We start from the raw sequence: 56863 nt of genomic DNA, 5'->3' as shown, positions 1-56863 counted from the left end.
GAACGATCACCCGACGAGCGCGCGCAGGGCGGCATGCTCGACATCCACGCCGAGAACGGCCAGCCCGCCCTCGAGGCCGCCGGCCTCACCACGGCGTTCCGCGGCCTCGTCCTCGAGGGGCGCGAGGCGATGCGCATCACCCGCCCGGACGGCACCGTCCTGCTCGACGTGCCCGACGAGGGGGACGGCGGGCGGCCGGAGGTCCAGCGCAGCGAGCTGCGCACGCTCCTGCTCGACGCGCTGCCCGCGGGCACGGTGCGGTGGGGCCACCGGGTCACCGGGGTCCGCGCGCTGGGCGGGGGCCGCCACGAGGTCGCGTTCGCCGACGGCGGCACCGAGGTGACCGAGCTGCTCGTCGGCGCGGACGGCGCCTGGTCGCGGGTGCGGCCGCTGCTGTCCGACGCGGTGCCGCGGTACGTCGGCCGCTCGTTCGTCGAGACCTGGCTCGTCGACGGCGACACCCGCCACCCCGCCGCGGCGGCGGCCGCCGGCGGCGGGTCGCTCATGGCGCTGGCCCCCGGCCAGGGCATCCAGGCCCACCGCGAGAAGGGCGGCACGCTGCACGCCTACGTCTCGCTCGACCGTCCCCGCGAATGGTTCGACGGCATCGACTTCGGCGACGCCGCCGGCGCGCGAGCGCGGATCGCGGCGGAGTTCGCGGGCTGGGCGCCCGAGCTGACCGCGCTGATCACCGACGCCGACACCCCGCCGGTGCTGCGCCCGCTGCACACGCTGCCGGTCGGGCACCGCTGGGAGCGCACGCCGGGCGTCACCCTGGTCGGCGACGCCGCGCACCTCGCGCCGCCGAACGGCGAGGGCGCCAACCTCGCGATGCAGGACGGCGCCGAGCTGGCCCAGGCCCTCGCCGCGCAGCCCGACGACGTCGAGTCCGCGCTCACCCGCCACGAGGAGGCGATGGTCGAGCGCGGCGCCGCGGCCGACGGCGCGGAGCTGCACGCGATGATGTTCGGCGACGACGCGCCGTACGGACTGATCAACGCGTTCGCGGGCGCGCACTAACGTGACCGGCGTGCCGCGCCTCCGCACCCTGGTCCTCGCCGGTGTCCTCGGGTTCGTGGCCGTCCAGGCCCGGCGGCTGTGGCTCGCCACCACGATGGAGACCGACCACGCGGCCTACTGGCGGCGGCGCCGGCGCAGTCCCGGTGACGTCCTGCTCGTCGCGCTCGGCGACTCGCTGGCCCAGGGCCTGGGCGCCGTGCACCCGGAGCGGTCGTGGGCGGGCCGGCTCGCCGACGCGATCGAGGCGCGCGACGGCGTGCGGGTGCGGGTCGTGAACCTCGGCGTCACGGGCGCGACCGTCGCCGAGCTCCGCGCCGGGCAGCTGCCCGCCGTACCCGACGGTTGGGACTCCCCGGACGCCGTCGTGGCGCTGGCGATCGGCACCAACGACGCGGCCCAGGACACTCCCGAGGACGACTTCCGCCGCGACCTCACCGCCGTGTGCGCGGCGCTGCCCGCCGGCGCGCTCGTCGCCGACGTCCCCGACCTGCAGCGCGGGGTCGTGCAGCAGCGCGGCCGACGGCTCGCCGAGATCGCCCGCGAGGTCGTCGCCGCCCGGCCCGACCTGCGCCCCGTCGCGCTCGAGGCCGCGACCCACCGCGTCCGCGTCTGGGAGGCCGGGCCGGATCTCGCCCACCCCAACGGCCGCGGCTACCGCCGCTACGGCGCGGCCTTCACCGCGGCCCTGCCGCTGCGAACGGGTATCCCTCGCGCCTGACGGCGCTCAGTCCAGCGCGGCCGGGAGGGTGGCGTCGGCGAGGGTGCGGAGCTCGGCGAGGGGCAGCTCCTCGACGCCCTCGATGCGCAGCACGTCCCCGCCGACCTCGCCGAGACGGGCCGCGGGCTGTCCGGCCTCGACGCAGCGGCGGGCGAGCTCGGGCTCGTCGCCGGGGGCGACGGTGACGAGCATGCGCGCGCCGGTCTCGGAGAACAGCACGGACGCCGGGTCGAGGCCGGGCGCCGGGGGCAGCGTGACGGCCGCGCCCCGGCCGGTCGCCAGCGCGGCCTCGACGAGCGCCTGGGCGAGGCCGCCGTCGGAGAGGTCGTGCGCCCCCGACAGCAGCCCGTCCACGGCGGCGTCGGCCATGAACGCCGCGAGGCGCTGCTCGACGGCCAGGTCGACGCGCGGCGGCAGCCCGCCGAGGTGGTCGTGCACGACGCCGGCCCAGGTGGAGCCGTCGAGCTCCTCGCGGGTCTCACCGAGCAGCCAGACCGCGTCGCCCGCCGGCCCGAGCCCGGAGGGCACCGACCGCGTGACGTCCTCGAGGATGCCGAGCACCCCGACGACCGGGGTCGGCAGGATCGCCGTCATCCCGGTCTGGTTGTAGAAGCTGACGTTGCCGCCGGTCACGGGCAGCCCGGTGGCGACGCAGGCGTCGGCGAGACCGGCGACGGCCTCCGCGAACTGCCACATCACCGCCGGGTCCTCGGGCGAGCCGAAGTTCAGGCAGTCGGTGACCGCGACGGGCACCGCGCCGCTGCTCGCGACGTTGCGGATCGACTCGGCCAGCGCGAGCTGGGCGCCGGCGCGGGGGTCGAGCTGGCAGAAGCGGGCGTTGGCGTCGATCGACACCGCGACGCCGCGCCGCCCGTGCTCGTCGACGCGCACGACGCCGGCGTCGGCGGGCGCGGCCGAGGTGACGTTGCCGCGCACGTACCGGTCGTACTGCTCGGTGACCCACGTCCGCGCGGCCAGCGCCGGGGAGCCGACGAGCGTGCGGACCTGCGCCGCGATCTCCGCCGGCCCCGACGGGCGCGGCCGGCCGGCGACCGTGTCGGCCTGCAGCGCGTCCTGCCACGCCGGGCGGGCGTAGGGCCGCTCGTAGACCGGGCCCTCGTGGGCGACGGTGCGCGGCGGCACGTCGACGACGGTCCCGCCGCGGTGGGTGACGCGCAGCCGGTCGCCGTCGGTGACCTCGCCGACGACGGTGGCCGTGACGTCCCAACGCCGGCAGACCGCCATGAAGGCGTCGACGTTCTCCGGCGTGACCACCGCGCACATCCGCTCCTGCGACTCGCTGGAGAGGATCTCGGCGGCGGTCATGTCCGCCGCGCGTAAGGGGACGGTGTCCAGGTCGACGTGCATGCCGCCGTCCCCGGCGCTCGCCAGCTCGCTCGTCGCGCACGAGAGCCCGGCGCCGCCGAGGTCCTGGATGCCGACCACGAGCCCGGCGCCGAACAGCTCGAGGCAGCACTCGATGAGCACCTTCTCGGCGAACGGGTCGCCGACCTGGACGCTGGGCAGCTTCTTCCGGCCCGTGCCCTCGGCGAACGTCTCGGAGGCGAGCACGGAGACGCCGCCGATGCCGTCCAGGCCGGTCCGGGCACCGAAGAGCACGATCTTGTTGCCGGTGCCGGACGCGAACGCGAGGTGCAGGTCCTCGTGGCGCAGGACGCCGACGCAGAGGGCGTTCACCAGGGGGTTGCCGGCGTAGCTCGGGTCGAAGACGACCTCGCCGCCGATGTTGGGCAGGCCCAGGCAGTTGCCGTAGAAGCCGACGCCGGAGACCACGCCGGGCAGCACGCGGGCGGTGTCGGGAGCGTCGAGCGGCCCGACGCGCAGCCCGTCCATCACCGCGACCGGTCGGGCGCCCATGGCCATGATGTCGCGGACGATCCCGCCCACGCCCGTCGCGGCGCCCTGGTGCGGCTCGACGTACGACGGGTGGTTGTGCGACTCGATCTTGAAGGTGACCGCCCAGCCGTCACCGACGTCGACGACGCCCGCGTTCTCGCCGATCCCGGCGAGCAGCCGGGCCCGCATGGCCTCGGTGGTCGTCTGCCCGAAGCGGCGCAGGTGGACCTTGGACGACTTGTAGGAGCAGTGCTCGGACCACATCACCGAGTACATGGCGAGCTCGGCCTCGGTGGGCCGGCGCCCGAGGATCTCGCGGATCCGGGCGTACTCCTCGTCGCGCAGGCCGAGCGCCGCGTGCGGTTGCGGCTCGTCCGGCGTCGCGGCAGCGTGGTCGACGGTGTCGAGGGGCGGCAGCTCGGGGTCGGGCGTCTCGGGGAGCACGGGACCCACGGCGGTCGGGCCCGGGGGGACGGTCACGCCGTCGAGGGTAGGCGTCCTCCGCGCACGCCCGCCGGGGCCCGCGACGGCCGCCACGCGGCGGTCGCCCACGGTGAGCGCGCGGCTACCCACGATATGCGGTCGGTAAACCGTCACTCGTCGACGTCACCGGCTCCACACGGCGCTGTCCGCCACACGCCCACCGTGCACACGGCCGTGAGCACCCAGACCCTCGACCATTCGCTCGATCGGATGTCCGCTCGTGGTCCAACACGGTCGATTCGTCGCGACACGGATCAGGCGTGTCGCGCAATACCCGGGGGTGTCGGACCCTCGATACATCATGGAGCCATGACCACCGCTTCCGTCTCCTCGACGACCGGTGCGACGTCCGCCGACACGGCCGGGACGTCCTCCGGCCTCGGCGCCACCGACCCGCTCGCGCAGCTCGGCCTCGTGCTCGACCACGAGCTGCTCGGCGTCCGCCGGCACGCGCTCGAGCTCGCCGGCCGCGTCCCGGACAGCGTCCGCCCCCACGTCGACGTCGCGGCGGGGATGCTCGAGCTGCTGATCGACGACGGGGCCGGCGGCGTCGTGGTCCTCGCCCTCGCACCCGGAGCGCGGGGCGACACGGTGGTCCCGCTGCTGCCGGCGGCCCAGCCCGCCGAGCCGGGCGGCCGCGACGTCTCCCTCGAGGCGCCGTTCGACGAGGTCGTCGGCGAGGCCGTCGAGGACGTGTCGCGCCTGCTCACCCACGTCGAGCGCCCGGACGAGATGCGCGGTGTCGTGCTGCACCTCGGCGGGCGGATGCTGCTGGTCTACGCCGACCTGTGGGAGCTGCGCGTCAGCCTGCTGCCGTAGAGAGCGCGGCCGCCAGCACCGAGGTGAACAGCCCCAGCCCGTCCGCGCTCGGGCCGGTGAGGGTGTCGATCGCGTGCTCGGGGTGCGGCATCAGGCCGACGACGCGGCCGTCGGCGGAGCTGACGCCGGCGATGTCGCGGAGGGCGCCGTTGGCCGCGGGAGCGGTGTAGCGGAACACCACCCGGCCCTCGCCCTCGAGCGCGTCCAGCGTGGCGGCGTCGGCGACGTAGCGGCCCTCGCCGGACTTCAGCGGCACGCGGATCTCCTGGCCGACCGTGAACGACGAGGTCCACGCCGTCTCGGCCTCCACGCGCAGCCCGACCTCGCGGCAGACGAAGCGCAGGCCCTGGTTGCGCACGAGCGCGCCCGGCAGCAGCCCCGCCTCGCAGAGGATCTGGAAGCCGTTGCAGATGCCGAGCACCGGCAGGCCCGACCGCCCGGCCTCGACGACCGGGCCCATCACCGGCGAGCGCGCGGCGATCGCGCCGGCTCGCAGGTAGTCGCCGTAGGAGAACCCGCCGGGCACGATGACGGCGTCGACGCCCCGCAGGTCGGCGTCGTCGTGCCACAGGCCCACCGGCTCCCCGCCCGCATAGCGCACCGCGCGGGCGGCGTCGACGTCGTCGAGCGTGCCGGGGAAGGTGATGACCCCGACGCGGGCCCCCGCCGTCACGACACCCTCCGCACGACCCACTCCTCGATCACCGGGTTGGCCAGCAGCGTCGCCGCGATGTCCTCGAGCTCGGCGTCGCCGACGGTGTCGTCGACCTCCAGCTCGAAGTGCTTGCCCTGGCGGACGTCGGCCACCCCCGTCACCCCGAGGCGGCCCATCGCGCGGGCGACGGCCTGGCCCTGCGGGTCGAGGATCTCGGCCTTCGGCAGGACGTCGACGATCACGCGAGCCACGCCGTCCAGGTTACCGGGCGGCGGGCAGGGAACTCGGGTGGCGTGGAACTCGTGCACCTCGGTCATGCCTGCGTGGTCGCCGACACCGGCTCGGCCAGGATCCTCATCGACCCCGGGGCCTTCTCCGAGGGCTACCAGACCCTCGAGGGCCTCGACGCGATCCTGATCACGCACCAGCACTTCGACCACCTCGACCTTGAGAAGCTGCCCGCCCTCCTGGGCCAGAACCCGGACGCCGAGCTCGTCGTCGACCCGGGCACCGCGGAGCAGCTGCGCGAGCGCGACATCGCGCACACCGTGCGGGAGCCGGGCGAGCGGTTCACGGTCGGCGGGTCGACGGTCGACGTGGTCGGCGGCGACCACGCGGTCATCCACCCCGACATCCCGGGCATCACGAACAACGGCTACCTGCTCGACGGCACCGTCCTGCACCCCGGCGACTCGTTCACCGTGCCCGAGCGCACCCCCGACGTGCTGTTCCTGCCGACCGGTGCGCCGTGGCTCAAGGTCTCCGAGGCCGTCGACTACCTGCGCGCCGTGGCCCCGCCGCTGGCGGTGCCGATCCACGAGGCCGTCCTGGCGAACCCGGACCTGCACTACGGCCTGTTCTCCACCCTCGCCCCCGAGGGCACCGAGGTCCGCGTCGCGCCGCGCGGGGTGGCTCTCGCCATGTGAGTGATGTGGGTCGTCCTCACGACCCAGATCACTCACGTGGGCCGCAGGCCCCTCAGGCCGTGATCGACCAGTGCTCCGGGTCCCCGAGCGCGGCCGGGCGGCGCGGGGCGCGGCGGGGGACGAGCTCGCCGGCGCCCAGCGGCGTCGCGCCCTCGGCGAGGGCGTCGTCGACGAGCGCTCCCGCGAGGCGCGGGTCGGTGCGGGCGTCGAGGGCCAGGTGCCGCAGGGCCGGCTCGGCGCGGCGGCGCGACCGGCGCGCGCCGGGACCGCCGACCGGCCCGCGCCACGACGTGGTGAGCGCCCCGTCGCCGGCGAGACGGTGGACGCCCGCGTCGTCGAGCACGAGCCCGAGGCCGGCGGCCGCCAGCGCGGCGCGCGTCCCGGCCGAGACCGACCAGCCCGGGGCGGCGAACCCGTCGACGGCGAGGCCGAGGGCGTCGCGGGCGCGCAGCGCGGCGGTCAGCCGCAGCCCGGCCTCGTGGGCGGGCAGCCGGCGGTAGGGACGTCCCGGGACCTCCTCCCGCAGCAGGACGACGTCGCCGACGCGGCGCCGGGAGGTGGCCCAGGCGACGACCTCGGGGTGCGGGCGCGCCCCGGCGAGCAGGGTCGCGGGCACGCGGCGGGCGTCGAGGGCGTCGGCCAGCGCGACGGCGGCGTCGAGGGCCGCCCCGGGCGCGAGCCCGGCGACGGAGACCAGCAGGCGCGGTGGTGTCGTCACGCCCCCATGGGGCCAGGCGCAGGTGCCGCCCGTGCGACGGGGGGATGAACAGTCGCGCTCGGCTCGGCGACGACCCCGCGCGGGACCGTCGTCGCAGGTCAGCCCCTAGAAGGCCGGCGGCCAGTCCCGCCCGGTCAGTCGCGTGTAGGCCTCCACGTACCGCTCGCGCGTGGCCGTGATCACGTCGTCGGGCAGCGGCGGCGGCGCCTCGCCCGAGTGCCGGTCCCAGCCCGACGCCGGCGAGGTCAGCCACTCGCGCACGAACTGCTTGTCGAAGCTCGGCTGGACCGCGCCCGGCGCGTAGCCCTCGGCCGGCCAGAAGCGCGACGAGTCCGGGGTGAGCACCTCGTCGCCCAGCACGAGCGTCCCGTCCGGCAGGAGCCCGAACTCGAGCTTGGTGTCGGCGAGGATCAGGCCGCGCGAGGCGGCGTAGGCCGACCCGCGGGCGTAGACGGCGAGGGTCTGGTCCCGCAGGGCGCCGGCCAGGTCGGCGCCGACCAGGTCCACGACGTGCTCGAAGCTGACGTTCTCGTCGTGCTCGCCGAGGGCGGCCTTCGTGGCCGGGGTGAAGATCGGGGTCGGCAGCATGCTGGCCTCGGTGAGCCCGTCGGGCAGCGGGACGCCGCACACCGCGCCGTCGCGGCGGTAGTCGGCGGTGCCCGACCCCGCCAGGTAGCCGCGGGCCACGCACTCGACGGGGATCATCTCGAGGCGGCGCACGAGCAGCGCCCGCCCGCGGACCTCCTCGGGGATGCGCTCGTCGCGCGCCGCGACCAGGTGGTGCGCGATCGGCGGCGTCGCGACGTCCGGCCCGCCGAGCAGCTCGAACCAGAACACGCTCATCGCCGTGAGCACCCGGCCCTTGTCCGGGATCGGCGTCGAGAGCACGTGGTCGAACGCCGAGATCCGGTCGGACGCGACGAGCAGCAGCGTCTCGTCGTCGACCTCGTAGAGGTCCCGGACCTTGCCGGAGGCCAGGTGCCGGTAAGCGCTGAGGGCGACCACGGGCGCGCAGGCTAGAGGATCGGGGACGGCGTGTACGCCGCCGCGTCGGGCCGCGCCGCGACGAGCGCGTCCACCTTCCGCGTGACCTCGGCGATCTGGGCGCCGGCCGCGCCGACGAAGGCGTGCGGGTCGCCGACGGCGGCGTCGAGGTCGGCGGCCGAGAGGCCCAGGCGGGCGTCGCCCCCGAGCCGGGCGAGCAGGTCGTTGCCCTCGGCACCCTTCTCCCGCATGTCCAGGGCGACGGCCCGGGCGTGCTCGGAGATGATCTCGTGCCCGGTCTCGCGGCCGACGCCGGCGCGCACGGCGGCCATGAGCACCGCCGTCGTCGCGAGGAACGGCAGGTAGCGGTCGAGCTCGCGGGCGATCACCGCCGGGTAGGCGCCGAACTCGTCGAGCACGGTCAGGATCGTCTCGAGCAGCCCGTCGATGGCGAAGAACGCGTCGGGCAGCGCGACGCGGCGCACCACCGAGTCGGAGACGTCGCCCTCGTTCCACTGCGCGCCGGCGAGCTCGGCGACCATCGCCGCGTTGCCCCGCAGCACGACGGCCAGGCCGTTGACGCGCTCGCAGGAGCGGGTGTTCATCTTGTGGGGCATCGCGCTGGAGCCGACCTGACCGGGCCGGAAGCCCTCGGTGACCAGCTCCTGGCCGGCCATGAGCCGGATCGTGGTGGCCAGCGACGAGGGCCCGGCGGCGAGCTCGACGAGCGCGGAGAGCACGTCGTGGTCCAGGGAGCGGGGGTAGACCTGCCCGACGCTGGTGAGCACCTCGGTGAAGCCCAGGTGCGCGGCGACGCGGCTCTCGAGCTCGGCGAGCTTCGCCTCGTCACCGCCGAGCAGGCCCAGCATGTCCTGCGCGGTGCCGACCGGGCCCTTGATCCCGCGCAGGGGGTAGCGGTCGATGAGCTCGGTGACCCGCCGGTGGGCCACCAGCACCTCGTCGGCCGCCGTCGCGAACCGCTTCCCCAGCGTCGTGGCCTGGGCAGCGACGTTGTGGCTGCGGCCGGCCATGACGAGCTCGCCGTACTCGCCCGCGCGCCGGGCCAGGCGCGCGAGCACCGCGACCGTCCGGTCGGCGACGTGGCGCAGCGACTCCCGGATCTGCAGCTGCTCGACGTTCTCGGTGAGGTCGCGGCTGGTCATGCCCTTGTGGGCGTGCTGGTGGCCGGCCAGCGCGTCGAACTCCTCGATGCGCGCCTTGACGTCGTGGCGCGTCACCCGCTCGCGCTCGGCGATCGACGCGAGGTCCACCCGGTCGACCACGGCGCGGTAGTCCTCGAGGACGCCGTCGGGCACGTCGACCCCGAGCTCGCGCTGCGCGGTGAGCACGGCGATCCACAGCTCGCGCTCCAGCGCGACCTTGCGCTCCGGCGACCACAGCGCGGTCAGCTCCGGCGAGGCGTACCGGGCGGCGAGCACGTTCGGGACCGTTGGGACACTCACGTGGCCGAGCGTACGGGCACGATCGGCGCAGGAGCGTGCTCCGCCGCCCGGACCGGGTACCGGGCACCACTACGGTCGACAGAACCCGTCGGGCAGGGGGAGGTGGACGCATGGACCCGGTCGAGGCCGTCGGCGCCGACGCGTCCGCCCCGCTGCGGGTGCTGCTGGTCGAGGACGACGACGCGGACGCCCTCCTCGTCACCGAGCACTTCGCCGACACCGACCTCGCCGTCGACCTGTCCCGCGCGCACTCCCTGGCCGAGGCCGAGGCGTCGCTCGCGACCGGCGACGGCGAGACCCCGGACTGCGTGCTGCTCGACCTCGCCCTGCCCGACGCGCACGACTTCGACGGCCTGCGGCGCCTGCTCCACGTCGACGGGCCCGCCGTGCTCGTGCTGACCGGGCGGCGCGACGAGCAGCTGGGCGCCGACGCGGTGGGCGTCGGCGCGCAGGACTACCTGGTCAAGGACGCGGTCGACGGCCCGTCGCTCGCGCGGGCGGTGCGCTACGCGGTCGAGCGCCGCCGCACCGACCGGGTGCGCCGGGCCCTGCGCGACGCCCAGCTGCGGGCCGACGAGAACGCCCGCCTCGAGCGCGGCCTGCTGCCCTCGCCGCTGCTCGAGGACCCCGAGGTCCGGATCCTCGCCCGCTACGAGCCGGGCACCGAGCAGACACTGCTCGGCGGCGACTTCTACGACGTCGTCGAGGGCCACGACGGCACGCTGCACGCGGTGATCGGCGACGTCTGCGGCCACGGCCCGGACGAGGCGGCGCTCGGGGTCAGCCTGCGCATCGCGTGGCGCACGCTGGTGCTCAGCGGGATCGACCCGGACCGCGTGCTGCCGACCATGCACGAGCTGCTGGTCAGCGAGCGGAACCACCCGACGCTGTTCACCACGCTGGCCGCCGCGACCGTCGACCCCACGCGGACGCGCCTGACCCTGCGGCTGGCCGGGCACCCGCCGCCCGCGCTGGTCGGCGAGGGCGAGGACACCCACCTGCTCTCCACCGAGCGCCTCGGGCTCCCGCTGGGCGTCGGCAGCGGGCAGCGCTGGGCGCCGCTGGAGCTGGAGCTGCCGCCGAAGTGGGCGCTGCTGCTCTACACCGACGGGCTGATCGAGGGCCGCCAGGAGTCCGGTGACGTGCTGTGGACCGACGGCCTGCAGGCGCTGCTGCGGGACATCACCGCGGGCCCGCTGCCCTGGCGGGACGACCCGGGAGCGATGCTGGACGCCGTGATGGAGCAGGTGCGGGCGCTGTCGACGGCGCGGATCGACGACGTGGCCGCCGTGCTGCTGGTGTCCGACCGGTGACGGCCCCGGCCACCGACCCCGCCCTGCACGCCCCGGAGGACCCGTCCCCGGCGCCGCGCCGGGACGAGCGGGTCCCCCGGCCGCGCCGGCGGCGTCGCGAGGGTCTGGCCCGCTGGTCACTGCTGCGCATCCTGGTCGTCACCGGGACGGTGCTCGCGGTGCTGCTCGCGGCGGCCGCCGTCGTCGGCGTGGTCGGGCTGACGCAGCTGGGCGACCGGCGCGTCGAGCTGGTCGACCGGCTCGACCCGGCGCTGCTCACCGCGCAGCAGCTCGACGCGGCCACCGTCGACCAGGAGACCGGCATCCGCGGCTACGCGATGGCCCGCACCCCGGACTTCCTCGTCCCCTACGAGCGCGGCCGCGCCGACGAGGCACGGCTGATCGCGGGGCTGCGCGCGCTGGAGGCCGACCAGCCCGCGGCGCTGGCCGACGTCGCGGCCGTGGAGTCGGCCACCGCGCGCTGGCGGGCGCTCTACGCCGACCCCACCGTGGCGGCCGTGGCGGCGGGCGCCCCGGCGCCGCCCGCCGAGGTGGGCAAGCCCGCGTTCGACGAGGTCCGCACCGCGCTCGACGCCCAGCGCACCCGGCTCCTGAACCAGCGGGACGCGGCCCGCGACGCCCTCGACGGCGCCGCGCAGATGCTCTGGGTCGTCGGCGTCGTGCTCGTGGTGGTGCTCGGGCTCGCGGTCGCCGGGCTGCTCGTCTGGCTGCGCCGCGTCGTCGTGGCGCCCGCCCACCAGCTGGCCCGCGAGGTCCGCGAGGTGGCCGACGGCGACCTGGAGCACCGCGTCTCCGCCTCCGGCCCGCGCGAGATCAGCGAGCTCGCCGAGGACGTCGAGGCCATGCGCGTGCTCATCGTGCGTGAGCTCGCCGACACCGAACGGGCCCGCCAGGAGCTGGCCCGGTCGAACTCCGACCTCGAGCAGTTCGCCTACGTCGCCTCGCACGACCTGCAGGAGCCCCTGCGCAAGGTGACGAGCTTCTGCCAGCTGCTCCAGCGCCGGTACGCGGGCCAGCTCGACGAGCGCGCCGACCAGTACATCGAGTTCGCCACCGACGGCGCCAAGCGCATGCAGGTGCTGATCAACGACCTGCTCTCGTTCTCGCGGGTCGGGCGCCAGAACGACCCGCCCGAGGAGGTGGACCTCGGCGACCTCGTCGACCGGGCCACCCAGAACGTCGCGGGGGCGCTCGAGGAGAGCGGCGGCACCGTCACCCACGGCGACCTGCCCAGGGTGATGGGCTCGCCCGCGCTGCTGACGACGGTGTTCCAGAACCTGCTCGGCAACTCCCTGAAGTTCCGCGGTGACGAGGCCCCGCGGGTGCGCGTCGAGGCCGAGCGCGATCCCGGGGACCCGGCGCGGTGGCTGCTGCGCTTCCGCGACAACGGCATCGGGATCGAGCCCGAGTACGCCGAACGGATCTTCGTCATCTTCCAGCGCCTGCACGCCCGCAACACCTATCCCGGCACCGGGATCGGGCTGGCGATGTGCCGCAAGATCGTCGAGCACCACGGCGGCACGATGTGGCTGGACACGACGGCCACCTCGGGCACCACCTTCGTGGTGGCCCTGCCGGCACTGCCCGTCCAGCCCGAGCCCGAGGGCCCCAGCGAGGAGACCGCACCGTGACCGACCCGATCACCGAGATCGACGTCCTGCTCGTCGAGGACGACGCCGGCGACGTGCTCATGACGCAGGAGGCCTTCGAGCACCACAAGCTGCGCAACCAGCTGCACGTGGTGTCCGACGGCGTCGAGGCGCTGGCGTTCCTGCGCCGCGAGGGCGAGTTCGCCGACGCGCCGCGGCCGGGCCTGATCCTGCTCGACCTCAACCTGCCCCGGAAGGACGGGCGGGAGGTGCTCGAGGAGATCAAGAACGACGAGTCGCTGCGCAGCATCCCCGTGGTCGTGCTGACCACGTCGCAGGCCGAGGAGGACATCCTGCGCAGCTACAACCTCCACGCCAACGCCTACGTCGCGAAGCCGGTCGACTTCGAGCGGTTCATCCAGGTCATCGGGCAGATCGACGACTTCTTCGTCTCGGTGGTGAAGCTCCCGCGGTGATGGCTCCGCCTCGTGAGCGGAATGGGTCGTCATGACGACCCGTTCCCCTCACGTGCCCCGCATCGACCTGCGCTCCGACACCGTCACGCGGCCCTCGGCGGCGATGCGCGAGGCCATGGCCGGCGCCGAGGTGGGCGACGACGTCCTCGACGGCGACCCGACGCTCGCCGCGCTGCAGGACCGCGTGGCCGACCTGCTCGGCGTCGAGGCGGCACTCTGGACGCCGACCGGCTGCATGGCCAACGCCATCGCCCTCATGCACCACCTGACACGCGGTGACAGGTTCCTCGCCCCCGTCGGCGCGCACGTGCTCGAGGCGGAGCTGGGCACGTCCGCATGGCTCGCGGGCGGGCTGCCCGCCCCCCTGGAGCACGACGGCGGTCCCGGCCGCCCCACCCCCGCGGCGGTGACGCGGGCGGCCGGCACCGCCGGGCCCTACTTCGGGCTGCGCACCCGGCTGCTCTGCCTGGAGAACACCCACAACGGCGCGGGCGGCGCGGTGACACCGGCCGGCGAGCACCGCGCCCTCGTCGCCGCTGCGCACGACGCCGGGCTGGCCGTGCACCTCGACGGCGCCCGGATCTGGCACGCGGCGGCGGCCCTCGACGTCCCGGTGTCCGAGCTCGCCGCCGGGGCCGACACCGTGAGCGTGTGCCTGTCCAAGGGCCTGGGCGCGCCGGTGGGCTCGGTGGTGGCCGGGTCGGCGGCGTTCGTCGCCGAGGCGTGGCGGCTGCGCAAGATGCTCGGCGGTGGCATCCGCCAGGGCGGCGTGCTCGGTGCGGCGGGGCTCGTGGCCCTCGACCAGCGCAAGGACCTCCTCGACGACCACCGCCGCGCGATCCGCCTGGCCGAGGGCCTGCAGGCGCTGGGCTGGCCGGTGCGCACGCCGGACACCAACATCATCCTGGTGCCGACGGCCGAACCGACTGCGCTGGTGTCCGCGCTCGCCGACGCCGGCGTCGCGGCCGTGCCGTTCGGCCCGGGCGTGCGGTTCGTGACCCACCGCGACGTCGACGACATGATGATCGAGACCACGCTCGACCGCGCCGCCGCCCTCCCCGTCCCGAGCTAGGCCGCTGCGAGCAACGCGGCATTGCTGGCACCGAGCGCCAGGATCGCCACATCCTCGGTGCGCGACACGCCGGAGAATCAGCCGGGTGCGGGCTCCGACGACCGACGCTCGGACTCGAGGGTGTCCAACCGGCTCCGCAGGTGGCGCAGCTCGGCGAGCAGCTCGTCGTGCCGGGCGCGGTCGTGGTCGACCTCCGGCCCGGACACCGCCTCGGACGCGTCGTGGGCCCCGACCTGCTCGAGGAACCACGTCGCGATCGCCGCGGTCACGGTGCCGAGCACGGCGATGCCCGCGAGCATCAGCCCGGCCGCGACGAGGCGGCCCTCCGTGGTCACGGGCGAGAGGTCGCCGTAGCCGACGGTCGTGATCGTCGTCAGCACCCACCACAGCGAGTCGCCGAACGTCAGGATCGACGCCTCCGGCGCGTCCCGCTCGGCCTCGTAGACGCCCAACGCGGCGACAATGCTCAGCAGCGACACCGAGACGATCAGGTAGCTGCCGACCCGCCCGCGGAAGTCGTCGCGCAGCACCCGTCCGAGCGTCGAGATCGCCGCCACCAGCCGCAGCAGGCGCAGGAAGCGGAAGAACGGCGCCGCGACGATGAGCAGGTCCAGCGGGTGCCGGTAGACGAACCGCCACGTGCGCCTGGCCAGGGCGAGCCGGACGAGGTAGTCGACGACGAAGACCGCCCACACCGCCCACAGCCCCGCGTCCAGCCACCACCACCAGGCCTGGCCCGGGCGCGTCGCGAGCACCTGGACGGCGTAGACCGCGAGGTAGAGCACCGCCAGCGCCGTCAGTGGGTAGTCGGTGCGGCGCTCCCAGGCCTCCAGGCGTGGCTCGTCGTCGGTCTCCACGGGCACGGAGAGTAGGTGCCTAGAGCGTCGGGAACCAGCGCCCGAGACGATCGAGCCCCTCCTGGACGTCCTCGGTGGCCCCCGCGAACGACAACCGGATCCACGTGTGGCCGTCGACGGGGTCGAAGTCGACGCCCGGGGCCACGGCGACGCCCGTCTCGTCGAGGATGCGCCGGCCGAACGCGAGGGTGTCGTCGGTCAGGTGCGCGACGTCGGCGTAGACGTAGAACGCGCCGTCGGCGGGGGCCAGGCGCGTCAGCCCGATCTGCGGGAGCCCGTCGAGCAGCAGGCGCCGGTTGACCGCGTAGCGCTCGACGTGGCCCTCCGCCTCCGCGATCGACGCGTCGCCGAACGCGGCCAGCGCCGCGTACTGCGGCGGCACCGGCGGGCAGACGGTGAAGTTGCCGGCGACGACGTCGACGGCCCGGCGCAGCCGTTCGGGCACGAGCAGCCAGCCCAGCCGCCAGCCCGTCATCGACCAGTACTTGGAGAACGAGGTGACGACGACCGCCTCGTGCGAGGTGCTCCACGCGCTCGCGGTCGGCGGCGCGCCCCCGTACTCGATGCCGTGGTAGATCTCGTCGCTGATCAGCTGGACGCCCTGCTCGTCGCACCAGCGCGCCAGCCGCGCGAGCTCGTCGGGCTCGATGACGCTGCCGGTCGGGTTGGCCGGGCTCGCGACGACGACGCCCTTCGGCGGCCGGTCGAGCGCCTCGAGCATCGCCACCGTGGGCTGGAAGCGGGTCTCCTCGCCGCAGGGCAGCTCGACGACGTCGCAGCCGAGCGCGGCCAGGATGTTGCGGTAGCAGGGGTAGCCCGGACGGGCCAGCACGACGGTGTCGCCCACGTCGAACGCGGCGAGGAACGCGAGCAGGAACCCGCCCGACCCGCCCGTGGTGACGACGACGTCCTCGGCGCGCACCGCGTCGTCGCCGTAGCGGGCACGGTGGTGGGCGGCGATGGCCTCGCGCAGCTCGGGGGTGCCCAACGAGCTCGAGTAGCCGAGGACCTGCTCGTCGAGGGCGCGCCTGGCCGCCTCCCGGACGGCGACCGGCGCGGGCGTCGACGGCTGCCCGGCCGAGAGGTTGACGAGGTCGCCGTGCGTCCGTGCCCGCTCCCCCGCCGCCGCCCAGACGTCCATCACGTGGAACGGGGGGACCATCGCCCGGGTCGCCGGGCCCAGGCGCGCCAGAGTCGTCACCCCGTCACCCTGACACGTCCTCCTCCGGACCGAGGACCGCCTGGAGGAGACCGGGGAAGCGTCGCTCGACGTCCTCGCGCCGGGCCGCCACGGTGCGGGTCCGACCCTCCACGACGGTGCGTGTCAGCCCGGCCTCGCGGAGGGTGCGGAAGTGGTGCGAGACGGTCGGGGCCGTGATGCCGAGGGTCTCGCACCAGGTGCTCGCGCTGCAGTCGAAGGGCTCCGGTCCCCGGTACATCGCCCGCATGATCGCGCGGCGGGCCGGGTCGACGAGCGCGCCGAGGATTGCGGTCATGTCCAGGTCCTCCGCCGCCGGCTCCGGCAGCGTCCGCGTCATCGACCCCCTCCTCGGACTTTGACGTGCGTCGAAGTCCACCGTAGCGTCCTGTTCCATGGTTCGATGCTCGTCGAAGTCTGAGGCGTTCCGGTGAGCGGCGTGCTCGTCACGGGCGGCACCGGCAAGACCGGCGGCGCCCTGGCCGACCTCTTGCGCCGCCGCGACGTGGTGGTGCGGGTGGGTAGCCGCCATCCGGCGTCGGGCGGGCCCGACGCGGTCCGGTTCGACTGGGACGACGCCACGACGTACGCGCCCGCGCTGCACGGGACGGACCGGGTCTACCTGGTGCCGCCCCCGTCGGCGATCGACCCGCTGCCGGTGGTCGGCCCGTTCCTCGCCGAGGCCGAGCGGGCCGGGGTACGGCGCGTGGTCCTGCTCGGGTCGGCCGTCGAGTTCCCGGACGCGCCGGGCCGCCTCGAGCTCGAGGACGAGGTCCGCCGCCGGCCGGGCGGCGTCGTGCTGCGCCCGTCCGGGTTCATGCAGAACTTCCTGCGCCCGCACCCGACGGCGCTGAGCATCCGGGACCGTGGCGAGATCCGGACCTCCGCCGGGTCCGGTCGCCTCGGCTGGATCGACGTCCGCGACGTCGCCGCCGCGGCGGCCGCGGTGCTCGGCGATCCCGCGCGGGAGGTCGACGGTGACCAGGTGCTGACCGGTCCGGAGGCGCTGAGCTACGCGGACGCGGCCGAGGTGATCGCCGCCGGGACCGGACGGCCGGTGCGCGTGGTCGACGTCGACGTGGACGAGGTGGCCGCGCACTTCCGGGAGCTCGGCGTCCCGGCCTCGTTCGCGGACACGCTGGCCGGCGCCGAGATCGGGGTGGGGAAGGGCGACGCTGACCGGGTCACGACCGCCGTCGCCGACCTCACCGGCCACCCGCCGCGGTCGTTCGCCGACTTCGTCCGGGAGCACGTCGACGAGTGGGCCGCGCCGGCGACCTAGTACCCGACGTACGAGTCGCCCCGCGCGACCGCCTCGACCCCCGGCACCTCCGACACCGAGCCGTAGCGGTCGATGGCGTAGCGGACCCCCGCGATGATGTTGTCGACCGGGTCGGTGATCTCGCCGTGGCCGGCGAGCTTGTAGGCGTCGAACGTCGGGCCGATCGTCTGCATCAGGCCCTGGGACGGCGTGCCCTTGGCGGCGTTGGAGTCCGAGTTGTTGATCGCCTCGGGGTCGCCGCCGGACTCGTGCTCGATGATCGTCGCGATGTCGTCGGGGTCCATCTTGTCCATCGGCACGCCATCGGTCTGCAGCACCGTCAGCGCCTGGCGGATCCAGTCGCCGACCTGGCCCTGCGGCCCGCCCGTCGGCGTCGCGCTCCCCTCTCCGGCGGCACGGTCGTCGGTCGATGCGCTGGTCACGGCCCCGTCCTCCTGGTCGTCGGCCCCGTCCTCCTGGTCGTCGGCCCCGTCCTCCTGGTCGTCGGCCCCGCCCTCCTGGTCGTCGGCCTCGTCGGACGCGTCCTCGCCGCCGGAGTCCGCGTCACCGCCCGAGTCCGCCCCACCGCCCGGGTCCGCGTCCTCGTCGGAGTCGACGTCAGCGCCCGAGTTCGTGCCCGCCGAGTCCGAGTCCGCCGAGTCCGCCGAGTCCGCCGAGTCCGCCGAGTCCGCCGAGTCGTCGGAGCCCGCGCCGCCGTCGGAGCCCGCGCCGCCGTCCGACCCCGAGCCGCCGTCCGGGTCCGTGTCCGACGCCGAACCTCCCTCGCCGTGGGCGTCGGACCCCGAGTCGCCCGCGTCACCACCCGAGTCCGCGGAGTCGGTGGAGTCGGTGGAGTCGGTGGAGTCGGTGGAGTCGGTGGAGTCGGCGCCACCAGCGGCGCCGGTCTCCGACGCACCGGACTGGCTGCCGGCCGAGGTGTCGCAGCCCGAGGTGTCGGAGGCCGAGGCATCGTCCCCTCCCTCTCCGCCGGAGCAGTCGTCGCCCGAGGAGCCCGACTCCACCGACGAGGTGTCACCGGAACCGTCGAGCGAGGACAGGTCGGTGAAGTCGCCCGACGAACCCCCGCCGTCGAGGTCGATGCCCCGCGCGCCGGAGCCGTCCGACGCCGGGACCGTCGCGATCGAGGCCCCGGGTGCCGCCGCGACGGCGCTCCACCCCGCGATCGGCCGCGTGTCCGGCGTCGGCAGGCGTGAGAAGGCAGACGCCCCGCCGGCGAGCTCGCGCAGAGCGCCGGCGGCGTCGCTCATCGAGGTCTCGGCGCGCGCGACGGCGGACCGTGCGGCGGCGGTCGGCTCCGCCATGGCGGCCGCGGCGAGCTGCTCGGCCATCGGCGCGCGGGCCGGGTCGGCGAGCGCCTCGGCCCGGGCGCGGCGGGCGGCGTCGAGCGCGCGCGACGCGAGGGCGTCGACCTCGCCGCGCTGGCCCGCGAGCTCCCGCCCGGCGTCGTCGATCCGGGCGCGCATCCGGCCGGCGGCACCGAGGGTCTGCGCGCCCGCGCGTCCGAAGTCATCGAGGTAGCCGGTCAGCGCATCCGCACTGCGCCCCTGCCACGCGCCGCGTACCTCGGTGCCGTGCCGGGCGACCGCCCGCAGGGAACCATCGAGGCCGTCGGTCATCGCCCCGAGCCGCCGCCCCAGGCCGTGCAACACGTCGGGGTCGATCCGCTGGACGCGGGCGAGGAGCTCGCCGAGCTCCCGCCCTCCGGGCTCGGCGGCGAGCGCGCCGACGGCGTCCGGGACGGCCACGGGTCAGGCCGCGGTCAGCGCGGCCGCGCCGTCGCGGTCACGCGTGCGGATCGCGGTGAGGGCCGCGTCGAGCGCGCGGTCGAGCCCGTCGAGACGGGCACCGGCCGCACCGAGCTCGCCGTCGAGGGCGCGCACGACCTCGTCGAGCGCGCCGAGCACCGCCCCGGCCGACGCGAGGTCGCCGAGCCCGGCGCGCGGGACGGCGAGCTGGTCGGCCATCGCGGGCACCCGCCGTGCCTCACCGGCCACGCCCGCCCGCACCTGCTCGAGGGCGGCCGGGCCGAGGTCGAGGTCGGGCATGCCGGCGAGGGTAGGTCGGTGCGCGGCGGCGGAGGTGCCGTTCCGCGAAAGTCAGGCGCGCACCGGCATCGCGACGTGGCCGGCCGCGGCCTCGCGGGCGATGTCGGTGCGGTGGTGGCCGCCGGGCAGGTGCACCGTCGCGAGCCGCTCGTAGGCGTCCCGGCGGGCCGCCTCGAGATCCCCGCCCGTGCCGACCACCGAGAGCACGCGCCCGCCGCTCGACACGACGGCCCCGTCGTCGCGCCGCCGGGTGCCGGCGTGCAGGACGCCGTGGCCGTCGCTGCCGCGCAGGACGTCGCCGGTCCGCACCGAGCCCGGGTAGCCCTCGGCCGCGACGACGACGGTGACGGCCGCGCCGTCCGACCACGTGGGGGCCGGTTCGTCGGCGAGGCGCCCGGTGGCCGCGGCCAGGAGCAGCGACGCGGCCGAGCTGCGCAGGAGCGCGAGGACGACCTGGGTCTCGGGGTCGCCGAAGCGGCAGTTGAACTCGATCACCTGCGGCCCCGACGACGTCAGCGCGAGCCCGGCGTAGAGCAGCCCGGAGAACGGCGTGCCGCGCTCGGCGAGCTCCGTGACGACGGGCGTGACGATGCGGTCGACGATCTCGTCGACCAGCCCCTCGGGCGCCCACGGCAGCGGCGCGTAGGCGCCCATGCCGCCGGTGTTGGGCCCGGCGTCGTCGTCGCCGAGGCGCTTGAAGTCCTGGGCCGGGAGCAGCGGCACGACCGTGGTGCCGTCGACGACGCAGAACAGCGACGCCTCCGGCCCGTCGAGGAACGACTCGAGCAGCACCGGGTGCCCGCCCTCGAGCACGGAGGCCGCGTGGCGGCGGGCCGCCTCGCCGTCGGAGGTCACGAGCACGCCCTTGCCCGCGGCCAGCCCGTCGTCCTTGACGACCCACGGCGCGGAGAAGCGGGCGAGCGCGGCATCGAGGTCGCCGGGGTTGTCGACGACCTCGCTGCGCGCGGTGGGCACGTCCGCGGCCGCCATGACGTCCTTGGCGAATGCCTTCGACCCCTCGATCCGCGCCGCCGCCCGGCTCGGGCCGAAGCACGGGATGCCGGCGTCGCGCAACGCGTCGCCCACGCCCGCGACGAGGGGGGCTTCGGGGCCGACGACGACGAGGTCGGCGCGCCAGGACCGGGCGAGGCCGACCACCTGCTCCGAGGACGTCGGGTCGGCCAGGCCCGGGTGCTCGGCGAGTGCCGCCGTCCCCGCGTTGCCCGGCGCGGCGGCCAGGGCGGTGACCTGCGGGTCGCCGGCGAGGGCGAGCAGCAGGGCGTGTTCGCGGGCTCCGGAGCCGATGACCAGGACGCGCACGGCCGCCACGCTACGGGCCGCCCCTGGGGATCGACGTGGGGGCTTTCCTGACGATGAGTGTCAGCGTGGACGCCACGCTGACAACGACGCTTGTTCACGGGCCGGGGGTGGCGATCTCGGCGCGTGCCCGGGACGATCCCGGACGATGATCACCCCCGGATCGTTGTCGCGTCGCTCGGCGCTGTGGGGCGGGCTGGCCGCGGCGGGAGCGCTGGCCGCGGGCTGTGCCGACACCCCCGTCGGGAGTTCGCCCTCCCCGGCCGGCCCGGCCCCGACGGAGGCCTCCTCGCCCGCTCCGCAGAGCCCCGGCCCGGTCCCCGGGCAGCCGCCGGGGGTCATGGTCGTCGGGCACCGCGGCGCGTCGGGCTACCGCCCCGAGCACACGTCGGCGAGCTACGAGCTCGCGATCCGCATGGGCGCCGCCGCGGTCGACGTCGACCTCTGTCCCACCCGCGACGGTTTCCTCGTCGCGCGCCACGAGCCCGAGATCGGCGGCACGACCGACGTCGCGGACCACCCGGAGTTCGCGTCGCGCCGGACGACCAAGGTCATCGACGGCGCCCCGACCGAGGGCTGGTTCACCACCGACTTCACCCTCGCGGAAATCCGGACGCTGCGGGCGAAGGAGCGGATCCCGCAGACCCGACCCCACAACACGCTCTACGACGGCCGCTACCCGGTGCTGACGTTCGACGAGGTCCTCGACCTGCTCGACCGCCTCGCCGCCGAGCTGCGCCGACCCGTCGGCGTGCTCCCCGAGGTCAAGCACTCCACCTACTTCGCGAGCCTCGGCCTGCCCGTCGAGCCCGTGCTGGTGGACGTCCTGCGGCGACGCGGACGCGACCGCGCCGACTCGGGTGTGATCATCCAGTCGTTCGAGACCCGCAACCTGCGCGACCTCGAGGGCCAGGTCGGCTGCCCGCTGCTGCAGCTCGTCGACTCGGCGGGCGTGGCGCCGGCCGACCTCGTCGCCGCCGGCGACCCGCGCACGTTCGACGCCCTGGTCACCCCGGCGGGGCTGCGCGACATCGCCGGCTACGCGACCTGGATCGGCCCGTCCAAGGAGCGCATCGTCCCGCTCGACCCGGCCGAGGTCGCCGGGCCGCCCACGACGCTGGTCGCCGACGCCCACGCCGTGGGCCTGCGCGTCATGCCCTACACGTTCCGCAACGAGAACGAGTTCCTGCCGGCGAACCTGCGCCGCGGCGCGCCGGGCTCGCCCGCCGACACCTACGGCGACGCCTTCGCCGAGTACGCCCAGCACGTCGGACTGGGTGTCGACGCCGTGTTCAGCGACAACGCCGACACGGCGCTGGCGGCCGTCCGCCCCTGACGACGACCCCTGACGACGACCCCTGATCAGGGCGCCAGCCGGCGGTCGACGTAGCACCAGCGCCACGTCTCGTCGGGCTCGTGCGAGCGCATGACGGGGTGGCCGGTGTCCTCGTGGTGCTTCGACGCGTGCCGGTAGGGGCTCGAGTCGCAGCACGCGACGTGCCCGCACTCCAGGCACATCCGCAGGTGCGCCCAGGCCGTGTAGCCCGCGGCCGTGCAGTCCGGGCAGATCAGGGTCTCGCCGTCGCGGGCGACGGCACTGGGTGCCGGGTCGGTGGCGGTCCCGGCGGTACCGATGCTGAGGAGGTGTTCGCAGGCGCCCACCCGATCGAGTCTAGTTGCTCACGAGCGCACGACGGTCTCGTCCCGCCCGGGGCCCACGCCGATCGCCGACACCGGCGCCCCGGACAGCTCCTCGATCCGCTCGACGTAGTCGCGGGCCTTCGCCGGCAGATCGGCGAAGCTCCGCGCGGCCGAGATGTCCTCGAACCAACCCGGCATCGTCTCGTACACCGGCGTCGCGGAGACGACCTCCGACTGCGTCATCGGCATCTCGTCGACGCGCCTGCCGTCGATCTCGTAGCCGACGCACAGCGGCACGTTCTCCAGGCCGGAGAGCACGTCGAGCTTGGTGAGGAACAGGTCGGTGATGCCGTTGACGCGCACCGCGTAGCGGGCGATCACGGCGTCGAACCACCCGCAGCGGCGGCTGCGCCCGGTGGTGACGCCGAACTCGCCGCCGGCCTTGCGCAGGTACTCCCCGTCGGCGTCGAACAGCTCGGTCGGGAACGGCCCCGACCCGACGCGCGTCGTGTACGCCTTGAGGATCCCGATGACCCGGCTGATCCGCGTCGGCCCGATGCCGGAGCCGGCGGCGGCGCCCCCGGCGGTGGGACTCGAGGACGTCACGTACGGGTAGGTGCCGTGGTCGACGTCGAGCAGCGTGCCCTGCGAGCCCTCGAGCAGCACGGTCTCGTCGCGCTCGAGGGCCCGGTGCAGCGCGAGGCGGGTGTCGGCGATGCGGTGGGCGAAGCCCTCGGCGTGGCCGAGCACCGTGTCGGCGACCTCGTCGACGTCGAGCGCCCGCCGGTTGTAGATCTTGACGAGGACCTGGTTCTTCAGCTCGAGCGCCGCCTCGACCTTCTCGCGCAGCAGCTTCTCGTCGAGCAGGTCCTGCATCCGCACGCCGACGCGGGCGATCTTGTCCTGGTAGGCCGGGCCGATGCCGCGGCCGGTGGTGCCGATGCGGGCCTTGCCCAGGAAGCGCTCGGTCACCTTGTCGATGGCCACGTGGTACGGCATGATCACGTGCGCGTCCGCGGAGATCAACAACTTGGCCGTGTCGACGCCCTTGGCCTCGAGGCCGGCGAGCTCCTCCAGCAGCACCCCCGGGTCGACCACCACGCCGTTGCCGATCACGTTGGTGACACCCGGCGTCAGGATCCCCGACGGGATGAGGTGCAGCGCGAAGTTCTGGCCGTCGGGGAGCACCACCGTGTGCCCCGCGTTGTTGCCGCCCTGGTAGCGCACGACCCACTGGACCTGCTCACCGAGGATGTCGGTGGCCTTGCCCTTGCCCTCGTCGCCCCACTGGGCGCCGATGAGCACGATGGCCGGCATGTGACACTCCCTGCCGTTCGACTCCGATACGCGCACGGGAGTGCGGGTCGCCCCGTGCAACGGAAGGGTAGTCCACGCGTGTGCGCCCACTCGTCCTCCCGGGGGCCACGGTGCGGGTGGTGACCTGCGGGGACACCGCACGGGCGCACTGGGCGCCGCTGACCGGCGACGCGGTGACCGAGCTACCGGCCGTCCCGACCCGCGACGACCTCGACCCCCTGCTCGACGAGGTGCCCGACGGCGGCCGCCTCGCGGTCGCCGGCGACGACGCCGCGGTCGCCGCGCTGCTCGTGCGCCTGCTGCGCCGCGAACGCCTCGGGATCGAGCTGGCCCTGCTGCCCGCGCCCTGGTCGCCGGCGGCCGTCGTGTGGGGTCTGCCCACCGACCGCGAGGCCGCCCTGGCCCTCGCCCGTGACGGCGTCGCCCGGCCGGTCCCGCTCCTGCGCGACGACCACGGCGGGCTCGTCGTCGGCCGCCACGAGACCGGGCCCCTGCACGGCGAGGTCTACGTCGACGAGCACCGTGTCGTCCAGGGCGACGTCGCCCGTCTCGCCGTGGCCCCCGACCCGGAGGGCGGGGTGACCGTCACGGCCACGGGTCCCCGTCGCCTCGGCGGCCTGCGGGCGGGCCCGGTGACGACGCGGTCGGGCCGCGCCGCGCAGCTCGGCTGCCGGCCCCCGGTGGTGATCACCCGCGACGGCGTGCCCGGCGAGCGGCCGGTGCCGCGCCGCAGCTGGTACCGGCACACCGCGGACTGGTTGCTGGTGCGCGCCCCGTGATCCGCCCCTGCGGCACGACGAACGGGTAACCCGCCGGTCGAGGGGCCGTCCGACCACGCCCCGCTACCGGTCGACGACCGTCCGTGCCCACCTGTCGCGGATCACGCATGGGTCCGGCGACCCGGGGTATGCCACGGACATGGTGGCGGTGGTGGTCCTGGTCCCGATCGTGCTGATGGCCGTGGCGTGCCTGCTCGAGCGGTTCGAGGCCCGGGCCGTCGCCCCGCGTCCCCAGGTCCGCAGCCGCCGCCCGGTCCCCGCGGCCGAGCCCGCCGAGCCCGCCGTGCCGGCCCTCGCGCTGGTCCACGGCGACGACGCCGAGGACGCCGAGGACGCCGAGGACGAGGACGCCGCCCCCGACCGTGCCGACGACGACCCCGTCACCGTGCAGCTGCCCCGCGCGTCCTGACCCTCACCCGTCGCGCCGCGTGCTCGACGTGACGGCCACCGCCTCGTCGCGGTCGGTCCCGGCGGCGACGAGCAGGTCCACCAGCATCGACCGGATCTGCGCGGTCACCACGTCCGCGGAGTAGCCCCCGCCGTGCAGCGGCACGGTCCCGGCCGTGTCGATCAGGGCGCTGCGGGCGCCGTCGGTCGACTCGCCGCGCGTGAGCTCGGTGCGCAGCTCCGCCACGTCGCTCCCCAGCCGTCGCAGCACCGCCACCAGCTCCGGGTCGGGCCGCTCGCCGTCGCGCACCACCGCGTGGGCGCGGCGGGCGAGGACGCGGGCGTTGCGCAGCGCCAGGTCGACCGCGGGCACCACAGCACGGAGGCGGCCGAGCTCGCCGCGGTGGCGACGGCGCAGGGGCGCGATCACGGTGATCTCGAAGCCGGCGTCGACGGCGTCGGTGAGCGCGTCGACGCGGCCCTGGGTGTCCCGGGCCCGCGTCAGGACCTGCTCGGCGGCCTCGGCGTCGCCGGTCTCGAGGGCGTCGGCCGTGCCGGTCAGCACCGCTTCGAGCTCGGTGAGCAGCGCCGACAGCCCGCGCCGGGCCCGGGTCAGCGGGTGGGACGGCAGCGTCGCCGCCGTGGCGAGCCCGATCGCCGCGCCGATCAGGGTGTCGATCCACCGCGAGAACGCGGCCGTGGTGCCGGGCGGCTGGAGGGTCGCCACCAGCACCGCCGACACCGCGGCCTGGTTGAGCAGCAGCGCGCCGACGTCGAACAGCAGGGCGGCGAGCAGCGCCAGCCCCACCACGACGCTGATCTGCCACCAGCCCGGCCCGATGACCACGACGATGAGGTCACCGACGGCCACGCCGACGCTGACGCCGACCGCCAGCTCGACCGAGCGCCGCAGCCGGTTGACCACCGAGACGCCCAGCACGAGCACGCAGGCGATCGGCGCGAAGAACGGCAGGGGGTGGCCGACGACGTCGCGGGCCACGAGGAACGCCAGCCCGGCGGCGAGCGCGCACTGCAGGATCGGCAGGCCGGAGTCGCGCAGCCGCCGGGCGCGGCTGCGCGCGATCCCGCGCAGGCGATCCCCGGCGGCCACGGCCGGCGCCCGCGTCAGGCCAGGCCGAGGGCCTCGACGGCCTTCGGGTCGGAGTCCTCGAGCAGCTGCACGCAGCGGTCGACCTCGTCGGTCTCGCCGATCGCGCGGGCGGCCTTCGCGAGGGCGGCCACGGCGCGCAGGAAGCCCTGGTTGGGTTCGTGGTCCCACGGCACCGGGCCGAAGCCCTTCCAGCCGTGGCGGCGCAGCTGGTCGAGGCCACGGTGGTACCCGGTGCGGGCGTAGGCGTAGGCGGCGACGTGCTCGCCGGCCGCCTCGGCCCGCTCGGCCAGTGCCGCCCACCCGGCGGAGTAGGTCGGGTGGTCGGCGACGACCGCGACGGGGTCCTCGCCGTTCTCCAGCCGCCGCGCCGGCTCGGGCGTCTCCGGGAGGTAGGTCGGCTGCGGTCCGAGCAGGTTGTGCCCGTGCCCCGCGCCGGGTCCGGTCGGGATGGTCATGCGCCCATTGTCCCGGGCGCTACTTCCCCAGCGACTGGCCGGTGGAGCGCAGGTTCTCGCACGCCGTCGCCACCCGCTCGGCCATGGCGACCTCGGCCTTCTTGCCGTAGCTGCGCGGGTCGTAGGCCTTCTTGTCCCCCACCTCGCCGTCGATCTTCAGCACGCCGTCGTAGTTCTCGAACATGTGCGCCGCGATCGGGCGGGTGTAGGCGTACTGCGTGTCGGTGTCGACGTTCATCTTGACGACGCCGTAGTCGAGCGCCTCGTGGATCTCCTCGAGCAGGGAGCCCGACCCGCCGTGGAACACGAGGTCGAACGGCTTCGAGCCCTCGGGCAGGCCGAGCTCCTTGGCCGCGACCTCCTGGCCCTTCTTGAGCACGTCGGGGCGCAGCTTGACGTTGCCCGGCTTGTAGACGCCGTGGACGTTGCCGAACGTGGCGGCCAGCAGGTAGCGGCCCTTCTCGCCACCGCCGAGCGACTGCACCGTGCGCTCGTAGTCGCCGGGCGCCGTGTAGAGCTTCTCGTCGATGTCGGCGGAGATCCCGTCCTCCTCGCCGCCCACGACGCCGATCTCCACCTCGAGGATGATCTTGGCCTTGCCGGCCTCCGCGAGCAGCTCCTGGGCGATCTCGAGGTTCTCGGTGAGCTCCACCGCCGAGCCGTCCCACATGTGCGACTGGAACAGCGGGTTCTGCCCGCGGTCCACGCGCTCCTGGCTGATCGCGATCAGCGGGCGCACGTAGCTGTCGAGCTTGTCCTTCGGGCAGTGGTCGGTGTGCAGCGCGACGTTGACCGAGTACTTCGCCGCCACGACGTGCGCGAACTCGGCCAGCGCGCTCGCACCGGTGACCATGTCCTTCACCGACTGGCCCGAGCCGAACTCGGCGCCCCCGGTGGAGAACTGGATGATGCCGTCGCTCTCCGCCTCGGCGAAGCCGCGCAGCGCCGCGTTGATCGTCTCGGAGGACGTGCAGTTGATGGCCGGGAAGGCGAAACGGTTCTCCTTCGCCCGGTCCAGCATCTCGTTGTAGATCTCGGGGGTGGCGATGGGCATCGTCGTGCCTCCCAGGAGCTCCTCGACACGGCCGGTCACCGCGGGGTGCGGGCGGCGGGTTGCGGCGCAGTATGACGCAGCTCCCCGGCACCCCGCTGCGTCGTCGTGCTCCCCGCGTGGTGGCCTGGGCCACTCGGGTGAACCGTCGTTCAGGGAGCCGCAGCGCCTCGTCCCGACCGGGACCACATGTCGTGACGGGCTATCGTCGGTGTCGTGGGTCATGCCGGGGAGAGCGCGGTCGAGCGCACGCTGGGCAGCCTGCGGGCCATCGACGCGGTCGCCCCGGCCGACGCGGCGGTGGCGCACCCGTCGGCCCCACCGGTGCCGCCGCGGCCGAACGTCTTCCCTGGTCAGGCGCCTCCCGCGCCCGTCGCCACGCAGCACGACGAGGCGCCCCGCACGCTCGAGGACCTCTACCGCGAGCACCGCATGCGGTTCGTCCGGCTCGCCGTGCTCCTCGTGGACGACCCGGCCACGGCCGAGGACGTCGTCCAGGAGGCGTTCACCGGCCTGCACCGGCACTGGGGGCGCCTGCGCGACGAGCACGCCGCCCTGGGCTACCTGCGCACGGCGGTGGTCAACGGGTCGCGCTCGGTGCTGCGGCGCCGGCGCACGGCCCGCGAGTACACACCGCCGCACACCGCCGACGCCCGGTCCGCCGAGTCGCTGGCCATGCTCTCCGCGGAGCACCAGGCGGTCGTGTCGGCCCTGAGCAAGCTGCCGCGTCGCCAGCGCGAGGTGCTGGTGCTGCGCTACTACGGCGGCCTGTCGGAGGCCGAGATCGCCGAGGCCACGGGCATCAGCCGCGGCACGGTGAAGTCGACGGCGAGCCGGGGCCTCGAGGCCATCGGCAAGCTCGTCGGCGGCTGACCGCTCACGCACCGTCGCCCCCCGGCCCGCCGTCGGACACCGGACGGACCCTGGGGTCGCGCCGCGCCCGCCGCTAGCATCGCGCGGGATGGACGACGAACGGCTGCTGGCCGAGGCGCTGCGCGCCCACGCCGCGGGCGGCGTGTCCGTCCCGGGCGGGACCCCGTCCGAGGAGGGCGAACGTCCACCCGCGTCCGGCCCGGCCGACCCCGGCTCCGGCGCCGAGGCGGCCCCGACGGGCTCCCGGCTCCGCGACCGCTTCCGCCCGCTCGGCCGCGGCAAGAAGGGCGACACCGCCGAGACCGCCGAGGCCCCGGAGGGCATCACGGAGACCACCCCACGGCCCGACCCGCGCCCGGGGCCCGCGCCGGGGCCCCTCCGGACCGCCGGTCCGCCGGGACCCGGCTCGCCCTACACCCCCACCGGACGCGGACCGGCCGCACCGCCGCGTCCCGGGCCGCGTCCCGCGCCCGGGCCCGGCACCCCGGAGCGACCGTGGCCGCAGGCCGGCCCGCGTCCGCCCGCCCGTCCCGTGCCGCCCACCGGGCCGGTCGCGCGGCCCGGCGCGCCCCACGTCCCCCACCCGCGGCCCGCCACGGGCGGCACGGGGGCGTCCCGGACCGCGCCCCCGCCCGCCCCGGGCGACGGCCCGCGGCCGTGGACGGGCGCGCGCATCGCCTGGTGGTCGGGGGTGGCACTGCTCGCGGGCGCGGTCGCCGGCGCCCTCGCCGCGGTGGGCACGCTCGGCCTACCCGGCTGAGCACACCCGACCCGTCCGGGGGCTCTCGCCGACCCCACACCGGCAGCTCAGGCGCGCCGCGTACGGTTCAGAGGCGTGCCGCCCACGCTCGCCGCAGCCACGACGACGGTCCAGGCCCTCGGCCCCGAGTGGCTGGACCCGCAGTACATCATCCAGTCGCTGGGGCCCTGGGCCCTCGCGGGCGTCTGCCTGATCATCTTCGCCGAGTGCGGCCTGCTCATCGGGTTCTTCCTGCCCGGCGACTCCCTGCTGTTCATCACGGGGCTCGCCACCGTCACCGGGCTCATCGGCACACCGCTGTGGCTGGTGTGCGTCCTGCTGGTGGTGTGCGCGATCGCCGGCAACGCCGTGGGCTACTACGTCGGGCTCAAGGCCGGGCCGGCGATCTTCGACCGCCCGAACTCGAAGCTGTTCAAGCGCGAGAACGTCGAGCGGACGCAGAAGTTCTTCGACAAATACGGCAACCGCGCGATCGTCCTGGGCCGCTTCGTGCCCATCGTGCGCACGTTCATCACCGTGATGGCCGGGGTCGGGCGCATGGACGCCAAGCGCTTCCTGGTCTTCTCGGCGATCGGCGGCATCGCCTGGGCGGCCGGGGTGACGCTGCTGGGCGCCGGGCTGGGCCAGTTCGACATCGTCAAGAACAACATCGAGGCGATGCTCATCCTCGTCGTCGCGCTCTCCCTCATCCCGATCGCCATCGAGATGATCAAGGCGCGGCGGGAGAAGAAGCTCGGCGGGCAGGGCCTGGCCGAGGACGTCCTCGACGGGGCGAACGACGAGCCCACCCAGGTCATCGACACCCGCAACACCGAGCACGGGCGCTAGGAGCGCGGCGCCTCAGGCGCCCGGCTGCAGCGAGTGCACCAGCGCCGGTGAGCGCTCGAGCTGGCGGGACAGGATCTGCGCCGCCTCCTGCAGCTGCGGCAGCCGGCTGGCGCGGAACGCCTCGGGGCTCTGGTGGCCCGACGCCGCGGCGCAGCTGATGCCGGCCAGGGCGACGCCGTCGTGCAGGACGGGGACGCCGAGCACGGTGATGCCGACGTCGAGCTCGTCGACGACCAGCGCGTACCCGTCGCGGCGGATCTCCGCGAGGTGCGCCCGGAGCTGCCCTTCGTCGGTGACCGTCCGGGGCGTGCGCGGGGCGAGCACGGCCGTCGCGAACCAGCGGTCGAGCGCCGCGGGCGCCAGGTAGGCCAGCATCGCCCGCCCCGTCGCGGAGGCGTACGCGGGCACCCGGCTGCCCGGCGTGACGGCGAAGCGCAGCAGCCGCTCGGTCTGGACGTGCACGAGGTGGATCACGTCGGTGCCGGCCAGGGTGGTCAGCGAGACGCTGTCGCCGGTCTCGTCGCGGATGTGCTGCAGGTAGGGCTGGGCGACCTCGGCGAGGTTCATCGAATCCGCGTAGCTCGCCCCGATCTCCATCACCGAGGGGGTCAGGACGAAGCGGCGGTCGACCTGCCGCACGTAGCCCAGCTCGACCAGCGTGTGCAGGTAGCGGCGGGCGACGGCCGGGCTCAGACCCGCCGCGGCGGCCACCTCGCTGAGGGTCTGCTGCGGCGTCCCCGGCCCGAACGTGCGCAGCACGGCGAGCCCACGGGCCAGGGCGCTGACGTAGTGCTCCTTGTCCGGGCCCGACACACCCGGGGTTGACATCCCCCGTTCCTCCCGCGGATTCTCCGAAGCGTTCGTAGAGCGAAGATAACTTCGCTCAGCGGAATCCGCAAGGCTCACCGAGGAGGCGACGTGGACGGCACCGGGAGCGCACGGGCGGGGACGGGCAGGGTCACGACCGCGGTCACGATCGGCACCGTCCTCGAGTGGTACGACTTCTTCCTCTACGGGACGGCCGCCGCGCTGATCTTCCCGACGGTCTTCTTCCCGACCCAGGACCCGGTCGTCGGCTCCCTGCTCTCCTTCGCGACGTTCGCCACCGGGTTCGCGGCCCGCCCCATCGGCGGCCTGCTGTTCGGCCACCTCGGCGACCGTGTCGGACGCCGGGCCGTCCTCGTCGCGACGTTGGTCCTCATGGGCACCGCGACGACGGCGGTCGGCCTCCTGCCGGGCTACGCACAGATCGGGGTGGCCGCTCCGGTCCTGCTCGTGCTGCTGCGGGTCGCGCAGGGTCTCGGGACCGGCGGCGAGTGGGGCGGCGCGGCCCTGATGACGAAGGAGAACGGCACCCGCCGGCCGGGCTTCTTCGGCGCGTTCCTCTCCGCCGCGGTGTTCGCGGGCCTCGTGCTCGGCTCGATCGCGTTCACCGGCCTCGCGACCGTGCTCGGCGACGACGACCTGCTCGCCTGGGGCTGGCGGATCCCGTTCCTGGTCAGCGTGGTCATGGTCGGCGTCGGCCTGTGGATCCGGCGGGGCCTCGACGAGACCGCCGAGTTCGAGCAGGTCACCCGCACCGAGGGCCGCGAGCGGGCACCGATCGTCGCCGCCCTGCGGCGGCCCCGGAACGTCATCGCGATCTTCCTCATGCGCGTCGGGCAGAACGCGACGTTCAACATCGTGTCGGTGTTCGTCCTGACCTACGCGACCGCGACGCTGCACCTGCCCCGCGCGTCGGTGCTGGGCGCGACGGTGATCGGGGCCCTCGCGGCGATCGTCCTCTGCCCGGTCTACGGCCACCTCGGTGACCGCTTCGGCTTCGCCCGCGTGATGGTCGTGGCGCTCGCGGTGCAGGCGGTCTTCGCCTTCCCCTTCTTCCTGCTGCTGAACACCCGCAGCGCGGGCCTCGTCGCCCTGGCCGTCACCATCGGCATCGCCGGCGGCGCGGCGGCCGCCGACGCGATCCAGCCCGCCTACTTCACCGGCATGTTCGGCACCCGCAGCCGCTTCAGCGCGGTGTCCATCGGGCGCGAGGGCGGCACGGTGATCGGCGGCGGGCTGGCCCCGCTCATCGCCGGCGCCCTGCTGGCGTGGCAGGGCGGGCAGCCCTGGGCGATCGCGGGCTGGATGGTGCTGACCAGCCTGCTCGGCCTGGTCGGGGTGCTGCTCGCGCGGCCCGCGGAGGCTGCCGAGCCCGCGGCCACGGCGGCCGGGTCGTCGGTGACCGCCGGATGACCGGCGCCCGCGCGCTGGTCACCGCCGCGGCGGGCAGCACCGTCGCCGACCTCGTCGACGCCCGCGCCCGCATGCACCCCGCCCGGGTGGCGCTGCGGGCCGGGTCGGTCCGGCGGACGTACGGCGAGCTGGTCGACCGCACCCGCCGGCTCGCGACCGTCCTGGCCGACGCCGGGGTGCGCCGCGGCGACCGGGTGGCGCTGCTGGCGGAGAACCGCCTCGAGTACCTGGAGGTGGTGCTGGCCGCCCTGCGTCTCGGCGCGGCGGTCGCCACCCAGGGGACGCGGGCGTCGGCGGCGGAACTGACCGGTTGCCTGGACCTCGTCGCCCCCCGGCTGACCCTGTGCTCGCCACGGCAGCGGGAGGCCCACGCCGACGTGCTGGCCGACCGTCCCGAGACGGTGTGGGAGCTCGGCGAGGATCTCGACCGCGCGGTCGACCGGGCGGTCCCCCGTCCGGGAGGCGCCGACGCCGAGCCCGAGGACGTCGCGGTGATCATCTACACCAGCGGCACCACGGGGGCGCCGAAGGGCGCCTGCGTGAGCCACCGGGCCGAGATCGCCCGGGCCATGGCCACCCGCGCCGAGCTGGGCGTCTCCGGGGAGGGCACGTTCGTCGCATGGTCCCCGCTGCACCACATGGGCGCGCTGGACAACTCCCTGAGCACCCTGGTCTCCGGTGGCACCGTGGTCGTCGTCGACGGGTTCGCCGTCGACGAGCTGGTCGACCTCGTCGAGACCGAACCGCTCGGCTGGCTCCTCGTCATGCCCGGCACCGTCGGGCGGCTCGTCGCCGCCCTGCGGGAGCGCGGGGCCCGCCCGGCCGGGGTCCGGCTGTGCGGCGTGATGCCCGACCTCGTGCGGCCGGCGGAGATCGCGGAGCTCACGACCCTGCTCGGCGCGCCGTACGCCAACACCTTCGGCGCCACCGAGACCGGCTGCCCGCCCTGCTCGGCGGACACGGTCCCGATCGGCGTCGAGCCCACCGCCCTGCCCAAGCGCCAGAGCGCGTTCTGCGAGGTCCGCCTGGTCGACCCCGAGGGTCGCGACGTCCCCGACGGCACCCCCGGCGAGCTCTGCATGCGCGGCCCGACGCTGTTCAGCGGCTACTGGGACGACGAGGCGGCCACCGCCGCGGACTTCCGCGACGGCTGGTTCCACCTGGGCGACGTGCTCGTCCGCCACGCCGACGGGACGCTGTCGTTCGTCGACCGGGTCAAGTACATGATCAAGAGCGGTGGCGAGAACGTCTACCCGGCCGAGATCGAACGGACGCTGCTGCGCCTGCCCGGGGTCCTCGAGGCCGGCGTGGTGCGCCGCCCCGACCCGCAGTGGGGCGAGGTCCCGGTCGCGTTCGTCGTGCACGAGCGCGACGACGCCTCCGCCGAGGACCTCCTCGCCGCCTGCCGCGACCGGCTGCCCCACCACAAGGCCCCGCGCGAGATCCGCTTCCTGGCGTCGTCCGCGATGCCGCGCAACACCTCGGGGAAGGTCGTGCGCCGCGAGCTCGAGCGCCTCCTGACCGCACCCGCCGACGAGAGGACCGTCCGTTGACCGACACCCCCGCCCCCGCCCTCGACGTCCGCAGCGACATCTGCTGGAGCGACGCCACCTCCGTCACGGTGCTCGGCCGGGACCTGTGCACCGAGCTCATCGGGCAGGTCGACCTCGGCACCTTCGCCTTCCTGCTGCTCACCACCCGGACGCCGAGCGAGGCCGAGGCGCGGTTGTTCAACGCCGCCCTGGTCAGCCTCGTCGAGCACGGCATCACCCCGAACGCGATGGCCACCCGCCTGACCCACCTCGGCGCGCCGGAGTCCCTGCAGGGCGCGGTCGCCGCCGGCCTGCTGGGGCTCGGCACGCGGTTCGTGGGCACCATCGAGGGCTCCGCGCAGTACCTCGCCGCCGGCGTCGCCGAGCTCGGCGACGCCCCCACCCACGCCGACGTGGCCGCGGCGGCCACCCGGATCGTGGCGGGGTACCGGGAGCGCGGGGAGCACGTGCCGGGCGTCGGCCACCCGATCCACACGCCGGTCGACCCCCGCGCGGAGGTGCTGCTCGACCTCGGGCTGCAGCTCGGCTTCCCCGACGTCGCGGCCCGGCTCGTCCGCGCCGTCTCGGCGGCCGCCGGGGAGGCGTCCGGGCGGGCGCTGCCGGTCAACGTCACCGGCGCGATCGGCGCCTGCGTGGTGCTGCTCGACCTGGACTGGCGCATCGCGCGCGGGCTCGGCGTCATCGCCCGGACGGTCGGGCTCGTCGGGCACCTGCGCGAGGAACTGGCCGAGCCCATGGCCACGACCCTGTGGCGGGTCACCGACGACTCCGCGAGCCGGCACCTGCACCCGTGACGCCGCTCAGTCCCGCGGCGGCTCCGCGTGCGCGCGGATCCACGCGTGCATGGCGATCCCGGCCGCGACGCCGGCGTTGATCGAGCGCGTGGAGCCGTACTGGGCGATCGCGAGCACCGTGTCGGCGCCGGCCACCGCCTCCGGGGTGAGCCCGACGCCCTCCTGACCGAACAGCAGGACGCAGCGCCGCGGCAGCACCGCGGTCTCGAGCGGGGCGGCGCCGGGGCCGTTGTCGACGGCGACCACCGCGAGGTCCTCGGCCCGCGCCCAGGCCATCAGCGCCGCGACGTCGACGTGGTGGTGCACGTGCTGGTACCGGTCGGTGACCATCGCGCCCCGGCGGTTCCAGCGCCGCCGGCCCACGACGTGCACGGCGGCCGCGGCGAACGCGTTGGCGGTGCGGACGATCGTGCCGATGTTGGCGTCGTGGTGCAGGTTCTCGATCGCGACGTGGAACGGGTGGCGGCGCGCGTCGAGGTCGGCGACCACCGCCTCGCGCCGCCAGTAGCGGTAGCGGTCGACGACGTTGCGCCGGTCGCCGCCCGCGAGGAGCTCGGGGTCGTAGCGCGGGTCCTCCGGCCAGGCCGCCGGCCCGCCGGGCCACGGCCCGACGCCGACCGGCTCCGGACCCGTCCGCCACTCGGTGGGGCCGGGGTCGTCGCCGGGCTCCTGCTCGGGGGTCACAGCCCCAGGTCGGCCAGCCCGAGCAGCGAGCGGCACGCCAGCCCGCGGGCCTCGACCGCCTCGGTGGCGCCGGTGCCCCGGTCGACCACCGTCACGACGCCGACCACCTCGGCACCCGCCTCGAGCAGCGCGTCCACCGCCGTCAGCACGCTGCCGCCCGTGGTCGACGTGTCCTCGACGGCGAGCACGCGGCGCCCGGTGACGTCGGGGCCCTCGATGCGCCGCTGCATGCCGTGCGTCTTGGTCGCCGAGCGCACCACGCAGGCGTCGACGGGGCGGCCGGGGGCGTGCATGACGGCCAGCGCCACCGGGTCGGCGCCGAGGGTCAGCCCCCCGACGCTGTCGTAGGACCAGTCCGCCGTGAGCTCGCGGACGAGCCGCCCGATGATCGGGCCGGCCTCGTGGTGCAACGTCGCGCGACGCAGGTCGACGTAGTAGTCGGCCTCGCGGCCCGACGCGAGCGTGACGCGACCGTGCACCACCGCGAGCTCGGTCACCAGGGCGGCGAGCCTGGCGCGGGCGTCCACGTCGACCGCTGGGGTGCTCATCCGCGGTCCGTCGCCGTCCGGGCCGCCAGCGCGCGCAGCAACGCCCGCGGCACGACCCGCGTCACCCCGACGATCGCCTTGTACACCGTCCCCGGCACGGACACCGCCTTCCCCGCCTCGAGGTCCGCCATGCCCTCGGCCACGACGCGGTCCGCGTCGAGCCACAGCCACTCCGGGCCCTGGCGGTCCTGGCCGAGCCGGGCGTGGAACTCCGTGCGCGTGAACCCGGGGCACAGCGCCATCACCCGCACCCCGTCCCCGCCGACGGTGAGCGCGAGATTGCGGGAGAGCGCGGTGACGTAGGTCTTGCCCGCGCTGTAGACCGAGCCGCGGCCCGGCAGGAAGCCCGCCACGCTCGAGACGTTGACGACGTCGCCGCGGCGCCGGGCGACCATGCCGGGCAGCACGGCGGCGGTCAGCTCCAGCACGGCGGCCATGTTGACCTCGTAGTTGGCGCGCAGGGCGGCCGGGTCGGTCTCGAGGAACTCGCCGGCGGTGGCGTAGCCCGCGTTGTTGACCAGCAGGTCGACCGGCGCGCCCGTGAGGCGCTCGGTGACGCGGTCGCGGCCGGCCGCGGTGGCGAGGTCGGCGACCAGCACCTCGACGCCCACCCCGTGCCGCGCGCGCAGCCGCTCGCCGGCCGCGTCGAGGCGGCGGGCGTCGCGGGCGACGAGCACGAGGTCGTGGCCGGCGAGCGCGAGGTGCTCGGCGAACGCCGCGCCGATGCCCGAGCTGGCCCCGGTGACGAGCGCGGTGCCCGGGCGCGGCCCGCGCGGTCCGCGCCGCTCCCGCCAGGCCGCCAGCGGCGACCGGAGGTGGCGGGCCGCCGCGGAGCGCACCGCGCGGACGGCGCCGAACGGCACCAGCCGGGAGACGCCGACCAGCGCGCGCGTCCCGATGCCGGGTACGGACAGCACGCGACCGGCGGCGTGGTCGGCGAGGGCGGCGGCCGCGACGGCGTCGGCGTCCGGCGGGGCCACGCGCAGCGGCACGGCGTCGAGCACCGTGTGCTCGCCCTGCCCGCCGGGCGGGGTCGGGCAGACGGTGGTCAGCGTCAGCCCCTCGCGGCCGACCGCCTGCTGCAGCGACTCGGTGAGCATCGCGACGTAGGCCTGGGCCGCGCCGTCGAGGCCCGCGGCGCCCGCGGCGGGCAGGTAGGCCGCCGGGCCGGCCACAGTGATGACACCGCCCGGGCCGGGGTGGCCGCGCGCGATCATCCCCGGCAGGGCGGCGCGCAGGAGGCCGAGCACGGCGCCGGCCGCGCGGTCGAGCGCGGCCCGCGCGACGGCGGGCTCGACGTCCGGGAGGCCGTCGGCGACGGGGTCGGTGGGCCCGACGACGAGCAGGTCGATCGGCCGGGTGTCGGCCTGGAGGCGGCGCACGACGAGGTCGAGGTCGTCGACGTCGGCGAGGTCGCCCGGCAGCACCTCGACCTTCCCGCCGAGGTCCGCCGCGATCGCCTCGAGGGCGTCGCGCTCGCCGCCGGCGAGGACGATCTCGTCGCCGCGCGCGTGGAGGCGCCGGACGAGGGCACGCCCGAGGTCGGTGTCCGCGGCCGTGACGAGGGTCCGGCGGGGAGTGGGGCCGCTCACCGCCCGGACGAGGAGCTGCTGCGCGCGCCGGGGCCGAACTCGTCGTCCTCGACGTCGTAGGGGATGTCGGCCGGGGCGTCACGGTGGGTCGGACGCGGCTCGGGCTCCGACTCGGGGGTGTAGGTCTGCTCGTACCCGCCGGCGACGCCGCCGTCCCACCCCGCGTCGTGACCGGGGTCGTCCTCGGCGGCCGCGGCCTCCTCCAGCGCGACGGACACCTCGACGAGCGCCTGCAGCAGCGTCTGCACCCGCTCGGGGTCGGCGCCCGGGTCGATCGTGGCGAGCACCCAGGTGTCCTCGGCCCACAGCAGCGGCACGTCCTCGCCGACGAGGTCGGCGGCGCGCGCGACGTCCGGGGTGATCAGCGGGCGGGCGTGGGCCACCGAGGTGACGAAGGCGTAGCGCTCGCCGACCTGGCCCAGCGAGTCGAGCCCGGCGTCGTCGGGCAGCGGGGCCGAGGGCAGCCGCAGCTCCAGGGCGACCGGCAGCGTGGCGACGCCGCGGACGGCGGCGACGATCCCGGTGATCTGGCCGGCCTGCTCGTGGTCGAAGACGTGGGCGAGGCGCCGCCCGCCGGGGCCGGGGACGGCACCGGTCGCGAGGTCGAGCGCCCGCCCGTGGCCGCCCTGGTGCACCGCGCCGTAGCGCCAGCGGCTCGGCAGCACGGGGTCGACCTCGACGAACTCCCAGCTCTTCTGCTCGGCCCAGCGACGCCGGTCCTTGCCGTGCCCGGCCGTGCGGGCACGGTCGGAGAACAGCAGCATCGCCCCGCCGGCCGCGGCCAGCGCCGCGATGACGAACCAGACCCAGGCAGGCACGCCCTGCAGGGTACGACGACCGCGTCCCCCCATCGTGCAGCACGTCACCGGCGCGCCGCGGCGTTCCCGGGTGCGCGTCCAGAACCCGCTGGCGGCCCGCGGTTAGGCTCGGTGATCGTGAGCGCCACGCTGGTCGCGCGGGACCTCGCCGCCGCGCACGGCGCCCGGGTGCTGTTCTCCGGCCTCGACCTCGTGGTCGCGCCCGGCGACGTCATCGGGCTGGTCGGGGTCAACGGGGCGGGCAAGTCGACGCTGCTGCGTCTGCTCGCCGGGCTCGCGGCCCCGGACCAGGGCTCGATCGCCGTCACCCCGCCCACGGCCACCATCGGCCACCTCCCGCAGGAGACCGCGCGCGTGCCCGGCGAGACGGTCCGCGGCTTCCTCGGCCGTCGCACCGGCGTCACCGCCGCCGCGGTCGCGCTCGAGACGGCGACGACCGCGCTGTCCGACGGCGTCCCGGGTGCCGACGACGCCTACGCCGTCGCCCTCGAGCGCTGGCTCGACCTCGGCGGCGCCGACCTCGAGGAGCGCACGGGCGAGGTCGCCGCCGACCTCGGCTTCCCCGCCGACCTCCTCGACGCGGAGATGGCCTCGCTCTCCGGCGGCCAGGCTGCCCGGGCCAACCTGGCGTCGCTGCTGCTCGCGCGCTTCGACGTGTTCCTGCTCGACGAGCCCACCAACGACCTCGACCTCGCCGGCCTCGAACGGCTGGAGCGCTGGGTCCGCGAGCTCCGCGCGGGCACCGTGCTCGTCAGCCACGACCGCGAGTTCCTGGCCCGCACCGTCACCTCGGTGCTCGAGCTCGACCTCGCCCAGCAGCAGATCACCCAGTACGGCGGCGGTTACGAGGCCTACCTGACCGAGCGGGAGACCGCCCGGCGGCACGCGCGCGAGGCCTACGAGGAGTACGCCGACAAGCGCTCCGAGCTGACCGCGCGGATGCAGACGCAGAAGCAGTGGGTGGACAAGGGTGTGCGCAACGCCCGCAAGAAGGCCACCGACCCCGACAAGCACGTGAAGCACCACCGCGGCCAGACCTCGGAGAAGCAGGCGTCGAAGATCGCCCAGACCGAGCGGCGGATCGAGCGCATGGAGGTCGTCGAGGAGCCCCGCAAGGAGTGGGAGCTGCGGATGTCGATCGCCGCGGCACCGCGCTCGGGGACGGTCGTCGCGACCCTCGACGGGGCCGTCGTGACGCGCGGCGACTTCACCCTCGGCCCCGTCACCCTCCGGCTCGACTACGCCGACCGCATCGCCATCACCGGCGCCAACGGGGCGGGCAAGTCGACGCTGCTGGCCCTGCTCCTGGGGCGCCTCGCCCCCGACGCGGGCCGCGCGTCGCTCGGGTCCGGCGTCGTCGTCGGCGAGGTCGACCAGGCCCGCGGTCTGCTGACGGGCGCGACACCTCTGATCGACGTGTTCTCCCGCATGCCCGAGATCGACCGCTGGCCGACCGCCGAGGTCCGCACGCTGCTGGCCAAGTTCGGCCTCGGCGCCGAGCACGTGCACCGCGGGGCCGACACGCTCTCGCCCGGCGAGCGCACCCGCGCCGCGCTGGCGCTGCTCCAGGCGCGCGGGGTCAACCTGCTCGTGCTCGACGAGCCGACCAACCACCTCGACCTGGCCGCCATCGAGCAGCTCGAGTCGGCGCTCGCGTCGTTCGCCGGCACGCTGCTGCTCGTCTCCCACGACCGGCGCCTGCTCGCGGGCGTCGCGACCAGCCGCCACTGGCACGTGGACGCCGGACGGGTCACGGAGGAGGGCTGACCCGAGCCGCGCGGCATCGGGCGCTCTCCCGCCACGACGAGGTTGGCCGGATGCCCTTGAGGCTCGGCGCTGGACTGAACGGCGGGTCGGGGGATACGCCCCTTCCCCGACGTCGGCGGCGTCCGGCCTACCGTTGTTCCACTGCACGACCCCCGAACACGGACAGGACCTCGCCCTGACTGACGACGAGCAACCACGGTTCCCGCTCGGCGAGCTGTTGAGAGCCGGACATCGAGCACCACTCGTCCTCGTGCGTTACGTGATCGAGCGGCGAGGACCCGAGATCACCAGCGAGGAGACCCGCGCCCGCAGCGCGTCCGACGCGAACGTCGAGCGGCACGTAGAAGACCTGATCAGGAAGCAACTGCTCCTGGTCAGGGGCCAAGGCGCCTTGGCCGGCCTGGGTCTCGTGGCTTCCGGCGCCTCGGGCCCTGCCGCGATCCCCCTCGCGGCGACGACGATCGTCTCCGACCTGGCGAGCCTGTCGTACTTCCAGATCGAGCTGTCGTTGAAGATCGCCGCGGCATACGGCCACGACCTGACGGATCATCAGGCGCGGGCCCGCGAGATCCTGCACCTTCACGGCTTCGAGATGGTCGCCGGCGACAACCTGTCCGGTCCACTCGGCGCCGCCGGTGAGCGGGTGCTGAAGAGGTTGCTGATGCGCTACCTCCGCGGACCCAATCTGGTGGCAGCCAGGGAGCTCTTCCGATTCGTCGGGATCCGCTTCACTCGAACGGGTCTGCTCAAGGCAGTTCCCTTCGTCAACGTCCCGGCGGGGGCTGCCCTCGCGGACGTGACGACCCGGCGGACGGCACGGAAAGCCCGCCTGTTCTACCGACCGCTGGCCCGCGAGGAAGCGTCGTGACGCCCGAAGAGACGCGTCGGCGGGCATAGGCGCCCTCTCCCGGCCACGGTTACTGGCTGGTATCGCTCGGTGAGCGAGCGATACCAGCCAGTAACCGCCGAACTCCCCGTCGTCGTCCGGCGAGGTCGACGGCAGGGCGACGACCCTTGACCCCGACCTGCGCCGATGATTGCATGGTTGCACACATTGCAGTCGTGCAAGGAATGACCATGGACGAGCGCGAGGACCTCGCCGCCAGCGTCGGCGACATGCGGCGCGCCATGATCCCCGCGTTCCTGCTCGACATGCTCGCGGCGTTCGACGACGGCGAGGAGCTGTCGCTGACGCAGCTCGCGACGCTCTACGTCCTCGACGCCGGGGAGCCGGTGGCGCTCGGCGCGCTCGCCGAGCGGGTCGGGCGGTCGCTGTCGGCCACGAGCCGGCTGGTCGACGGCCTGGAGCGCCGCGGGTTCGTCGAACGCCAGGAGCACCCCAGCGACCGGCGGGTCCGCCGGGTGGCCCTCGCGAAGGACGGCGACGCCCTGCTGCGCCGTCTCGAGCGCACCCGGGCCGACGCCCAGCTGCAGATCACGAGCCACCTCGACCCCGTGGACCGGGCCGTGGTGGCGCGCGCGATGACCCTGCTCGGCGACGCCGCCCGGCAGGGCAGGAGGCCGTCATGACCCTCGTCCTGCCGTTGGGATCGATCGACCCCGCCGACCCCGCGACGCTCGGCCGCGTCGGCGGCAAGGCGGCCAACCTCGGCGCCCTGGTGCGCGCCGGGCTGCCGGTGCCGGACGGCGTCTGCCTCACCACGGCCGCCTACCGGGCCGCGGTCGGGTCGGCGCTCGACGCCCTGCTCGCCGAGCCCGACGCCGACGTGCTGGGCGAGAAGGCCCGCGCGGCCGTGCTGGCGCTCCCGGTGCCCGACGCCGTCGCCGACGCGGTCCGGGCGGCCTGCCCCGACGGTCCGGTCGCCGTCCGCTCGTCGGCCACCGCGGAGGACCTGCCCGACGCGAGCTTCGCCGGCCAGCAGGACACCTACCTGAACGTCGTCGGCCCCGACGCGGTGCTGGACGCCGTCAGGCGCTGCTGGGCGTCGCTGTGGACCGACCGGGCCGTCGCCTACCGCGCCGCCCGGGGCATCGACCACGCGTCGGTGACCCTCGCCGTCGTCGTCCAGCGGATGGTCGACGCCCGCGCCGCCGGCGTGCTGTTCACCGCGAACCCCGTCTCGGGCCGTCGCGGCCAGGCCGTGGTCGACGCGGCTCCCGGCCTGGGCGAGTCGGTGGTCTCCGGATCGGTCGACCCCGAGCACCTCGTCGTCGACCCCGACGGCACGGTGGTCGAGCGCCGGGCGGGCGCGGGCGGCACCGTCGTCCACGCGCGGCCCGGCGGCGGCACCACGACCGCGGCCCACGCGAGCGGGCGGGTGCTGTCCGACGACGCGGTGCGCGCGCTGACGGCGCTGGGCCGCCGGGCGGAGGCGCTGTTCGGGGTCCCGCAGGACGTCGAGTGGGCCGTCGACGCCGCCGGCACCGCGTGGCTCACCCAGGCCCGCCCGATCACGACGCTCTACCCCCTGGTCCCCGGACGCCCCGGCCTGCGGCTGTTCCTGTCCGCCAACGTCGCGCAGGGCGTGCTCCGGCCGTTCACCCCGGCCGGGCTGTCGGCCGCGCGGCACCTCGGGTCGAGCGTCGCCCGGCTGCTCGGGGCGCCGGTCGACGACCCCGAACAGGGCCCGCCGATGCTCTCCGAGGCCGGCCTGCGGGTGTTCGTCGACCTCACCGATGTCCTGCGCAGCCGCGTCGGCCGCGCGGGGGTGGCCGGGGTGCTCGGGGTGATGGAGACGCGGTCGGCCGAGGTCATCGCCACCCAGCTCGACCGCCCCGAGCTGTCCGTCACGCGCCGCTCGCCGCTGCCGGCGGTGCGCCGCGTCGGGCGGATCGCGCTGCGCTTCCGCATCCCCCCGGCGCTCGTCGGCGCGTGGGTGCGCCCGGCGCGGGCCCGGGACCGGGCGTTCCGGCTGGTCCGCGACGCGGAGCGCCGGCTGCCGTCACCGCCCGGCGCGGGACGCCACGAGCGCCTCGACCGCGTGCGGTGGATGTTCGCGATGTTCGCGCCCATGGCGCCCCGGATCGCGCCGGCCCCGGCCGCCGGGTTCCTGGCCCTGGGCCTGGCGGCGAAGCTCCTCGGCGACCGCGCCCGCCCCGGCGAGCTCGGCTCCGTGCTGCGCGGCCTGCCCCACAACGTCACCACCGAGATGGACCTCGCGCTGTGGGACCTCGCGGTCCGGCTGCGCGACGACCCGGCCAGCGTCGCCGCGCTGACCGCCGAGGACGCCGGCACGCTCGCGGTGCGCCGCGCGGACTGGCCGGCGGCGCTCGCCACCGGCCTCGGCACCTTCCTCGCCGCGCACGGCCGGCGCGCGGTCGCGGAGATCGACCTCGGCGTGCCGCGCTGGTCGGACGACCCCAGCCACCTGCTCGGCGTGCTCGCCAACTTCGTGCGGCTCGCCGACACCGGGCGCGCCCCCGACGCCGTGTTCGCGCGCAGCGCGGCGGGGGCCGAGGCGCTGGTCGCCGACCTCGCCGCGCGGGCCGGCGGGCTGCGCGGCCGGGTCGTCGCGCTGGCCCTGCACCGGGCCCGCGAGCTCGTCGGGCTGCGCGAGCTGCCGAAGTACTGGCTGGTCACGGTCCTTTCCGCCGCGCGCACCGAGCTCCTGGCGGTCGGCGCGGAGCTCGCCGCGCGCGGCCTGCTGGAGCACGCCGACGACGTGTTCTTCCTCGACCTCGCCGAGGCCGCCACCGACGACGACCACCGCGCCCGGGTCCGGGAACGCCGCGAGGCCCACACGCGCGAGCTGCGCCGGCGCCACGTCCCGCGCGTCGTGCTCTCCGACGGCACCGAGCCCGAGGCCCTCACCGACGGCGCGGCCCCCGACGGCGCCCTGTCCGGTGTCGCGGCCTCGGCCGGCACCGTCACCGGTCCGGTCCGGGTGATCACCGATCCGCGGGGCGCCCACCTCGAGCCCGGCGACGTGCTCGTGTGCCCGTCCACGGATCCGGGGTGGACGCCGCTGTTCCTCACCGCCGGCGGGCTCGTCATGGAGATGGGCGGCGCCAACTCGCACGGGGCCGTCGTCGCCCGTGAGTACGGGCTGCCCGCCGTCGTCGGCGTCCGGGACGCGGTCGCGCGCCTCGCGGACGTCGCGATCGTGCAGGTCGACGGCACGCGGGGGCTCGTCGAGCCCGTCGCTAGCGGGAGCCCGTAGGCCCATACTCGGGGCGTGGCGGGGCGGGACGACCCCGGGCCGGAGCCGACGATCCGGTTCGCGCGGTCGGGCGACCGGACGGTGGCGTGGGCCGCCGTCGGCAGCGGGCCGCCCCTGGTCGTCGGCGGCTGGTGGATGGGCCACCTCGAGCTGCTGTGGGCGCTGCCGGACTTCCGGCGGTTCATCGTCGCGCTCGCCGCCCACCACACCGTCGTCCGCTACGACCGGCCGGGGTCGGGGCTCTCCCCGGGCGTCGCGGACCTCTCCCTCGACGGCGAGGTCGCCGCGCTCACCGACGTCGTGACCGCTCTCGACGCGGGCCCGGTGACGCTGCTCGGCGCGTCCTCGGGGGGCCCGGTGGCGACGGCCCTGGCCGCCCGGCGGCCGGACCTCGTCGACCGCCTCCTGCTCTACGGCACCTACGCCGACGGGTCGGCGATCGCCCCGGCCGCGCTGCGGGAGCAGCTCGTCGGTCTCGTGCGGGCGCACTGGGGCCTGGGCTCCCACGTGCTCGCCGACCTCTTCCTGCCCGGCGCCGACGAGGAGGACCGCCGCACGTTCGCCCGGTTCCAACGGGCCTCGGCGACGGCCGACGACGCCGCCGCGTCGCTCGCCGCGACCTACGCGTTCGACGTGACCGACGAGCTCGCCCGCGTGGGAGCGCCGACCCTCGTGGTGCACCGGCGCGACGACCGCGCCATCCCCGTCGTCCTCGGGCGCGCGATCGCCGCCGCCGTCCCGGACGCGGGGTTCGTCGCCCTCGACGGGACCGATCACTTCCCCTGGCGCGGCGACGCCGACGCGGTGCTGCGGGCGTTCTCGGCGTTCCTGCCGGGCGGCGCGGTCGCGGCCCCGACGGGGACGCTGTCCGAGCGGGAGCTGGAGGTCCTGCGGCTGGTCGCCCGGGGGCTGGCGGACCGGGAGATCGCCCGCCGGCTCGGCCTGAGCCCCCACACGGTGCACCGCCACCTCGCCAACGTCCGCGGCAAGCTCGGCCTGCCGTCCCGCGCGGCCGCGGCGGCGTACGCGACGCGCCACCACCTGCTCGAGTAGTGGCCCGTCGGGGCCATCGCGGGTGGTGGCCGGAAGAGGCGAAGCGCCGGGTCCCGGCCGCCCGGTGTGCTGGGCGCATGACGACGACCACCCTCCTGCCGGCCCCGCACCCCGTCCGCGGGCGGCTCAACGCCGCGTTCTTCCGTCTCGTGGACGGCGCGGTCCACCGCCTCCTCGGCGAGCGCAAGGCCGCGCTCTTCGCCGACCTCCCGGCCACCCTCGTCGAGCTCGGCGCCGGCACCGGGGCCAACATGCGCTACTACGCGCCCGGCACCCGCGTCATCGCGATCGAGCCGAACCCGTCGATGCACGGCCCGCTGCGGGCGTCCGCCGCGCGGTACGGGATCGACCTGGAGATCCGCGCCGTCGGCGCCGAGGACACCGGGCTCCCCGACGGCTGCGTCGACGCCGTCGTGAGCACCCTCGTGCTGTGCACCGTGGTCGACCCGGCCGCGGCGTTGGCCGAGGCCCGGCGCGTCCTGCGGCCGGGCGGACGGCTGATCGTGCTCGAGCACGTCGCCGCCCCGGAGGGCAGCGCCCTCGCGCGGGTGCAGCGCGCGCTGTGGTCCGGGTGGCGGTGGGCGTTCGAGGGCTGCGACCTGCAGCGCCACACCGGCGAACTGCTCACCGCCGCGGGCTTCGCCGACGTGGCCCTCGAGCACTACCGCGGCGGGTCGACGGTGTTCCTGCCCGTCGACCAGCAGGTCGCCGGCACGCTCACCCGCTGACCCGCGTCGGGGACGAGCGAAGGGCCCCTCCGATCGAGTAGATCGACCGAAGGGGCCCTCCGTCCAGTACCGGGTCAGGCGGCGGCGCGGGACACCACGAGACCGCCGGTGCCGTGGTCGGCGGCCTCGTCGAGGTCGACGGCGACGGTGTCGCCCTCGCGGACCTCGCCGCCGAGCAGGGCCTTGGCGAGCTGGTCACCGATGGCCGACTGCACGAGCCGGCGCAGCGGCCGGGCGCCGTAGATCGGGTCGAAGCCCTGCAGCGCGAGCCACTCGCGGGCGGCGTCGCTGACCGCGAGCGTCAGCCGGCGGGCGGCCAGGCGGGCGCCGAGGCGCTCGAGCTGGATGTCCACGATCGACGTGAGCTCCTCGGTCGACAGCGCGTGGAACACCACGACGTCGTCGAGCCGGTTGAGGAACTCGGGCTTGAACGACCGCTTGACGACCTCCATGACCTTCTCCTTGCGCCCCTCGTCGTCGAGCGAGGTGTCGACGAGCGCGGCGGAGCCGAGGTTCGAGGTCAGCACGAGGATCGTGTTGCGGAAGTCGACCGTGCGGCCCTGGCCGTCGGTGAGCCGGCCGTCGTCGAGCACCTGCAGGAGCACGTCGAAGACGTCCGGGTGGGCCTTCTCGACCTCGTCGAGCAGCACCACCGAGTAGGGACGCCGGCGCACGGCCTCGGTGAGCTGGCCGCCCTGGTCGTAGCCGACGTACCCGGGCGGGGCGCCGACGAGGCGGGCCACCGAGTGCTTCTCGCCGTACTCGCTCATGTCGATGCGGATCATCGCCCGCTCGTCGTCGAACAGGAACGCGGCGAGCGCCTTGGCCAGCTCGGTCTTGCCGACGCCGGTGGGCCCGAGGAACAGGAACGAGCCGGTGGGCCGGTCCTCCTCCGCGATGCCCGCGCGGGCCCGGCGGACGGCGTCGGACACCGCCCGGACCGCCTCGGCCTGGCCGACGACGCGGTGGCCGAGCTCGTCCTCCATGCGCAGCAGCTTCTGGGTCTCGCCCTCGAGCAGCCGCCCGGCGGGGATGCCGGTCCACGCGGAGACGACGTCGGCAACGTCGTCGGGCCCGACCTCCTCCTTGAGCATCTCGGGCACCACTGCCGCGGCGTCGGCCGCCTCCAGCTCCTTCTCGAGCGCGGGGATGCGCCCGTGGATCAGCTCGGCGGCGCGGCCGAGGTCGCCGTCGCGGGTGGCGCGCTCGGCCTCGCCGCGCAGCGTCTCCAGCTGCTCCTTGAGCCCGCGGGTCGCGTCGATCGACTCCTTCTCGCCCTGCCAGCGGGCGGTGAGGGCGTCGAGCTCCTCGCGGCGCTCGGCCAGCTCGGCCCGCAGCGCGCCCAGGCGCTCGCGCGACGCCTCGTCGGACTCCTTGTCCAGCGCCATCTCCTCGATCTCGAGGCGGCGCACGATGCGCTCGACCTCGTCGATCTCGACGGGGCGCGAGTCGATCTCCATGCGCAGCCGCGAGCTGGCCTCGTCGACGAGGTCGATGGCCTTGTCCGGCAGGAAACGCGCGGTGATGTAGCGGTCGGACAGCGCGGCCGCGGCGACGAGCGCCGCGTCCGTGATCCGGACGCCGTGGTGCACCTCGTAGCGCTCCTTGAGCCCGCGCAGGATGCCGATGGTGTCCTCCACCGTCGGCTCGCCGACCAGCACCTGCTGGAAGCGGCGCTCGAGCGCGGGGTCGTGCTCGATGTGCTCGCGGTACTCGTCGAGGGTCGTCGCGCCGACCATGCGGAGCTCGCCGCGGGCCAGCATCGGCTTGATCATGTTGCCGGCGTCCATGGCGGACTCGCCGGTCGCACCGGCACCGACGATCGTGTGCAGCTCGTCGATGAAGGTGATGACCTGGCCCGCGGAGTCGGTGATCTCCTGCAGGACGGCCTTGAGCCGCTCCTCGAACTCGCCGCGGTACTTGGCGCCGGCCACCATCGACCCGAGGTCCAGGGACACGACGCGCTTGCCGCGCAGCGACTCGGGGACGTCGCCGGCGACGATGCGCTGGGCCAGGCCCTCGACGATCGCGGTCTTGCCGACGCCGGGCTCGCCGATGAGCACGGGGTTGTTCTTGGTGCGCCGCGACAGCACCTGCACGACGCGGCGGATCTCGGCGTCACGGCCGACGACGGGGTCGAGGTCGCCGGAGCGGGCCCGCTCGGTGAGGTCCTGGCCGTACTTCTCCAGGGCCTGGAACGTGCTCTCCGGGTCGGCCGAGGTGACGCGCCCGGAGCCGCGCACCTTGGTGAACGCCTCCTTGAGCGCCTCCGGCGTCGCGCCGTGGCGGGTCAGCACCTCGGCCGTGCGCCCGCCGGCGGCGGCGAGCCCGACCAGCAGGTGCTCGGTGGAGACGTACTCGTCGCCCATGTCGGCGGCGAGCTGCTGGGCGTGCTGGAGCACGCGGGCGGTCTCCCGGTCGAACTGCGGCGCGGACACGCTGGACCCGCTCGCGCTCGGCAGCCCCGCGAGGACCTTGCCGATGTCCTGGCGGACGGCCGACGGATCCGCCCCGACCGCGCGCAGCAGCGGCTCGGTGAGGCCGTCGGTCTGGTCGAGCAACGCGGCCGCGAGGTGGGCCGGCGCGACCTGCGGGTGACCGTCGACGGTCGCCGCCTGGACGGCGGCCGACACCGCCTGCTGGGTGCGGGTGGTGGGGTTGAAGTCCATCGGGTCCTCCTGATCGGGGCGGGCGGGCGGCCCACCAAGCCGCCCTCGTACTTGAGTCTACTTGGCTCAACTCTGGGTGTGCGGCGTTTCTTCCCGGCCCGGCGGACGTCGCGTCCGGTCACCCACAGCAACGACGCCGAGTGGCACCGCATCGGGTCGTCGTGGCTGCTCAGGGTGGTCGCGAGCACCGTCCGGCGCTCTCCGCGCCCCGCCGGGAGCGGACCGACGGGGACCCTGCGTGACCAGCGCGGCACGGGCTGTCATAGTGGTGCGGTCGCGCGGGGACCTGGTGCCCGCGGCGGGGGTCGGGGGAGGAGAGACCTGCATGTCCGCGGAGCCGCTGTCCCCGGAGGAGCCGGGCGACCGGGACCGTCCGGCCGCCGTGCAGCGTCCCGCGCGACGGCTGACCCCGGTGCGCACCGTCCCGCCGCCCCCGACGACGCCGATCGTGCTGCCCGGCCGGCACACGGCCCCCGAGCAGGCTCCCGACCCGGCCCCCGGGCCCGCGGCCGAGGTCCCCGCCACGCCCGAGGCCCACGCGGCGCGCCGCGTGCGCGAGACGTGGGACGAGGTCGAGCCGCAGATCGACGAGCTCGCCTGCTGGTTCGCCGCGTTGCTGTTCAGCCTGGCCCCCGAGGTGCGTGCGCTGTTCCCGGCGCGCGTCACCGAACCCGCGCGACGGCTGCTGCGCTCGATCGTGCTCCCGATGACGACCGTCGACCGCCCCGACGCGCTGCGCGCCCACGTCGAACCCCTGGTGCGCGAGCACCGAGCGCTGGGCCTGCGCGCCGAGCAGTACGAGGCGATCGGGGTGGCGCTGATCGGCGCGATGCGCCGCTTCGCCGGCGAGCACTGGGACGCGCCGACCGAGCACGCCTGGGTCCGGGCGTTCTCGCTGGCCGCGGGGCCCATGGAGCAGGCGGTGCGCGCGGCGGCCGACCCGGCCGTCGCCGAGGGCACGGTCGTCGGGCACCGGCGGCTGTCCTGGGACCTCGCCGTCCTCCACGTCGCCCCCGACGTGCCGGTGCCGCACCGCGCGGGCCAGTACCTCACCGTCGAGATCCCCCAGCGTCCGCGGATGTGGCGCCCGCTCTCGCCGGCCACCGCCCCGCGACCCGACGGCCTGCTCGAGTTCCACGTGCGCGCCGTCGAGGGCGGCTGGGTGAGCCGGGCGATGGTGGCCCACGCCGCCACCGGCGACCGGTGGCGGCTCGGCCCGCCCGCCGGCCGGCTCGGGCTCGACCCGCACGGCACCCGCGACGTGCTCATGGTCGCCGGCGGCACCGGCGGGGCGCCCGTGCTCGCGCTGTGCGAGGACATGGCCCGGTGGCCGCGGCCCCGGCCGTGCACGGTGTTCCTCGGCGGGCGGGTGCCCGAGGACCTCACGGTGCTCGACCGGCTGCAGGCCCTGGCCGCGGAGCACCCGTGGCTCGCGCTCGCAGCCGTCTGCGAGGACGACCCGCTCAACGAGCGCACGCTGCCCGGGACGCTGCCCGACGCCGTCGTGCGCAGCGGCGACTGGTCGGGGCACGACGTGCTGCTCTCCGGCTCGCCGGCGATGATCCGCGCGACGGCGTCGGCCCTGCTCGTCGACGGCGTCCCGCTCGACCACATCCGCTACGACCCTTTCGCGGAATAGTTCACTCGCGGGCGCGCGGGCCCGGCTGCCAGACCACGACGGACTGGGTGCGGCGGGCCGGGAGCCGGGACGGGTCGGCGGCGTTCTTCGCGGCCTGCTCGGCCGCGGCGCGCCAGCGGGCGAGCTCCTCGGTGACCTCCTGCAGCCGGTCGGTCAGGGCACCGACCTCACGCTCCAGCTCGATGATCCGCTTGATGCCCGCGAGGTTGACGCCGTCCTCCTGGGACAGGCGCTGCACCTCGCGGAGCACGGCGATGTCGCGCACCGAGTACCGCCGCCCGCCGCCGCTCGCGCGGCCGGGGCTCACGAGCCCGATGCGGTCGTAGGACCGCAACGTCTGGGCGTGCATCCCCGCGATCTGGGCGGCGACCGAGATGACGAACACCGGGGTGTCCTCGTCGGCCCAGGCCGGCAGGGCCGGGATGCCGCCGGCGGCGGACGGCGCGCCGAGCGGCGAGGGCCAGGGGCCCCGCTCGCCGCCCGTGCCGCGCCCGCTCACGACGCCGTCTCCCTCCGTGCGGCGGCCTCGGCGCGCCGGGTCAGCTCGGCGCGGGGGTCGTGATCGGCGGTGGCCTTGGCGTAGGCGTCGAGCGCCTCGCGGGCCTCGCTGCTCAAGCGCTGCGGCACCGAGAGCTCGACGGTGACGAGCAGGTCGCCCGTGCGGCCGTCCTTGCGGTGCACGCCGCGCCCGCGGACCCGCAGCGTGCGGCCGCTCTGGCTGCCCGCGGGGACCTTGAGCGAGACCTTGCCGTCCATCGTCGGCACGGTGATCGTCGTGCCGTCGACGAGCTCGGGGAAGGTCACCGGCACGGTGAGCACGAGGTCGTCGGCGTTGCGCTCCGACCGGCCGAACAGGTCGTCCGGGTTGACGTGCACGACGACGAACAGGTCGCCGGGGGGCCCGCCGCGGCTGCCGGGCTGGCCCTGGCCGGCGAGGCGGATGCGCTGGCCGTCGTCGACGCCGGCCGGGATGCGCACCGTCAGCGTGCGCGAGCGGGTGCTGACGCCGTCGCCGCCGCACTCGGGGCACGGGTCGTCGACGATCGAGCCGGTGCCCGAGCAGTCGCGGCACGGCTCGCTGAACGCGAACGCGCCCTGGCTGCGCGACACGACACCGGCGCCGCCGCAGGTGAGGCACGTGCGGGGACTGGTGCCGGGCTTGGCGCCGTTGCCGCCGCAGGTGCTGCAGCGCGTCGGCGACGCGAGCCGCAGCGGCAGCGTCGTGCCGCCGACCGCCTCGGCGAAGTCGATCCGCACGTCGGTCTCGACGTCCGCGCCGCGCTGCTCGCGCGGGCGGCCGGCCCCGGCGCCGGGCATGCCGGACGCCGGGCCGGTGGTCGGCCCGGCGCCGCCGCCGAACAGGCCGCCGAGCAGGTCGCCGAGGCCACCCGCCCCGGCGCCGCCGGCGCCGCGACCACCGAAGAGGTCGCCGACGTCGAAGCCGCCCTGGAACCCGGTGCCGCCCGCACCCGCTCCGGCGCCGCGACCGGCCCCGAAGCCGCCGAAGCGGCCACCGGAGAACAGGGTGCGCGCCTCGTCGTACTGCTGGCGCTTCTCGGGGTCGGACAGCACGCCGTAGGCCTCGCCGGCGGCCTTGAACCGGGCCTCGGCCTTGGCGTCACCCGGCTTCGCGTCGGGGTGGTTCTCCCGCGCGATCTTGCGGTACGCCTTCTTGATGTCGGCGTCGGAGGCGTCCTTGGCCACGCCCAGCTCGCGGTAGTAGTCCTTCTCGACCCAGTCACGGGCGCTCATGCCGCAACTGCTCCTTCCGCGGGTTCAGGGGTGGGGGTGTGGGGCTCCGTCAGGACGTGCTCGCGTCGGCGGAGGCGGGCTGGTCGACCGGAGCCGTGCCGTCGGAGTCGGTGACCCCGACCATGGCGGCGCGCAGCACGCGGTCGCCGAAGCGGTAGCCGCGGCGCATCACCGTGGTCACCGTCGGGCCTGTGACGCCCGGGCCGGTCTCGTGGGCGACCGCCTCGTGGACCGACGGGTCGAACGCGTCGCCCTCGGCCCCGAAGGGCGTCAGGCCGGCGCGCTGCAGCGTCTCGGTGAGACGGTCGGCGACGACCTTGAACGGACCGGTGAGGTCGCCGTGGCTCGCGGCGCGCTCGACGTCGTCGAGCACCGTGAGCAGCTCGCCGGCGACGGCGGCCTTGGCCGCCGCGACCGTCGACTCGCGCTCGCGCTCGGTGCGGCGACGGAAGTTGGTGAACTCGGCCGACACGCGCTGCAGGTCCGCGGTGCGCTCGGCCAGCTCGGCGCGGACGCGCTCGAGCTCGGGGTCGGCCGGCCCGTCGGCGCCGTTGCCGGACAGATCGGCCGCGGAGGCCGCGGCGGCGGACTCCGCCGCGCGGGCCTCACCGGCGATGGTGTGGGCTCCCTCGGGCGCGGCGGTGTCACCACCGTCGGTGGCACCGTCCGGCTGGGCCGTGCCGGCGGGCGCGTCCTGACCGGAGGTGGGCACCCCGCCGACGCTGGAGTCGGTGGCGTCGGGGGCGTCGTGCCCGACGACCGGATCCTGCACTGTGACCTCCTCGAGAGGACCCCGGACGCGGTCGCGCGCCGGGAGCTGTGGAGTGGGGGACCGCGGCCGGTGGGGGTGCGCCCGGCTCCGGCCGCACCCCCACCGACCCGAGGGTCAGTCCTTCTTGTCGTCGTCGACGATCTCGGCGTCGACGACGTCGTCGGCCTGGCCGGCCGACCCGGCGTCCGCAGCGCCGCCGGCGGCACCCGCGGCGCCGCCCTCGGCCTGCTGCTGGGCGTACAGGGCCTGGCCGAGCTGCTGCGACTCGGTGGCGACCTTCTCCGACGCCGCCTTGATGGCCTCGGTGTCCTCGCCCTCGAGCGCGGTCTTCAGCTCGCCGACGGCGGCCTGGACCTTCTCCTTGACGTCCGACGGGAGCTTCTCGTCGTTGTCGGCGATGAACTTCTCGGTCTGGTAGACGAGCGTCTCGGCCTGGTTGCGGGTCTCCGCGGCCTCACGGCGCTTGCGGTCCTCGTCGGCGTGGGCCTCGGCGTCGGCCACCATGCGGTCGATCTCGTCCTTCGAGAGGGCCGAGCCGCCGGTGATGGTCATCTGCTGGGACTTGCCGGTGCCCTTGTCGACCGCCGAGACGTTGACGATGCCGTTGGCGTCGATGTCGAAGCTGACCTCGATCTGCGGCACGCCCTGCGGGGCGGGCGGCAGGTCGGTGAGCTCGAACATGCCGAGCTTCTTGTTGTAGGCCGCGATCTCGCGCTCGCCCTGGAAGACCTGGATCTGCACCGACGGCTGGTTGTTCTCCGCCGTCGTGAAGACCTCGGACTTCTTGGTCGGGATCGTCGTGTTCTTCTCGATCAGCTTGGTCATCACGCCGCCCTTGGTCTCGATGCCGAGGGACAGCGGGGTGACGTCGAGCAGCAGGACGTCCTTGACGTCACCGCGCAGCACGCCGGCCTGCAGCGTGGCGCCGACGGCGACGACCTCGTCCGGGTTGACGCCCTTGTTGGGCTCCTTGCCGCCGGTCAGCTCCTTGACCAGGTCGTGCACCGCGGGCATGCGCGTCGAACCACCGACGAGCACGACGTGGTTGATCTGGCCGACCGAGATGCCGGCGTCCTTGATGACCTGGTTGAACGGCTTGCGGCAGCGGTCCAGCAGGTCGGAGGTGATGCGCTGGAACTCGGCGCGGGAGAGCTGCTCGTCGAGGAAGAGCGGGTTCTTCTCCGCGTCGACGGTGATGTAGGGCAGATTGATGCCGGCGCTGGACGAGCTCGACAGCTCGATCTTCGCCTTCTCCGCCGCCTCGCGCAGGCGCTGCATCGCCATCTTGTCCTTGGACAGGTCGATGCCCTGCGAGTTCTTGAACTTGTCGACGAGCCAGCTGATGATCCGCTCGTCCCAGTCGTCGCCGCCGAGGTTGTTGTCACCGTTGGTGGCCTTGACCTCGACCACGCCGTCGCCGATCTCGAGCAGGGACACGTCGAACGTGCCGCCACCGAGGTCGAACACCAGGATGGTCTGCTCGTCGGAGCCCTTCTCCAGGCCGTAGGCCAGCGCCGCGGCGGTGGGCTCGTTGACGATGCGCAGGACATTGAGGCCCGCGATCTGGCCGGCCTCCTTGGTGGCCTGCCGCTGCGCGTCCTCGAAGTACGCCGGCACGGTGATCACCGCGTCGGTGACCTCCTCGCCCAGGTACGACTCGGCGTCCCGCTTGAGCTTCTGCAGCACGCGGGCGCTGATCTCCTGCGGGCTGTACTTCTTGTCGTCGATCTCGACCGACCAGTCGGTGCCCATGTGGCGCTTGACCGACCGGATCGTGCGGTCGACGTTCGTGACCGCCTGGTTCTTGGCCGACTGCCCGACGAGGACGTCGCCGTTGCGGGCGAACGCGACCACCGAGGGGGTGGTGCGGCTGCCCTCCGAGTTCGCGATGACCGTCGGCTCGCCGCCCTCCAGGACGGCGACCACGGAGTTGGTCGTGCCGAGGTCGATGCCGACCGCTCGCGCCATGCTCGTGTCTCCTCTCGAGACCCGTGGGTTCCGGGTATCCGATTGAGTGCCCTGCGCTCAAGTATTGGCCCGGATCGCTGTCTTCGCAAACCCGGACCTGAGCCGCATGCGCTCAAGTGTGTCACCCCGACCAACGGAGCCTGTCACGGGCTTGTTCCCGGATGGCTCAACGTCGCCGAAGACGCCGGTCAGGTCGGGTCGGTGCCGGTCCCGGGGCGGGTGGCGAGGGGCAGCAGCTCGCCCTCGTCGAACCGCACCGCGCGCGTGCCGAGCGGCACCCCGGTCTGCTGGGCCTCCATCATCTGCCCGTTGCCGAGGTACATGGCGACGTGGTGGATGGTGTCCGGGTCGGACTCGTCGTAGGCCCAGAACAGCAGGTCGCCGGGCTGGGCCTGCTCGACGGGGACGTGCGCCCCGGCGTTGTACTGGTCGCGCGAGACGCGCGGCAGCACGATGCCCGCCCGCTGGTAGGCGCGCAGCATCAGCCCCGAGCAGTCGTAGCTGTCCGGGCCCGTCGCGCCCCAGACGTAGGGCTTGCCGGTCTCGGCGGTCGCGAACTCGATGGCGGTGCGCGCGACCCCCGGCGGCAGCGACGCCGCCGGCCCGGGACCGGTGTCCGCGGCCGGGCGGCACTCCTGGATCGCGCCGGTGACCCCGGCGAGGTCGGTGACGAGGCTGTTGGCCAGCGTCTCCCACTTCGCGTAGGCGTTGGGGAACGCCGAGCGCTGCACGATCTGCGCGGCCTGGGTGACCGGCATCGCGTCCCAGCCGGGCACGGCGAGCAGGCGCTGCAGGAAGGTCCGCGTCGCGTAGACGGGGTCGCGCACCTGCTCGGGGCTCCCCCAGCCCTGGCTCGGACGCTGCTGGAAGACCCCGAGCGAGTCGTGGTCCACCGCGACGTCCATGCCCACGGTGCCCATCTGCGACTCCTGCATCGCCGTCGCGAGGGCGACCACCCAGCCCCGCGGCGGCACCGCCATGCCCTTGGCGACGCCGATGATCGTGGCCGCGGTCTGGCGCTGGACGTCGCTGAGGTCCGCCGACGTCTGCGGCGCGCTGCCCGACGGCGCCCCGGTGCCCGCTTCGCACGTGCCGCCGTCGGTGCCCTCGTCGCCGCCCGGCACGAACTGCCCGGCGACGAGCAGCCCCGCGGCCAGGACGACGACGAGGAAGCCGGCCAGCGCGGCCACCGGCAGCAGCAGGCGCAGGATGCGGACGCCGGGCGGCAGCCGGGGTGGCAGGCGGGACGGGAGCCGGGGCGGGGCGGTCACGGCCTCACCCCGAGGAGGCCCGGTCGTAGCCCGAGACGCGCCAGTCACCCGGTCCGACCTGCACCAGGAGGAGCTCGAGGCGCACCGCGTCGGTCGGCACCTGGACGCGCACGGCGTCCGGACGCACCTCGACGGCCTGGGCCGGTCCGGTGACCCGCGAGCCCGGGACGTTGGACGGGTCGACCGACGAGAGCACCGCGAGGTACTCGTCGGTGGTGTAGGGCGCGAGGCCCGCGCTCCACTGCGCGGGCGTCGTCCCCGGCGGGTGCGTCGCCCACGCCTGCGTCCAGCGCTGCGCCACCGCGAGCGCCACCGGCGGGACGTCGGTCAGCGGCAGGGTGCGGGGGCTGAGCTCGGTGACCGGGGCCTGGCCGGGTGCCGGCGCGGCGCGGGGGGCCGAGGCCGGGGCCGGGCCGAGCGCCTGGCCGCCGCCGTCGCCGCCCTCGCCCGGGCCCCCGGTGAGGTACGAGACGCCCGCGGCGAGCGCGATGACCACGACGAGCACGCCGAACAGCCGCGCCGGGGAGTGCAGCGGCCACTCCCACAGGGCGCGGTAGGCCGCCGCGCGCCCGCGCCTAGTCCGGATCGGCACGCGGGCCCCCCTCGCCGGCGGGCCGCGCGGGCCGCGTGCGGGTGGAGCGGCCCGTCGCCCCGGCGCCGAGGGGGCGGCTCGGCCGGTAGATCCGGTAGACGGGCGCGCCGTCGACCAGCTCGGCCTGCACCGGGCGCTGCGGTCCGCCCGCCTCGCCCGTCCGCGCGGCGACGCTGCGGTAGAGGCTGCGGTCGGCGTCAGCGACGGCGGCCCGGGCCCCCGTCGCGGCCCGGTCGCCGCGCGGCGTGCCGCCCGTGATCCCGCCCCCGCCGCTCGGCAGCGCCCGCTGGGCGCCGGTGCGGGTGGCGAG

The 56863-nt window shown here is 75.4% G+C and carries 54 protein-coding genes and 1 pseudogene (1 of these 55 cut by a window edge); 25 read left to right on the top strand and 30 right to left on the bottom strand.

Annotated elements, in window-relative coordinates; translation table 11 throughout:
- Both ABD994_RS01330 and ABD994_RS01325 read left to right on the top strand, forming a co-directional pair.
- A protein-coding gene (locus tag ABD994_RS01330) for an FAD-dependent oxidoreductase (protein ID WP_345410534.1) crosses the window boundary here: on the top strand, positions 1 to 1020 show its 3' portion. The gene continues 99 nt to the left of window position 1, outside the view; 1020 of the gene's 1119 nt are visible here — the last part of the coding sequence; the start codon falls outside the window, past its left edge; it ends in the stop codon at positions 1018 to 1020.
- A gap of 10 nt (positions 1021 to 1030) precedes the next feature.
- Positions 1031 to 1738: an SGNH/GDSL hydrolase family protein gene (locus tag ABD994_RS01325; RefSeq protein ID WP_345410533.1), complete on the top strand. Its 708-nt coding sequence runs from the start codon at positions 1031 to 1033 to the stop codon at positions 1736 to 1738.
- A gap of 6 nt (positions 1739 to 1744) precedes the next feature.
- Here the strand turns inward: ABD994_RS01325 and purL are convergent, their stop codons facing one another.
- Entirely contained in the window at positions 1745 to 4039 is a 2295-nt protein-coding gene (gene purL, locus ABD994_RS01320; RefSeq protein WP_425550004.1) for a phosphoribosylformylglycinamidine synthase subunit PurL, read from the bottom strand.
- Positions 4040 to 4387: 348 nt separating this feature from the next.
- Here purL and ABD994_RS01315 point away from each other — a divergent pair, with 348 nt between their 5' ends.
- Positions 4388 to 4897, top strand: a complete 510-nt coding sequence (locus tag ABD994_RS01315) for a hypothetical protein (RefSeq protein ID WP_345410532.1) — start codon at positions 4388 to 4390, stop codon at positions 4895 to 4897.
- On the opposite strand, the gene purQ is transcribed toward ABD994_RS01315, so the two are convergent.
- The gene (gene purQ, locus ABD994_RS01310) at positions 4881 to 5570 is read right to left on the bottom strand and encodes a phosphoribosylformylglycinamidine synthase subunit PurQ (RefSeq protein ID WP_345410531.1); all 690 of its coding nucleotides are present in this window, start codon (positions 5568 to 5570) and stop codon (positions 4881 to 4883) included. The genes ABD994_RS01315 and purQ overlap by 17 nt on opposite strands.
- Positions 5567 to 5803 (bottom strand): phosphoribosylformylglycinamidine synthase subunit PurS, encoded by a 237-nt coding sequence (gene purS, locus ABD994_RS01305; protein ID WP_345410530.1) that lies wholly within the window; start codon positions 5801 to 5803, stop codon positions 5567 to 5569. The genes purQ and purS overlap by 4 nt, the downstream gene beginning before the upstream one ends.
- A gap of 42 nt (positions 5804 to 5845) precedes the next feature.
- Here purS and ABD994_RS01300 point away from each other — a divergent pair, with 42 nt between their 5' ends.
- Complete coding sequence (locus ABD994_RS01300; protein ID WP_345410528.1) at positions 5846 to 6478, top strand: MBL fold metallo-hydrolase; 633 nt, start codon at positions 5846 to 5848, stop codon at positions 6476 to 6478.
- A 52-nt stretch (positions 6479 to 6530) separates the two neighbouring features.
- On the opposite strand, the gene ABD994_RS01295 is transcribed toward ABD994_RS01300, so the two are convergent.
- The 3 genes from ABD994_RS01295 to purB form a co-directional block, all read right to left on the bottom strand.
- Positions 6531 to 7196, bottom strand: a complete 666-nt coding sequence (locus ABD994_RS01295; RefSeq protein ID WP_345410526.1) for a hypothetical protein — start codon at positions 7194 to 7196, stop codon at positions 6531 to 6533.
- Positions 7197 to 7301: 105 nt separating this feature from the next.
- Positions 7302 to 8201: a phosphoribosylaminoimidazolesuccinocarboxamide synthase gene (locus ABD994_RS01290; RefSeq protein ID WP_345410524.1), complete on the bottom strand. Its 900-nt coding sequence runs from the start codon at positions 8199 to 8201 to the stop codon at positions 7302 to 7304.
- Positions 8202 to 8212: 11 nt separating this feature from the next.
- A complete protein-coding gene (purB, locus tag ABD994_RS01285; protein ID WP_345410522.1) occupies positions 8213 to 9643 on the bottom strand; it encodes an adenylosuccinate lyase in 1431 nt (476 codons plus the stop codon).
- A gap of 110 nt (positions 9644 to 9753) precedes the next feature.
- On the opposite strand from purB, the gene ABD994_RS01280 reads away from it, so the two are divergent.
- Genes ABD994_RS01280 through ABD994_RS01265 form a run of 4 tightly spaced genes read left to right on the top strand, consistent with a single transcriptional unit; the run spans position 9754 to position 14093 of the window.
- Positions 9754 to 10956, top strand: coding sequence for a PP2C family protein-serine/threonine phosphatase (locus tag ABD994_RS01280; protein WP_345410520.1), 1203 nt, complete (start codon positions 9754 to 9756; stop codon positions 10954 to 10956).
- Positions 10953 to 12587, top strand: coding sequence for a sensor histidine kinase (locus tag ABD994_RS01275; protein WP_345410518.1), 1635 nt, complete (start codon positions 10953 to 10955; stop codon positions 12585 to 12587). The genes ABD994_RS01280 and ABD994_RS01275 overlap by 4 nt, the downstream gene beginning before the upstream one ends.
- Positions 12584 to 13021: a response regulator gene (locus ABD994_RS01270; RefSeq protein WP_345410516.1), complete on the top strand. Its 438-nt coding sequence runs from the start codon at positions 12584 to 12586 to the stop codon at positions 13019 to 13021. The genes ABD994_RS01275 and ABD994_RS01270 overlap by 4 nt, the downstream gene beginning before the upstream one ends.
- Positions 13022 to 13052: 31 nt before the next feature.
- Complete coding sequence (locus ABD994_RS01265) at positions 13053 to 14093, top strand: threonine aldolase family protein (protein WP_345410514.1); 1041 nt, start codon at positions 13053 to 13055, stop codon at positions 14091 to 14093.
- Between the two features lie 77 nt (positions 14094 to 14170).
- Here ABD994_RS01265 and ABD994_RS01260 read toward each other — a convergent pair whose 3' ends face one another.
- The 3 genes from ABD994_RS01260 to ABD994_RS01250 are packed head-to-tail and all read right to left on the bottom strand — an operon-like array spanning position 14171 to position 16488.
- The gene (locus ABD994_RS01260; RefSeq protein WP_345410512.1) at positions 14171 to 14950 is read right to left on the bottom strand and encodes a potassium channel family protein; all 780 of its coding nucleotides are present in this window, start codon (positions 14948 to 14950) and stop codon (positions 14171 to 14173) included.
- Between the two features lie 19 nt (positions 14951 to 14969).
- On the bottom strand, positions 14970 to 16112 hold the full coding sequence (locus ABD994_RS01255; protein ID WP_425550003.1) for a pyridoxal phosphate-dependent aminotransferase: 1143 nt from the start codon (positions 16110 to 16112) through the stop codon (positions 14970 to 14972).
- Positions 16113 to 16155: 43 nt separating this feature from the next.
- Complete coding sequence (locus ABD994_RS01250; protein WP_345410508.1) at positions 16156 to 16488, bottom strand: ArsR/SmtB family transcription factor; 333 nt, start codon at positions 16486 to 16488, stop codon at positions 16156 to 16158.
- A 90-nt stretch (positions 16489 to 16578) separates the two neighbouring features.
- Here ABD994_RS01250 and ABD994_RS01245 point away from each other — a divergent pair, with 90 nt between their 5' ends.
- Positions 16579 to 17430, top strand: coding sequence for an NAD(P)H-binding protein (locus ABD994_RS01245; protein WP_345410506.1), 852 nt, complete (start codon positions 16579 to 16581; stop codon positions 17428 to 17430).
- Here the strand turns inward: ABD994_RS01245 and ABD994_RS01240 are convergent.
- From ABD994_RS01240 to purD, 3 genes are read right to left on the bottom strand one after another with little or no spacing between them, the layout of a single operon-like run.
- Positions 17427 to 19175, bottom strand: a complete 1749-nt coding sequence (locus tag ABD994_RS01240; RefSeq protein ID WP_345410504.1) for a transglycosylase SLT domain-containing protein — start codon at positions 19173 to 19175, stop codon at positions 17427 to 17429. The genes ABD994_RS01245 and ABD994_RS01240 overlap by 4 nt on opposite strands.
- Positions 19176 to 19178: 3 nt before the next feature.
- Entirely contained in the window at positions 19179 to 19475 is a 297-nt protein-coding gene (locus ABD994_RS01235) for a hypothetical protein (protein ID WP_345410502.1), read from the bottom strand.
- A 51-nt stretch (positions 19476 to 19526) separates the two neighbouring features.
- Positions 19527 to 20795 (bottom strand): phosphoribosylamine--glycine ligase, encoded by a 1269-nt coding sequence (purD, locus tag ABD994_RS01230; RefSeq protein WP_345410501.1) that lies wholly within the window; start codon positions 20793 to 20795, stop codon positions 19527 to 19529.
- A 145-nt stretch (positions 20796 to 20940) separates the two neighbouring features.
- On the opposite strand from purD, the gene ABD994_RS01225 reads away from it, so the two are divergent.
- Positions 20941 to 22128 (top strand): glycerophosphodiester phosphodiesterase, encoded by a 1188-nt coding sequence (locus ABD994_RS01225; RefSeq protein ID WP_425549999.1) that lies wholly within the window; start codon positions 20941 to 20943, stop codon positions 22126 to 22128.
- A gap of 26 nt (positions 22129 to 22154) precedes the next feature.
- On the opposite strand, the gene ABD994_RS01220 is transcribed toward ABD994_RS01225, so the two are convergent.
- Both ABD994_RS01220 and ABD994_RS01215 read right to left on the bottom strand, forming a co-directional pair.
- Positions 22155 to 22454: a UBP-type zinc finger domain-containing protein gene (locus ABD994_RS01220; protein WP_345410500.1), complete on the bottom strand. Its 300-nt coding sequence runs from the start codon at positions 22452 to 22454 to the stop codon at positions 22155 to 22157.
- A gap of 18 nt (positions 22455 to 22472) precedes the next feature.
- Complete coding sequence (locus ABD994_RS01215) at positions 22473 to 23750, bottom strand: adenylosuccinate synthase (protein ID WP_345410498.1); 1278 nt, start codon at positions 23748 to 23750, stop codon at positions 22473 to 22475.
- Positions 23751 to 23869: 119 nt separating this feature from the next.
- Between ABD994_RS01215 and ABD994_RS01210 the strand changes: the two genes are divergently transcribed.
- Positions 23870 to 24529, top strand: a complete 660-nt coding sequence (locus ABD994_RS01210) for a hypothetical protein (RefSeq protein WP_345410496.1) — start codon at positions 23870 to 23872, stop codon at positions 24527 to 24529.
- Positions 24530 to 24668: 139 nt separating this feature from the next.
- On the top strand, positions 24669 to 24938 hold the full coding sequence (locus ABD994_RS01205) for a hypothetical protein (RefSeq protein ID WP_345410493.1): 270 nt from the start codon (positions 24669 to 24671) through the stop codon (positions 24936 to 24938).
- Between the two features lie 3 nt (positions 24939 to 24941).
- On the opposite strand, the gene ABD994_RS01200 is transcribed toward ABD994_RS01205, so the two are convergent.
- Genes ABD994_RS01200 through fbaA form a run of 3 tightly spaced genes read right to left on the bottom strand, consistent with a single transcriptional unit; the run spans position 24942 to position 27536 of the window.
- Positions 24942 to 26027, bottom strand: coding sequence for an FUSC family protein (locus ABD994_RS01200; protein ID WP_345410491.1), 1086 nt, complete (start codon positions 26025 to 26027; stop codon positions 24942 to 24944).
- A 14-nt stretch (positions 26028 to 26041) separates the two neighbouring features.
- Positions 26042 to 26482 (bottom strand): DUF3151 domain-containing protein, encoded by a 441-nt coding sequence (locus ABD994_RS01195; RefSeq protein ID WP_345410489.1) that lies wholly within the window; start codon positions 26480 to 26482, stop codon positions 26042 to 26044.
- Between the two features lie 19 nt (positions 26483 to 26501).
- A complete protein-coding gene (gene fbaA / locus ABD994_RS01190) occupies positions 26502 to 27536 on the bottom strand; it encodes a class II fructose-bisphosphate aldolase (protein ID WP_345410487.1) in 1035 nt (344 codons plus the stop codon).
- Between the two features lie 213 nt (positions 27537 to 27749).
- Between fbaA and ABD994_RS01185 the strand changes: the two genes are divergently transcribed.
- The 3 genes from ABD994_RS01185 to ABD994_RS01175 all read left to right on the top strand — a co-directional run bounded on the left by ABD994_RS01185 (position 27750) and on the right by ABD994_RS01175 (position 29994).
- Positions 27750 to 28406, top strand: a complete 657-nt coding sequence (locus tag ABD994_RS01185) for a SigE family RNA polymerase sigma factor (protein ID WP_345410485.1) — start codon at positions 27750 to 27752, stop codon at positions 28404 to 28406.
- Between the two features lie 88 nt (positions 28407 to 28494).
- Positions 28495 to 29166, top strand: a complete 672-nt coding sequence (locus ABD994_RS01180; RefSeq protein WP_345410483.1) for a hypothetical protein — start codon at positions 28495 to 28497, stop codon at positions 29164 to 29166.
- Positions 29167 to 29241: 75 nt separating this feature from the next.
- Positions 29242 to 29994 carry a DedA family protein gene (locus tag ABD994_RS01175; protein WP_345410481.1) on the top strand — a complete coding sequence of 251 codons (753 nt, stop codon included), beginning with the start codon at positions 29242 to 29244 and terminating at the stop codon, positions 29992 to 29994.
- Positions 29995 to 30006: 12 nt separating this feature from the next.
- Here the strand turns inward: ABD994_RS01175 and ABD994_RS01170 are convergent, their stop codons facing one another.
- Positions 30007 to 30822, bottom strand: coding sequence for an IclR family transcriptional regulator domain-containing protein (locus ABD994_RS01170; RefSeq protein ID WP_345410479.1), 816 nt, complete (start codon positions 30820 to 30822; stop codon positions 30007 to 30009).
- A gap of 90 nt (positions 30823 to 30912) precedes the next feature.
- Here ABD994_RS01170 and ABD994_RS01165 point away from each other — a divergent pair, with 90 nt between their 5' ends.
- The 3 genes from ABD994_RS01165 to ABD994_RS01155 are packed head-to-tail and all read left to right on the top strand — an operon-like array spanning position 30913 to position 34579.
- Entirely contained in the window at positions 30913 to 32232 is a 1320-nt protein-coding gene (locus tag ABD994_RS01165; RefSeq protein WP_345410477.1) for an MFS transporter, read from the top strand.
- Positions 32229 to 33785: a class I adenylate-forming enzyme family protein gene (locus ABD994_RS01160; protein ID WP_345410475.1), complete on the top strand. Its 1557-nt coding sequence runs from the start codon at positions 32229 to 32231 to the stop codon at positions 33783 to 33785. Before ABD994_RS01165 ends, ABD994_RS01160 begins: the two co-directional genes overlap by 4 nt.
- Positions 33782 to 34579 (top strand): citryl-CoA lyase, encoded by a 798-nt coding sequence (locus ABD994_RS01155; protein ID WP_345410473.1) that lies wholly within the window; start codon positions 33782 to 33784, stop codon positions 34577 to 34579. Before ABD994_RS01160 ends, ABD994_RS01155 begins: the two co-directional genes overlap by 4 nt.
- A gap of 6 nt (positions 34580 to 34585) precedes the next feature.
- On the opposite strand, the gene ABD994_RS01150 is transcribed toward ABD994_RS01155, so the two are convergent.
- Genes ABD994_RS01150 through ABD994_RS01135 form a run of 4 tightly spaced genes read right to left on the bottom strand, consistent with a single transcriptional unit; the run spans position 34586 to position 38221 of the window.
- Complete coding sequence (locus ABD994_RS01150) at positions 34586 to 35263, bottom strand: TrmH family RNA methyltransferase (RefSeq protein WP_345410471.1); 678 nt, start codon at positions 35261 to 35263, stop codon at positions 34586 to 34588.
- On the bottom strand, positions 35260 to 35811 hold the full coding sequence (gene pyrE / locus ABD994_RS01145; protein ID WP_345410469.1) for an orotate phosphoribosyltransferase: 552 nt from the start codon (positions 35809 to 35811) through the stop codon (positions 35260 to 35262). Before pyrE ends, ABD994_RS01150 begins: the two co-directional genes overlap by 4 nt.
- On the bottom strand, positions 35808 to 37403 hold the full coding sequence (locus tag ABD994_RS01140; RefSeq protein ID WP_345410467.1) for an SDR family NAD(P)-dependent oxidoreductase: 1596 nt from the start codon (positions 37401 to 37403) through the stop codon (positions 35808 to 35810). The genes pyrE and ABD994_RS01140 overlap by 4 nt, the downstream gene beginning before the upstream one ends.
- Positions 37400 to 38221, bottom strand: coding sequence for a type III secretion system chaperone family protein (locus ABD994_RS01135; RefSeq protein WP_345410465.1), 822 nt, complete (start codon positions 38219 to 38221; stop codon positions 37400 to 37402). The genes ABD994_RS01140 and ABD994_RS01135 overlap by 4 nt, the downstream gene beginning before the upstream one ends.
- A 117-nt stretch (positions 38222 to 38338) precedes the next feature.
- Here ABD994_RS01135 and ABD994_RS01130 point away from each other — a divergent pair, with 117 nt between their 5' ends.
- The 6 genes from ABD994_RS01130 to ABD994_RS01105 all read left to right on the top strand — a co-directional run bounded on the left by ABD994_RS01130 (position 38339) and on the right by ABD994_RS01105 (position 45890).
- A complete protein-coding gene (locus ABD994_RS01130) occupies positions 38339 to 39988 on the top strand; it encodes an ABC-F family ATP-binding cassette domain-containing protein (protein ID WP_345410463.1) in 1650 nt (549 codons plus the stop codon).
- Between the two features lie 250 nt (positions 39989 to 40238).
- Positions 40239 to 40856, top strand: a complete 618-nt coding sequence (locus ABD994_RS01125) for a hypothetical protein (protein ID WP_345410461.1) — start codon at positions 40239 to 40241, stop codon at positions 40854 to 40856.
- A 209-nt stretch (positions 40857 to 41065) separates the two neighbouring features.
- Positions 41066 to 41518, top strand: coding sequence for a MarR family winged helix-turn-helix transcriptional regulator (locus tag ABD994_RS01120; protein WP_345410459.1), 453 nt, complete (start codon positions 41066 to 41068; stop codon positions 41516 to 41518).
- Complete coding sequence (locus tag ABD994_RS01115; RefSeq protein WP_345410457.1) at positions 41515 to 44109, top strand: PEP/pyruvate-binding domain-containing protein; 2595 nt, start codon at positions 41515 to 41517, stop codon at positions 44107 to 44109. The genes ABD994_RS01120 and ABD994_RS01115 overlap by 4 nt, the downstream gene beginning before the upstream one ends.
- A gap of 15 nt (positions 44110 to 44124) precedes the next feature.
- Positions 44125 to 45162 (top strand): alpha/beta fold hydrolase, encoded by a 1038-nt coding sequence (locus ABD994_RS01110; RefSeq protein WP_345410454.1) that lies wholly within the window; start codon positions 44125 to 44127, stop codon positions 45160 to 45162.
- 77 nt (positions 45163 to 45239) lie between these two features.
- On the top strand, positions 45240 to 45890 hold the full coding sequence (locus ABD994_RS01105) for a class I SAM-dependent methyltransferase (RefSeq protein WP_345410452.1): 651 nt from the start codon (positions 45240 to 45242) through the stop codon (positions 45888 to 45890).
- Positions 45891 to 45964: 74 nt separating this feature from the next.
- Here the strand turns inward: ABD994_RS01105 and clpB are convergent, their stop codons facing one another.
- Complete coding sequence (clpB, locus tag ABD994_RS01100) at positions 45965 to 48559, bottom strand: ATP-dependent chaperone ClpB (protein ID WP_345410450.1); 2595 nt, start codon at positions 48557 to 48559, stop codon at positions 45965 to 45967.
- Between the two features lie 325 nt (positions 48560 to 48884).
- Here clpB and ABD994_RS01095 point away from each other — a divergent pair, with 325 nt between their 5' ends.
- A complete protein-coding gene (locus tag ABD994_RS01095) occupies positions 48885 to 50198 on the top strand; it encodes an FAD-binding oxidoreductase (protein WP_345410448.1) in 1314 nt (437 codons plus the stop codon).
- Between the two features lies 1 nt (position 50199).
- Here ABD994_RS01095 and ABD994_RS01090 read toward each other — a convergent pair whose 3' ends face one another.
- From ABD994_RS01090 to ABD994_RS01060, 7 genes and pseudogenes are all read right to left on the bottom strand, one after another.
- Positions 50200 to 50622 (bottom strand): heat shock protein transcriptional repressor HspR, encoded by a 423-nt coding sequence (locus ABD994_RS01090; protein ID WP_345410732.1) that lies wholly within the window; start codon positions 50620 to 50622, stop codon positions 50200 to 50202.
- A 71-nt stretch (positions 50623 to 50693) separates the two neighbouring features.
- On the bottom strand, positions 50694 to 51950 hold the full coding sequence (gene dnaJ / locus ABD994_RS01085) for a molecular chaperone DnaJ (RefSeq protein WP_345410446.1): 1257 nt from the start codon (positions 51948 to 51950) through the stop codon (positions 50694 to 50696).
- Positions 51951 to 51999: 49 nt separating this feature from the next.
- The gene (gene grpE, locus ABD994_RS01080) at positions 52000 to 52722 is read right to left on the bottom strand and encodes a nucleotide exchange factor GrpE (protein ID WP_345410444.1); all 723 of its coding nucleotides are present in this window, start codon (positions 52720 to 52722) and stop codon (positions 52000 to 52002) included.
- A 114-nt stretch (positions 52723 to 52836) separates the two neighbouring features.
- Entirely contained in the window at positions 52837 to 54690 is a 1854-nt protein-coding gene (dnaK, locus tag ABD994_RS01075; protein WP_345410442.1) for a molecular chaperone DnaK, read from the bottom strand.
- Positions 54691 to 54878: 188 nt separating this feature from the next.
- On the bottom strand, positions 54879 to 55886 hold the full coding sequence (locus ABD994_RS01070; protein WP_425550002.1) for a C40 family peptidase: 1008 nt from the start codon (positions 55884 to 55886) through the stop codon (positions 54879 to 54881).
- A 79-nt stretch (positions 55887 to 55965) separates the two neighbouring features.
- Complete coding sequence (locus ABD994_RS01065; protein ID WP_345410438.1) at positions 55966 to 56553, bottom strand: hypothetical protein; 588 nt, start codon at positions 56551 to 56553, stop codon at positions 55966 to 55968.
- Positions 56537 to 56863, bottom strand: a pseudogene (locus ABD994_RS01060) (hypothetical protein); the annotation flags it as partial. The gene ABD994_RS01065 and the pseudogene ABD994_RS01060, both read right to left, overlap by 17 nt.

This window comes from Actinomycetospora chlora (assembly GCF_039542135.1).
GTDB classification, from domain to species: domain Bacteria; phylum Actinomycetota; class Actinomycetes; order Mycobacteriales; family Pseudonocardiaceae; genus Actinomycetospora; species Actinomycetospora chlora.
This window is presented reverse-complemented; position numbering and strand designations above follow the sequence as displayed.

Bases quoted from the DNA above. Each gene is read 5' to 3' on its own strand.
- ABD994_RS01180 (WP_345410483.1), top strand. From the start codon at position 28,495: ATGGACGACGAACGGCTGCTGGCCGAGGCGCTGCGCGCCCACGCCGCG.
- clpB (WP_345410450.1), bottom strand. From the start codon at position 48,559: ATGGACTTCAACCCCACCACCCGCACCCAGCAGGCGGTGTCGGCCGCC.
- dnaJ (WP_345410446.1), bottom strand. From the start codon at position 51,950: ATGAGCGCCCGTGACTGGGTCGAGAAGGACTACTACCGCGAGCTGGGC.
- ABD994_RS01115 (WP_345410457.1), top strand. From the start codon at position 41,515: ATGACCCTCGTCCTGCCGTTGGGATCGATCGACCCCGCCGACCCCGCG.
- fbaA (WP_345410487.1), bottom strand. From the start codon at position 27,536: ATGCCCATCGCCACCCCCGAGATCTACAACGAGATGCTGGACCGGGCG.
- dnaK (WP_345410442.1), bottom strand. From the start codon at position 54,690: ATGGCGCGAGCGGTCGGCATCGACCTCGGCACGACCAACTCCGTGGTC.
- ABD994_RS01280 (WP_345410520.1), top strand. From the start codon at position 9,754: ATGGACCCGGTCGAGGCCGTCGGCGCCGACGCGTCCGCCCCGCTGCGG.
- ABD994_RS01225 (WP_425549999.1), top strand. From the start codon at position 20,941: ATGATCACCCCCGGATCGTTGTCGCGTCGCTCGGCGCTGTGGGGCGGG.
- ABD994_RS01255 (WP_425550003.1), bottom strand. From the start codon at position 16,112: ATGGTCCCCCCGTTCCACGTGATGGACGTCTGGGCGGCGGCGGGGGAG.
- ABD994_RS01315 (WP_345410532.1), top strand. From the start codon at position 4,388: ATGACCACCGCTTCCGTCTCCTCGACGACCGGTGCGACGTCCGCCGAC.
- ABD994_RS01095 (WP_345410448.1), top strand. From the start codon at position 48,885: ATGTCCGCGGAGCCGCTGTCCCCGGAGGAGCCGGGCGACCGGGACCGT.
- ABD994_RS01205 (WP_345410493.1), top strand. From the start codon at position 24,669: ATGGTGGCGGTGGTGGTCCTGGTCCCGATCGTGCTGATGGCCGTGGCG.
- ABD994_RS01160 (WP_345410475.1), top strand. From the start codon at position 32,229: ATGACCGGCGCCCGCGCGCTGGTCACCGCCGCGGCGGGCAGCACCGTC.
- pyrE (WP_345410469.1), bottom strand. From the start codon at position 35,811: ATGAGCACCCCAGCGGTCGACGTGGACGCCCGCGCCAGGCTCGCCGCC.
- ABD994_RS01235 (WP_345410502.1), bottom strand. From the start codon at position 19,475: ATGCCCGACCTCGACCTCGGCCCGGCCGCCCTCGAGCAGGTGCGGGCG.
- ABD994_RS01250 (WP_345410508.1), bottom strand. From the start codon at position 16,488: ATGACGCGGACGCTGCCGGAGCCGGCGGCGGAGGACCTGGACATGACC.
- ABD994_RS01170 (WP_345410479.1), bottom strand. From the start codon at position 30,822: ATGTCAACCCCGGGTGTGTCGGGCCCGGACAAGGAGCACTACGTCAGC.
- ABD994_RS01120 (WP_345410459.1), top strand. From the start codon at position 41,066: ATGGACGAGCGCGAGGACCTCGCCGCCAGCGTCGGCGACATGCGGCGC.
- ABD994_RS01195 (WP_345410489.1), bottom strand. From the start codon at position 26,482: ATGACCATCCCGACCGGACCCGGCGCGGGGCACGGGCACAACCTGCTC.
- ABD994_RS01105 (WP_345410452.1), top strand. From the start codon at position 45,240: ATGACGACGACCACCCTCCTGCCGGCCCCGCACCCCGTCCGCGGGCGG.
- ABD994_RS01265 (WP_345410514.1), top strand. From the start codon at position 13,053: ATGACGACCCGTTCCCCTCACGTGCCCCGCATCGACCTGCGCTCCGAC.
- ABD994_RS01215 (WP_345410498.1), bottom strand. From the start codon at position 23,750: ATGCCGGCCATCGTGCTCATCGGCGCCCAGTGGGGCGACGAGGGCAAG.